This window comes from Aneurinibacillus sp. UBA3580 (assembly GCF_002375825.1).
Classification (GTDB): Bacteria; Bacillota; Bacilli; order Aneurinibacillales; family Aneurinibacillaceae; genus Aneurinibacillus; species Aneurinibacillus danicus.
On sequence record NZ_DFMZ01000048.1, the window covers coordinates 12,270 to 56,095 of the forward strand.

Annotated in this window: 51 protein-coding genes; 40 read left to right on the plus strand and 11 right to left on the minus strand. The window is 41.5% G+C overall.

What is annotated here, in order from left to right; all coding sequences use genetic code 11:
* Both B2899_RS07590 and dut read left to right on the plus strand, forming a co-directional pair.
* Window positions 1-433: M16 family metallopeptidase (locus tag B2899_RS07590; RefSeq protein ID WP_286884794.1), on the plus strand; the 433-nt coding region annotated here is incomplete at its 5' end.
* Window positions 420-869, plus strand: coding sequence for a dUTP diphosphatase (gene dut, locus B2899_RS07595; protein WP_146808969.1), 450 nt, complete (start codon window positions 420-422; stop codon window positions 867-869). The genes B2899_RS07590 and dut, both read left to right, overlap by 14 nt.
* 215 nt (window positions 870-1,084) lie before the next feature.
* Here dut and B2899_RS07600 read toward each other — a convergent pair whose 3' ends face one another.
* Entirely contained in the window at window positions 1,085-1,291 is a 207-nt protein-coding gene (locus B2899_RS07600; RefSeq protein WP_174760594.1) for a metallophosphoesterase, read from the minus strand.
* Between the two features lie 133 nt (window positions 1,292-1,424).
* Here B2899_RS07600 and B2899_RS07605 point away from each other — a divergent pair, with 133 nt between their 5' ends.
* The 7 genes from B2899_RS07605 (at window position 1,425) to B2899_RS07635 (ending at window position 8,469) form a co-directional block, all read left to right on the plus strand.
* Window positions 1,425-1,676 carry a YlmC/YmxH family sporulation protein gene (locus B2899_RS07605; RefSeq protein WP_146808970.1) on the plus strand — a complete coding sequence of 84 codons (252 nt, stop codon included), beginning with the start codon at window positions 1,425-1,427 and terminating at the stop codon, window positions 1,674-1,676.
* A gap of 158 nt (window positions 1,677-1,834) precedes the next feature.
* A complete protein-coding gene (dpsA, locus tag B2899_RS07610) occupies window positions 1,835-2,746 on the plus strand; it encodes a dipicolinate synthase subunit DpsA (protein ID WP_286884799.1) in 912 nt (303 codons plus the stop codon).
* On the plus strand, window positions 2,730-3,329 hold the full coding sequence (locus tag B2899_RS07615; protein ID WP_146808972.1) for a dipicolinate synthase subunit B: 600 nt from the start codon (window positions 2,730-2,732) through the stop codon (window positions 3,327-3,329). Before dpsA ends, B2899_RS07615 begins: the two co-directional genes overlap by 17 nt.
* Before the next feature lie 73 nt (window positions 3,330-3,402).
* On the plus strand, window positions 3,403-4,455 hold the full coding sequence (locus B2899_RS07620; RefSeq protein WP_286884802.1) for an aspartate-semialdehyde dehydrogenase: 1,053 nt from the start codon (window positions 3,403-3,405) through the stop codon (window positions 4,453-4,455).
* A gap of 22 nt (window positions 4,456-4,477) precedes the next feature.
* Window positions 4,478-5,704, plus strand: coding sequence for an aspartate kinase (dapG, locus tag B2899_RS07625; RefSeq protein ID WP_146808974.1), 1,227 nt, complete (start codon window positions 4,478-4,480; stop codon window positions 5,702-5,704).
* A gap of 11 nt (window positions 5,705-5,715) precedes the next feature.
* On the plus strand, window positions 5,716-6,585 hold the full coding sequence (dapA, locus tag B2899_RS07630; RefSeq protein WP_146808975.1) for a 4-hydroxy-tetrahydrodipicolinate synthase: 870 nt from the start codon (window positions 5,716-5,718) through the stop codon (window positions 6,583-6,585).
* A 213-nt stretch (window positions 6,586-6,798) separates the two neighbouring features.
* Window positions 6,799-8,469 carry a ribonuclease J gene (locus B2899_RS07635; protein WP_218029536.1) on the plus strand — a complete coding sequence of 557 codons (1,671 nt, stop codon included), beginning with the start codon at window positions 6,799-6,801 and terminating at the stop codon, window positions 8,467-8,469.
* Between the two features lie 118 nt (window positions 8,470-8,587).
* Here the strand turns inward: B2899_RS07635 and B2899_RS07640 are convergent, their stop codons facing one another.
* Together B2899_RS07640 and B2899_RS07645 are read right to left on the minus strand one after the other, a co-directional pair.
* Complete coding sequence (locus B2899_RS07640; protein ID WP_286884805.1) at window positions 8,588-9,724, minus strand: tyrosine-type recombinase/integrase; 1,137 nt, start codon at window positions 9,722-9,724, stop codon at window positions 8,588-8,590.
* A 518-nt stretch (window positions 9,725-10,242) separates the two neighbouring features.
* Window positions 10,243-10,491: a helix-turn-helix domain-containing protein gene (locus B2899_RS07645; protein WP_146808977.1), complete on the minus strand. Its 249-nt coding sequence runs from the start codon at window positions 10,489-10,491 to the stop codon at window positions 10,243-10,245.
* A gap of 160 nt (window positions 10,492-10,651) precedes the next feature.
* Between B2899_RS07645 and B2899_RS07650 the strand changes: the two genes are divergently transcribed.
* From B2899_RS07650 to B2899_RS07695, 10 genes are all read left to right on the plus strand, one after another.
* Window positions 10,652-11,167 (plus strand): helix-turn-helix domain-containing protein, encoded by a 516-nt coding sequence (locus tag B2899_RS07650; RefSeq protein ID WP_286884808.1) that lies wholly within the window; start codon window positions 10,652-10,654, stop codon window positions 11,165-11,167.
* Between the two features lie 73 nt (window positions 11,168-11,240).
* Entirely contained in the window at window positions 11,241-11,477 is a 237-nt protein-coding gene (locus B2899_RS07655) for a hypothetical protein (RefSeq protein ID WP_057899176.1), read from the plus strand.
* On the plus strand, window positions 11,467-12,030 hold the full coding sequence (locus B2899_RS07660; protein WP_286884813.1) for a hypothetical protein: 564 nt from the start codon (window positions 11,467-11,469) through the stop codon (window positions 12,028-12,030). The genes B2899_RS07655 and B2899_RS07660 overlap by 11 nt, the downstream gene beginning before the upstream one ends.
* A gap of 343 nt (window positions 12,031-12,373) precedes the next feature.
* On the plus strand, window positions 12,374-12,859 hold the full coding sequence (locus tag B2899_RS07665) for a DinB family protein (RefSeq protein WP_286884815.1): 486 nt from the start codon (window positions 12,374-12,376) through the stop codon (window positions 12,857-12,859).
* Window positions 12,860-13,591: 732 nt separating this feature from the next.
* Window positions 13,592-15,445: a DNA methyltransferase gene (locus tag B2899_RS07670; RefSeq protein ID WP_286884817.1), complete on the plus strand. Its 1,854-nt coding sequence runs from the start codon at window positions 13,592-13,594 to the stop codon at window positions 15,443-15,445.
* Window positions 15,445-17,553 (plus strand): N-6 DNA methylase, encoded by a 2,109-nt coding sequence (locus B2899_RS07675; RefSeq protein ID WP_286884819.1) that lies wholly within the window; start codon window positions 15,445-15,447, stop codon window positions 17,551-17,553. The genes B2899_RS07670 and B2899_RS07675 overlap by 1 nt, the downstream gene beginning before the upstream one ends.
* A 15-nt stretch (window positions 17,554-17,568) precedes the next feature.
* A complete protein-coding gene (locus tag B2899_RS07680; RefSeq protein WP_286884821.1) occupies window positions 17,569-20,820 on the plus strand; it encodes an N-6 DNA methylase in 3,252 nt (1,083 codons plus the stop codon).
* A 317-nt stretch (window positions 20,821-21,137) separates the two neighbouring features.
* Window positions 21,138-21,389, plus strand: a complete 252-nt coding sequence (locus B2899_RS07685) for a hypothetical protein (RefSeq protein ID WP_286884824.1) — start codon at window positions 21,138-21,140, stop codon at window positions 21,387-21,389.
* Between the two features lie 137 nt (window positions 21,390-21,526).
* Complete coding sequence (locus tag B2899_RS07690; RefSeq protein ID WP_286884826.1) at window positions 21,527-22,462, plus strand: hypothetical protein; 936 nt, start codon at window positions 21,527-21,529, stop codon at window positions 22,460-22,462.
* Between the two features lie 388 nt (window positions 22,463-22,850).
* Window positions 22,851-24,806: an ATP-binding protein gene (locus B2899_RS07695; RefSeq protein ID WP_286884828.1), complete on the plus strand. Its 1,956-nt coding sequence runs from the start codon at window positions 22,851-22,853 to the stop codon at window positions 24,804-24,806.
* Window positions 24,807-25,101: 295 nt separating this feature from the next.
* Here the strand turns inward: B2899_RS07695 and B2899_RS07700 are convergent, their stop codons facing one another.
* From B2899_RS07700 to B2899_RS07720, 5 genes are all read right to left on the minus strand, one after another.
* The gene (locus B2899_RS07700) at window positions 25,102-25,905 is read right to left on the minus strand and encodes a hypothetical protein (protein ID WP_286884830.1); all 804 of its coding nucleotides are present in this window, start codon (window positions 25,903-25,905) and stop codon (window positions 25,102-25,104) included.
* Window positions 25,906-25,959: 54 nt separating this feature from the next.
* Entirely contained in the window at window positions 25,960-27,123 is a 1,164-nt protein-coding gene (locus tag B2899_RS07705) for a hypothetical protein (protein ID WP_286884832.1), read from the minus strand.
* Complete coding sequence (locus tag B2899_RS07710; RefSeq protein ID WP_286884834.1) at window positions 27,120-28,412, minus strand: hypothetical protein; 1,293 nt, start codon at window positions 28,410-28,412, stop codon at window positions 27,120-27,122. The genes B2899_RS07705 and B2899_RS07710 overlap by 4 nt, the downstream gene beginning before the upstream one ends.
* Window positions 28,413-28,482: 70 nt before the next feature.
* On the minus strand, window positions 28,483-29,040 hold the full coding sequence (locus B2899_RS07715) for an ImmA/IrrE family metallo-endopeptidase (protein WP_286884835.1): 558 nt from the start codon (window positions 29,038-29,040) through the stop codon (window positions 28,483-28,485).
* A gap of 89 nt (window positions 29,041-29,129) precedes the next feature.
* Complete coding sequence (locus B2899_RS07720; protein WP_286884836.1) at window positions 29,130-29,567, minus strand: helix-turn-helix domain-containing protein; 438 nt, start codon at window positions 29,565-29,567, stop codon at window positions 29,130-29,132.
* A gap of 159 nt (window positions 29,568-29,726) precedes the next feature.
* Here B2899_RS07720 and B2899_RS07725 point away from each other — a divergent pair, with 159 nt between their 5' ends.
* From B2899_RS07725 to B2899_RS07750, 6 genes are all read left to right on the plus strand, one after another.
* Entirely contained in the window at window positions 29,727-29,978 is a 252-nt protein-coding gene (locus B2899_RS07725) for a helix-turn-helix transcriptional regulator (protein WP_286884837.1), read from the plus strand.
* Between the two features lie 55 nt (window positions 29,979-30,033).
* Window positions 30,034-30,243 carry a helix-turn-helix domain-containing protein gene (locus B2899_RS07730; protein ID WP_286884876.1) on the plus strand — a complete coding sequence of 70 codons (210 nt, stop codon included), beginning with the start codon at window positions 30,034-30,036 and terminating at the stop codon, window positions 30,241-30,243.
* 36 nt (window positions 30,244-30,279) lie between these two features.
* Window positions 30,280-30,546: a hypothetical protein gene (locus B2899_RS07735; RefSeq protein ID WP_057898477.1), complete on the plus strand. Its 267-nt coding sequence runs from the start codon at window positions 30,280-30,282 to the stop codon at window positions 30,544-30,546.
* Between the two features lie 49 nt (window positions 30,547-30,595).
* Window positions 30,596-31,093: a helix-turn-helix domain-containing protein gene (locus B2899_RS07740; protein ID WP_286884842.1), complete on the plus strand. Its 498-nt coding sequence runs from the start codon at window positions 30,596-30,598 to the stop codon at window positions 31,091-31,093.
* A 2-nt stretch (window positions 31,094-31,095) separates the two neighbouring features.
* A complete protein-coding gene (locus tag B2899_RS07745; protein WP_286884844.1) occupies window positions 31,096-31,335 on the plus strand; it encodes a hypothetical protein in 240 nt (79 codons plus the stop codon).
* Window positions 31,336-31,660: 325 nt separating this feature from the next.
* Entirely contained in the window at window positions 31,661-31,891 is a 231-nt protein-coding gene (locus B2899_RS07750; RefSeq protein WP_286884845.1) for a hypothetical protein, read from the plus strand.
* Here B2899_RS07750 and B2899_RS07755 read toward each other — a convergent pair.
* Complete coding sequence (locus B2899_RS07755) at window positions 31,888-32,256, minus strand: hypothetical protein (RefSeq protein ID WP_286884848.1); 369 nt, start codon at window positions 32,254-32,256, stop codon at window positions 31,888-31,890. The two genes, B2899_RS07750 and B2899_RS07755, sit on opposite strands and share 4 nt — an antisense overlap.
* Before the next feature lie 298 nt (window positions 32,257-32,554).
* Window positions 32,555-32,803, minus strand: coding sequence for a hypothetical protein (locus B2899_RS07760; RefSeq protein ID WP_057898482.1), 249 nt, complete (start codon window positions 32,801-32,803; stop codon window positions 32,555-32,557).
* A 197-nt stretch (window positions 32,804-33,000) separates the two neighbouring features.
* On the opposite strand from B2899_RS07760, the gene B2899_RS07765 reads away from it, so the two are divergent.
* From B2899_RS07765 to B2899_RS07830, 14 genes are all read left to right on the plus strand, one after another.
* Window positions 33,001-33,222, plus strand: coding sequence for a hypothetical protein (locus B2899_RS07765; protein ID WP_286884849.1), 222 nt, complete (start codon window positions 33,001-33,003; stop codon window positions 33,220-33,222).
* 100 nt (window positions 33,223-33,322) lie between these two features.
* A complete protein-coding gene (locus B2899_RS07770; protein ID WP_286884850.1) occupies window positions 33,323-34,078 on the plus strand; it encodes a RecB family exonuclease in 756 nt (251 codons plus the stop codon).
* A 151-nt stretch (window positions 34,079-34,229) separates the two neighbouring features.
* Window positions 34,230-35,171: a hypothetical protein gene (locus B2899_RS07775; protein WP_286884852.1), complete on the plus strand. Its 942-nt coding sequence runs from the start codon at window positions 34,230-34,232 to the stop codon at window positions 35,169-35,171.
* Between the two features lie 57 nt (window positions 35,172-35,228).
* Window positions 35,229-36,218 (plus strand): hypothetical protein, encoded by a 990-nt coding sequence (locus B2899_RS07780; RefSeq protein ID WP_286884854.1) that lies wholly within the window; start codon window positions 35,229-35,231, stop codon window positions 36,216-36,218.
* Window positions 36,157-37,023 carry an ATP-binding protein gene (locus B2899_RS07785; RefSeq protein WP_286884857.1) on the plus strand — a complete coding sequence of 289 codons (867 nt, stop codon included), beginning with the start codon at window positions 36,157-36,159 and terminating at the stop codon, window positions 37,021-37,023. Before B2899_RS07780 ends, B2899_RS07785 begins: the two co-directional genes overlap by 62 nt.
* A 97-nt stretch (window positions 37,024-37,120) precedes the next feature.
* Window positions 37,121-37,300, plus strand: coding sequence for a hypothetical protein (locus B2899_RS07790; RefSeq protein WP_286884859.1), 180 nt, complete (start codon window positions 37,121-37,123; stop codon window positions 37,298-37,300).
* Entirely contained in the window at window positions 37,293-37,775 is a 483-nt protein-coding gene (locus B2899_RS07795) for a zinc-finger domain-containing protein (protein WP_286884862.1), read from the plus strand. The genes B2899_RS07790 and B2899_RS07795 overlap by 8 nt, the downstream gene beginning before the upstream one ends.
* Window positions 37,772-38,128 (plus strand): RusA family crossover junction endodeoxyribonuclease, encoded by a 357-nt coding sequence (locus tag B2899_RS07800; protein WP_286884865.1) that lies wholly within the window; start codon window positions 37,772-37,774, stop codon window positions 38,126-38,128. The genes B2899_RS07795 and B2899_RS07800 overlap by 4 nt, the downstream gene beginning before the upstream one ends.
* The gene (locus B2899_RS07805) at window positions 38,125-38,934 is read left to right on the plus strand and encodes a BRO family protein (RefSeq protein WP_286884866.1); all 810 of its coding nucleotides are present in this window, start codon (window positions 38,125-38,127) and stop codon (window positions 38,932-38,934) included. The genes B2899_RS07800 and B2899_RS07805 overlap by 4 nt, the downstream gene beginning before the upstream one ends.
* Entirely contained in the window at window positions 38,934-39,071 is a 138-nt protein-coding gene (locus B2899_RS07810) for a hypothetical protein (protein WP_286884868.1), read from the plus strand. The genes B2899_RS07805 and B2899_RS07810 overlap by 1 nt, the downstream gene beginning before the upstream one ends.
* Before the next feature lie 191 nt (window positions 39,072-39,262).
* Entirely contained in the window at window positions 39,263-40,063 is an 801-nt protein-coding gene (locus tag B2899_RS07815) for a DUF5986 family protein (RefSeq protein ID WP_286884878.1), read from the plus strand.
* A gap of 29 nt (window positions 40,064-40,092) precedes the next feature.
* Window positions 40,093-41,271, plus strand: a complete 1,179-nt coding sequence (locus tag B2899_RS07820; RefSeq protein ID WP_286884869.1) for a helix-turn-helix domain-containing protein — start codon at window positions 40,093-40,095, stop codon at window positions 41,269-41,271.
* A gap of 103 nt (window positions 41,272-41,374) precedes the next feature.
* Window positions 41,375-41,833, plus strand: coding sequence for an ArpU family phage packaging/lysis transcriptional regulator (locus B2899_RS07825; RefSeq protein WP_057898493.1), 459 nt, complete (start codon window positions 41,375-41,377; stop codon window positions 41,831-41,833).
* Between the two features lie 263 nt (window positions 41,834-42,096).
* Complete coding sequence (locus B2899_RS07830; protein ID WP_286884881.1) at window positions 42,097-42,618, plus strand: DUF3231 family protein; 522 nt, start codon at window positions 42,097-42,099, stop codon at window positions 42,616-42,618.
* Between the two features lie 78 nt (window positions 42,619-42,696).
* Here B2899_RS07830 and B2899_RS07835 read toward each other — a convergent pair whose 3' ends face one another.
* Complete coding sequence (locus tag B2899_RS07835) at window positions 42,697-42,891, minus strand: hypothetical protein (protein ID WP_286884872.1); 195 nt, start codon at window positions 42,889-42,891, stop codon at window positions 42,697-42,699.
* 267 nt (window positions 42,892-43,158) lie between these two features.
* On the opposite strand from B2899_RS07835, the gene B2899_RS07840 reads away from it, so the two are divergent.
* Window positions 43,159-43,826 (plus strand): ParB N-terminal domain-containing protein (locus B2899_RS07840; protein WP_286884874.1); only part of this gene is annotated, 668 nt, incomplete at its 3' end.

Here is a 43,826-nt window from a genome sequence, read left to right on the forward strand (position 1 = left end):
GCGTGGTCTTGCGTACTCTGTGTATTCGTATCACTCGGCATTCAAAAACTCAGGTACATTTACGCTGTATACCGGCACGGCGACCAAGCAGCTTGAGGAAGTATACAACGTTATGATGAATACAGTAGCTGCCCTGCGTGATGGCGGTATTAGCACCGAAGAATTAAAAAAAGGCAAAGAGCAGCTTAAAGGCAGCCTGATGTTGAGCCTGGAGAGCACCAGCAGCCGCATGAGCCGCCTGGGCAAGAACGAGTTACTGCTTTCGCGCCATCTGGATTTAGATGAAATTATCCAGCGTGTCGAGGCCGTCACCGTCGAAAGTGTAAAAAAGGTGGCTGAAGAAATTTTCACAAACCCGGTGGCGATAGCGCTCGTCAGCCCGCTTGAGATGATTCCAGACTATATGAGGAGCGATATTCTTGTACGAAGCTAGCGTAAAGATTACTATTTTGCCAGGAAACGAAGACATTGGTATTCCGCAGAAAATGACGGATTTAGCGAGCGGCTTTGATTTACGGGCTGCTGTTACGGAGCGGGTGACGCTTCAGCCCGGAGAGCGGGTTTTAGTTCCAACGGGCTTTGCCATGGCGATGCCGGATAATTTAGAGGCGCAGGTGCGTCCGCGCAGTGGCCTGGCCTATAAAAAAGGGATCACCACACTGAATGCGCCCGGAACGATCGATGCGGATTACCGCGGCGAAGTAGGTGTCATCCTGATTAACCATGGGACAGAGCCTTTCATAGTCGAGCGCGGTGACCGGATCGCCCAGCTTGTATTCCAGTGGGTGCCACGTGTACAGTTCGTGCAAGTAGAATCATTGGATGATACGGAGCGGGGCAGCGGGGGCTTTGGGCATACAGGAGTATAAAAAGGAAAACAAGAAAAAGAGACGGCATAAGCATTGCCTTTCATTTTTCCCGCTTCGCGTGTTTTCGTCCGAACGGAAAAGAGACCTATCACTGTCTCCATCTTCGAATTACCTGGATGTTTGGTAGGTCTCATTTGGACGGAAACACGCGGACATAAACTACTTTTTAGGAAAAATGAACCTGCAAGCGTTGCCGTCTCTTTTTCTTGTTTCTTTTACGAGGAAATAGAGACGCTGTACGTTTCGTAACCGTGTTCCGTAATGGCAAGGCAGTTGAGCTGACGATTGTGTCCAGCACCTCCGTCGATGAAATCTCCCATAAGTACGAGCCGATCGGAAGCCGGGTTATAACTGACACGTTCAAGCAGACGGCAAAATGCATCGTAGTGTCCATGAATGTCGGAAATGCAAAGTGTGCGCATAATCATTCCCCCGGTTAGGTAATAGGCAAGTTCAAAAGACTTTTGTTGTCCGCACGCTAATGATAACGGCCTATCAAGCGTATACATCTATAATGTACAAAAGTAAATTTATCGTATACAAGGGGGCGATCTAATGCGGTACAGCGAACTGGGCGGCAAAGAAATCATTGATCTGGATAACGGCGAACGAATGGGTGTAGTAGGGCAATCGGATCTTATTATTGATCCGGCTTCAGGAAAAATCGAGTCTATCATACTTCCAACAGGCAGTCTGCTTAGCCTTGGACGGAAAAAGGAAGAGATTATGATTCCGTGGAAAGCGGTCCGTAAAATCGGAAGCGAAATGATCATCATCGAAATGAAAGAGAAATCGGCAAAAGGATAAGAGAAAATGAGCGATGGGCGTCTGTCACCATACCGGGTGACATCGAATACGATGAGGATAGAAATGCAACGAATTCCGGGAAACCATGGTAGCTGCGTTCGTTTTGTGCTTTATCTTAACGAAGGTTTGCAGTAAAATGGTTTGAAAGGGGTTATCTTATGCTAACAGGAATTCATGCTGCCTTCATCGGCGGGGATGCCCGTCAGCTTGAAGTCATCAAGAAATTCATTGAATTGGATGCCGTAGTAACCCTCATCGGCTTTGATAATTTGGAGAGCAACTTTACCGGCGCGGTGAAGCGACCGCTTTCTGCTGATGTCTTGCACGATGTGGACACCTTAATTCTGCCGATTGTAGGATCGGATGATAAGGGGTACGTCGAGAGCGTTTTCTGTTCCAAACCCCTGCAACTGACGGAAGAACTCCTTGCCGCGTTGCCTGACAACTGCTGCATTTATACCGGGATCGCCCGCAATTTCTTAACGAGAGTTGCGGGGAAGCGGGGTCTTGGTCTTGTGGAGTTGATGGATCGCGATGATGTCGCTATCTATAACTCGATTCCCACAGTGGAAGGCGCGCTGATGATGGCTATCCAAAATACCGATTTCACGATTCATAACTCAACCAGCCTGGTTTTAGGGTTAGGCCGGGTTGGTGTGTCCATGGCACGTGCTCTGCATGCATTAGGTGCGCATGTGCGGGTGGGCGCCCGAAAGTCGGCTGATCTGGCCCGCATTTTCGAGATGGGACTGACCCCGTTCCATATCGATACGCTGAGCGATCATGTGGACGACGCGGATTTAATTTTTAATACAATCCCCCACCTTATTATTACCGCCAAGGTGATTGCAAATATGCAGCACCATGCCCTGGTTATCGATCTTGCCTCCAAACCGGGCGGCACCGATTTCCGGTATGCGGAGAAGCGGGGGATTAAAGCGATCCTTGCTCCAGGTTTACCCGGAATCGTTGCACCGAAAACTGCGGGACAAATTATTGCGAACACACTGTCGCGTCTTGTTTTCGAACAAACGGGAAACAGGAGGGATCGAGATGGATCTCAAGGGTAAAACAATTGGCTTCGGATTGACAGGGTCGCATTGCACGTTTGCAGAAGTAATGCCGGAGATTCAGAGACTGGTTGATGCGGGCGCCGAGGTGGTGCCGGTTATCAGTCATACGGTCGCGACAACAGACACCCGCTTCGGCAACTCAAGCGACTGGCATGCACAACTGCATACCATTACCGGAAATGACATCATCTCAACGATCGTAGACGCCGAGCCGCTCGGTCCGAGCAAGCGTTTCGATGTAATGGTCATTGCGCCCTGCACGGGCACATCGCTCAGCAAGCTTGCCAATGCGGTCACTGACAGTGCGGTGATGATGGCGACAAAAGCGACATTACGTAATTTGCGTCCGGTTGTTCTCGCCATTTCTACAAATGATGGATTGGGACTTAACGCCGCTAACGTAGCAAAATTGATGGTGACCAAGAACATTTACATGGTACCGTATGGCCAGGACGCCCCGGATAAGAAGCCGAATTCTCTCGTTGCTCGTATGGAGCTTATTAAAGAGACGTGTGAAGCAGCACTGGAAGGAAGACAGTTACAGCCTATGCTGGTAGAGAAGTTTCGCTATATGCAATAGCGCTTTTTGCTATTTTCATAATAAAAAATATAGTCACACCGTAAGATTCGGTGAGCACAAAGGAGTGGGAAACATGGAGAATAACAAGGGATATCATGTAGCAGTCGTCGGCGCTACCGGCGCAGTAGGGGAGCAAATGTTAAAGATGTTGGAAGAGAGGCAGTTCCCACTTCAATCGTTGAAAGTATTGGCGTCCGCTCGTTCGGCGGGTAAGACCGTACAATTTAGGGGCCAAGAGATTGTGATTGAAGAAGCCACACCGGAAGCGTTTGAAGGTGTACAGATTGCTCTGTTCAGTGCAGGGGGAAGCGTAAGCAAAGCACTGGCGCCTGAAGCGGCGAAACGCGGTGCGATTTGTATTGATAACACGAGTGCATTTCGCATGGACCCGAATACACCGCTGGTTGTACCGGAAGTCAATCCGGAAGCGATGGCTGAGCATAACGGCATTATCGCCAATCCGAACTGCTCTACGATTCAGATGGTAGCGGCGCTTAATCCGCTGCGTGAAAAATACGGAATCGAGCGCATTATCGTCTCTACGTATCAGGCGGTATCCGGCGCAGGTGCCAAAGCGATTCAGGAACTGCATGATCAGACAGAAGCCATTATTCGTGGCAACGAAGTAAAGAAAGAAGTGCTGCCGGTCGGTTCACTTCCGAAAAAGCACCAGATTGCATTCAATGCCATTCCGCAAATTGATGTATTCTTAGAAAATGGCTTTACAAATGAAGAAATGAAGATGGTGCGTGAAACGAAGAAAATTTTCTCCGACGAGACCATTGCTGTGGCGGCAACGTGCGTGCGCATTCCAGTCGTCAAAGGTCACTCGGAGTCTGTATATGTAGAGCTGAAAAATGAGTACGATTTAGCTGAGGTTCGCTCTTTGCTTGAAAATGCGCCGGGCATTGTGGTGCAGGATAATCCGGAAGAGCAGGAGTACCCGATGGCGATCGATGCGGCAGACAAAATTGAGACATTCGTCGGACGTCTGCGCCGCGATCTCGACAATCCGAAGGGCTTGCACATGTGGATTGTATCCGATAACCTGTTAAAGGGCGCCGCATGGAACGCGGTACAAATCGCTGAGGAGCTTGTAAAACGCAACTTGATTAAGGAGTCTTAATGTAAGGAGCTATGAGAGCAGCATGAGAATACTTGTTCAAAAATTCGGCGGATCGTCTCTGACGACCGCCGAAAAGAGAGAGCGTGCGGCTCAGCATATCCAAAAAGCGCTGGAGCAGGGATACAGCGTTTGCGTCGTCGTATCCGCGATGGGGCGAAAAGGAGATCCGTACGCCACCGATACGTTGCTTGACCTAATTAAAGAGAACGGAAATGCACTCGGCAAACGGGAGACCGATATGCTGATGTCATGCGGGGAAGTAATTTCCGCCGCGACAATGGCGAGCATGCTGAACGCCAAAGGCCTGAATACCATTGTGTTAACGGGGGGTCAGGCCGGTATCTTGACAAATGATGACTACACGAACGCTCAGATTGTGACTATCAATCCGCAACGGATTCTTCGTGAGCTTGAGCAGGGGAAAGTGGTCATTGTAACCGGTTTTCAGGGTCGGACGACTGAGTGGGATACGACTACGCTGGGAAGAGGCGGCAGCGACACGTCGGCAACGGCGCTCGGCGTTGCGCTAAGAGCAGAAATGGTCGACATTTTTACCGATGTGAACGGTATTATGACTGCGGATCCGCGCATTGTCGAAGAAGCTCGTTCGCTGTCCACCATTACGTATACCGAAATTTGCAATATGGCCTACCAGGGCGCGAAGGTACTTCACCCCCGTGCGGTGGAGATCGCCATGCAGACAAATACGCCCATCCGTGTGCGATCCACGTTCTCAGACGATGAGGGTACGCTGGTGACGAGCGTGGCCGAAGCGAATCGGATAGCGGGTGAAGTAAATGATCGCCTGATTACGGGTATCGCTCATGTATCGAATCTGACGCAGATTAAAGTAATGGCCAAAGAGGGCGAATACGATTTGCAGATGCAGGTGTTCAAAGCAATGGCCGAGAATGAAATCAGCGTCGACTTTATCAACGTAAATCCGATTGGGGTTGCGTATACCGTACATGATGAGGTGGTAGAGAAAGCGGTCGATATTCTGCATGGAATGGGGTATGAACCGCTGCTGGCCCGCCACTGCGCCAAAGTGTCTATCATCGGGGCCGGTATGGCCGGTGTTCCCGGTGTAATGGCGCGTATCGTTGAAACGCTGACGAGGGAGGATATCCAGATTCTCCAGTCTGCCGACTCGCATACGACCATCTGGGTGTTGGTACGGGAAGTTGATATGGTTCGTGCGGTTCGGGCGCTGCACAAAACGTTTGATCTTGACAAGGTGCAATTTTAAGGAGGATAACCGTGATCGATTTTGGACGATTGGTAACGGCAATGGTGACGCCGTTCGACGGACAGCTTAACGTAGATAAGCAGAAGACGGAAGCCCTGGTAGAGCATCTGATTGCCACAGGTTCCACCGCGCTGGTCGTCGCGGGAACGACCGGAGAATCGCCAGCGCTGAGCGGACAGGAGAAAGTAGACTTATACCGCCATGTAGCCGAGATTGTGGATGGTCGTATTCCGGTTATTGCAGGCACGGGCAGCAATAACACAGCCGCTTCCATTGAACTTACGCAAAAAGCGGCAGAAACCGGTGTGGACGCGATTATGCTGGTCGTGCCGTATTACAACAAGCCATCTCAAGAAGGCTTATACCAGCATTTCAAAACGATTGCCGAAAGCACGAAACTGCCGGTGATGCTGTACAACATCCCGGGCCGCTCTGTTATCAATATGAAAGCGGAGACGACCGTTCGTCTCGCGAATGATGTAACCAATATTGTAGCAATAAAAGAGGCGAGCGATGATTTGAGCCAGATGTCTGTTATTATCGAGCAGACGGCGGATGATTTCGTGTTATATAGCGGCGATGATAAAATGACGCTGCCGTGCATGTCCGTGGGTGGCAAGGGCATCGTGAGCGTGGCAAGCCACGTTATCGGCAACGAGATGACCGAAATGATTGAAGCATTCGTCGGGGGTGACATCGGGAAGGCGAGTGCGTTACACCGCAAGCTGCTTCCGATATTTGAGGGATTGTTTATTACCGCGAACCCGACGCCGATCAAGGCAGCATTGACCTTAAAAGGGATCGATGTGGGCGGCGTGCGTCTTCCGCTGGTGGAGCTTACTGAAAAAGAGCATGAATACGTAAATAGTTTATTCGCATAGCCGTACTGGGTAAGAAAAGGGCAGGGAAATTATTTCCTGCCCTTTTGTCGTACGATTACATAACAAGGGCTACTTGCGGAGATAGTAACAAGTGATAGCACTTGTTTTTCCTTTGACGCATCATGTATAATATTAACAAGTGACTGGTTCGGTTTTTATAAAAATGAATATTTTGTTTGATTAAATGTAACTACAACTGAATATTTAGGAGGAATGAATTTGTCGAAACTTAACCAGAAAGCTTTGTCGATCTTCGCTTTGGGCGGCGTGGGCGAGATTGGCAAAAACATGTACGTAGTACAGTACGCGGATGACATCGTGGTAATCGATGCGGGCCTAAAATTCCCCGAGGAAGAGATGCTGGGCATCGATATTGTTATCCCTGATATTACGTACCTGCAGGAGAACAAGGACAAAGTCCGCGGTATCCTCATTACGCACGGTCATGAAGATCACATCGGCGGACTTTCGTACGTGCTGCGGCATCTGAACGTTCCGGTGTACGCGACCAAGCTGACGCTCGGACTGATCGAGGGCAAGTTGAAAGAAGCGGGACTGCTTGGAGATGCTAAGCTGAACTTGATCGACAACAAGTCGGAAGTCAGGCTCGGCATCTTCACAGCAACGTTCTTTAAAACAAATCACAGTATTCCGGACTCTGTCGGCGTCTGCCTTGATACGCCGGAAGGCTATGTGGTGCACACCGGAGACTTTAAGTTCGATCAGACGCCGGTTAACAATCAGATGGCTGACCTGGCGAAGATGGCGCAAATCGGTGAGCGCGGTGTTTTGGCGTTGCTCTCAGACAGTACGAACGCAGAACGTCCCGGATTCACCGGATCGGAACGCGAAGTTGGCGAAGCAATCAAAGAACAGTTCCACAAGTGTAAGGGACGGATAGTAGTTGCCACGTTCGCTTCCAACATTCACCGTGTCCAACAGGTTATTGACGCGGCTGCAATGTATGATCGCAAAGTAACGGTCATCGGTCGTTCGATGGTGAATGTAGTAAATATTGCCATGGACCTCGGATATTTGAACGTCCCGGAAGGCATGCTGGTGGAGCCGGAAGAGATTAACAAGCTTCCCGCTGAACGGGTTGTAATCTTGTCTACCGGAAGTCAGGGAGAGCCGATGTCGGCGCTGACGCGCATGGCACGCTCCGCACACCGCAAGGCTGACATCCTGCCGGGTGATACCGTTCTGATTGCGGCTACGCCAATTCCGGGAAATGAGAAGTATGTGGCGCGTACGGTTGACCAGCTGTTCCGCATCGGCGCAGACGTCGTATACGGCAACCACATTCACGTATCTGGACATGGCAGTGCGGAAGAACTGAAGTTAATGCTGAATCTAATGAAACCGAAGTACTTCATTCCTATCCACGGGGAATTTAGAATGCTTCGCCAACACGCCCTGCTGGCTGAACAATGCGGCGTTCAGCCGGAAAACATTTTCTTGATTGACAACGGAGATACCGTTGAGATTAGCGGGGGCAAAGCCCGATACGGTCCGAAAGTGCATGCAGGCATTGTGCTCATCGACGGACTTGGCGTAGGCGATGTCGGAAACATCGTATTGCGCGACAGAAAGCTATTATCGCAGGATGGTATTTTAGTTGTTGTAGTTACATTGAGCAAACAAAACGGAACAATCTTGTCAGGACCGGACATTATTTCCCGCGGTTTTGTGTATGTACGTGAATCGGAAGCGCTGCTTGAAGAAGCGAACCGCATTGTAAGCCAGACACTGAATCGCTGCATGGAAGAGAATGTAAACGAATGGTCATCGCTGAAGACGAATGTGCGTGATGCGCTTGGACGTTTCCTGTATGAGCAGACGCGCCGCCGACCGATGATCCTTCCGATTATTATGGAAGTATAATTGAATATCGAAAACGCGAGCCTGAAACCCTTGATATGACAAGGTTTTCAGGCTCTTTTTGATTTAAAAAATCAGCGTTTGCAAACATTTTGCAAACCTTTACCATACTAAAGTGATTTTAGCTGCGCTTTTTCTTTACTTCTTTCATGGCGATTTCAAAATTTTGCGCGAGGTTTTTCTGCATATCCGGCAGTACATGGGAATATGTATCGAGCGTAATACCGACCTCCGCATGGCCCAATCGTTCCGATACGACTTTTGGGTTTTCCCCCAACCGAAGCAGGATGGTGGCATGGGTATGTCGCAAATCGTGGAAGCGAATGCGCGGCAGCCCTGCTTTTTTAATGGCATAGGCAAAATCTTTATTTATATCGGCTGGATCAACCGGTGTACCGTTCCAATTTGCCATCACCAGATCATGATCGGTATAAGCAGATCCAAGCCGCAGCTTGTATTCATTCTGTCGAACCCTATGCTTTTTTAGACAGGAGATGGCATAGTCAGGGAGAGTGATGGTACGCTTTGAGCCTTTCGTTTTTGGCTCCTGGATCAGAATCTCATTATTAGACTTATACACGGTTTGCTGGATACTAACCGTTCCGCGCTCCAAATCACAATCACGCCAGCGTAGGCCTAAAATTTCTCCGCGCCGCATCCCGGTATAAATCGCCAGCACATAGGCAATAAAAAACTTTCGATCCTCTGCAAACGATAAAAATTCCTGTGCCTCTTCCATCGTCCAGATGGAGATATCCCTCGTTTCAATCCGAGGAGGTTTGACTAACGCCACGACATTCTTTTCGAGCAACCCCCAGGTAACCGCTGTGCGGAATGCCTTGCTTAAAATAGCATGCATACTACGAATGTAACTGGCGGCCAGACCCTCTTTACTTTTCTTCGCGTAGAAGCGTTGGAGTTTTGCCGGTGTTAATTTATTGAGCTGCATGGGACCCAGCTCAGGAAGGATATGCTTGTTTACGATAAAGATTTGATTGTTATATGTGGTAATTCGTGTGGATGGTTTTACCTGTGTTTCCATGAAGTCCAGAATAAAATCCTGAATGGTTTGTGTGCTTTCCTCTTTATATTTTCCTTCCGACAACTCGGCAATGATTTTCGCACAGGCTTTTTCTGCTTCTTTCTTGGTGTTATAGCCTGAAAACCACTTTTGTTTTCTCTTTCCTGTCTTTTCATCTCGACCTAAGTCAAGGACAAATGTCCATTTGCTTCCACGTTTCCGAAAATGGCCTTTCATTGTTTTTCACCTTCCTTCTTCGTTATCATACAAGATCCGTAAGATGAATAATGGGGAAAAAGAGCTTTGTCTCTTTCTGCATGCGAGATGTGACAAAACGGCCAGGTTTTATGAGTAAACATCTGAAGTGGTCACACTGGAAATGAGGTATGAGACAGGGAGTAATAAAAAGGTGGGGGCGTAATGACCTCCCCTTTTCTGATCAGGGTATCCATGGTTATGATAACCATGGAGAGAATTAACTCTGATTTTTAATTAAAATTCTATACCTTCACAGGACAGGTAAAGGAGTTCCCGAAAACCACCGGGTGTTATTATAACGCTAATACCTTTGAGGTGTTTAAAAAACTCTTTTTCCTCCGAATCGTATTGAATAATAGAAAGTAACCATAAATGGACATCTTTTTTATGGATAACAATATCTGGATTACAATTACCTTTGCTTATAAAACAGGTCAATATCATCAACCTGTTTTAAAGAAGGAGTCAACACAGTTATCATTTCGCTGTTGACCACTTCAACAGCGGTGAGTATCGTTTCTATAAATTTCTTCTGATGTTTCCTCTTTCGTATATACCAGCAGTTCCCCAACTCCAACCCCAAACATCTCACACAGGGCATCCATCGTATCGAACTGAATCCCTTTTCCCCTGCTGTAGTAGACCGTGGTCAACGTCGTCCTGGACAAGCCTGTCTGTCTTACAACCTCAGCTAATGTTCTCACTCCATGTTTCGCCATCAGAACTGGTAAGTTCGATGTAATCACTTGAATCACCTCAATAAACAAAATATCATATTAATAAACAATAGTCTGTTTATTTTTTCTTTATATTGTACATAATGATAAAAATTTGGTCAACAACCAAATAAACAATATATTGTTTATTATGAAGTCGATATGATATTTTAAATGTGAGGTGTTGTATATGATAAAGTGTAATTTAGCTGTTTTAATGGCAGAGAGAGGACTAAAAATCGCCGATATTGCCAGCGGAACGGGGATGTCGCGGACAACAATCAGTTCTCTGATGAACCACAATGCGAAAGGAATTCAGTACGATACGTTTAATACCCTGTGCGAATTCCTCAAAGTGTCACCAGGGGAACTATTCATCTACGAGCCATTTAAATTTAGCTTCGAGGTAAAAGAAGTAGAGGAGAGGGAAAACGACTTCCTTTTTAAACTGGATGCGGACATTACGTACAAGAAGCAGGTGTTACAGGAAGTACTGCCGGCCAGTGTGATACTGGACGTGGATGAAAAGGACGAGCTCTGTTATGTTGGGATTGAAGTAAACTATTCCGAGGAAATGACGCAGCTGATCGCCCCGATCCCTCGGATGTTCCATAAGGATATGGAAGAGGAAATTAAAGAGGCGATTATGGAGCAGCTGGCTCAGACATACTCTTTTGCAGAGGACATTGTAGTTACATTGAAGTAGCAGGAGGGTAAATTTTTTTAGAGAAAGGTACAATGAAACCAGGGAGGTATAGGAACAGAATAGGAGGAAGAGTATGCGTGAATTCAACATAGACGAGTTCTTTAAAGAAATCGATGAAAAGCAACAAGAGGTAAATGAACGGGCCTATAAATTATTTCGTGGGAATGGGCGTAAGACACGAGTCCGACCACGAGACAAAGATGAACAGCGTTGTTTGGATATAATTTGCCGAGAAAAATGGATGCGAGCTGTTGAAGAAGGAAAGGTTCGCTATATCAATGACAGGGAGATGGATTATTTTGTCGATTAAGTCGTATCGAGCAGAAGTATATGGATTAAAGGGAAAGCCTAAAACAGAAAAAATGCTCCTGTTCTCGGCAATTTTGACAGAGATACTAGAGTCTTTGAATATAGAACCCATCATCGTAGGTGGATTCTCTGTTGAGCTCTACACCCGGAATAGTTATTTAACAGAGGACATTGATTTTGTATTGAACGGTCGAGATAAAGCGAACCAGGTATTATTAGATCTTGGATTTGAAAAGCAAGGAAAGGACTGGTATCACAAAGAAGTTGGGTTGATTGTAGAGATACCAGATAACTGGTTAGACGGTGATTACAGCCGGGTTACAAAGCTCAATATCGGGAATGGACGCTATGTTAAAGTAATCGGGATTGAAGATATTATTTGTGATCGGTTGCGTGCTTGTAAGTTTTGGCGTTCCCAGAGTGATTGTGAGTGGGCATTCCGCTTGTATTATGCTCATAGAGAGCGAATCGACATGAAGTATCTGAAGCAGAAAGCAACAAAGGACGGAACGTATGAAATCGTGGAAGAGTGGATAGAAAGAAATAATGAGTAAATCGTAAACCAGAGTAGGAATAGAAAGATTTCTGCGGAGCAAAACCAACGCTTGCGGAGCCTGCTGTAGTGTTTCGGCAATAAAAAAGGGGTGGATTTCAAGGAGTCCCCCTTTTTTGTATCCCAAAAATTAGCGGTATCTCAATCGCGAAAGATAACGTCCAGGTTGAATTTTTTGTAATGATTTCGTGAGAAAAGGGAGTAGGCTTTGGGAAGCTTATTCCCTTTTGTTGAACTAACGTGCAGTTATCTTTAACAAAACCGTTTAAAAAAAGGATTTCACAACATGAATCATGAAATATGGATGTACTTGTAAGCAAAAATTTTAAAAAAGGGTGGTATTTATGATTCGTGATGTGGAGGAGTTTGTAAAGTTTTTAGATGGATTACGAAAGCGTACCATGCAGTATGTTAAGGTTGTACCGAATTCTATCTTAGAATGGAAACCAGCTGAAGATAAATTTTCAACGGGAGATTTACTTCGACATCTAGGTTCCTCTCAACTCATGTTCTTAAATGTATTTGAGCATGGAAAGTGGATCTATCCAGGTCATGAAAGTAGTAAAGGGGAAAATATAGAGGAAATTGTTCATTACCTAGAAGCGTGTCATGCAAGGTTAATGGAGGGTTTATTAACTTTAGGAAATGAGCTATTGGCAAAAAAGGTTCCAGCCCTACATGGACATGAGGTAAGTTCCTGGAGGATCATGATGGCATTGGCGGAACATGAAATGCATCATCGTGGTCAATTATCAACATACCTTCAGATGAATGGAATAGAACCACCTCAGATTTTCGGTCTAAAAATCGAACAAGTTGAAAAAGGTTAATATAAATTATTTATATTGGTTTAGTTTCTCCAAACATGGGTTAAAGAAAAATGAATTTGATACAAATGATTTGTCAAAGCTGCCAGGAAGAGATGCAGAATCTGAAGTAGGTATTATGAAAGGCTACCAGGTGAGTAACCGGGTAGCTTTTTTAATTTGTTTTGTTGAAGATGAATGAAATAAAAATAAGGATAAAAGTACATACCGAGGTAGTCTTTTTGGTTGATAACACCATCCGCATATAATAAGACCCAGTAACAAAGAATAAAGAATGTAGTTTAACAAACATCACAGGAAGTAAAATAGAAGAAGTGTAGCAGTGAATCTCCTTATTTTACTAATTGTAGAATTGTAATTTCCTGTTCGCGTCAACTACAGAGTTTGGCGATGACCTTAAATTAATCTAATTTTAACACAGTAATTATTTTATTAGATGTTATGTTATAATTCAGGAAGGTATTTGTTTTAGAATTTAACATTCATTTAATTCTTTAAGGGGTTTTATGCAGAAGCTATGAACATATTGCAGATTTAATTATAGGCCATGTCGATATCTTCTTTAATGGAAATGTTCAATTCTATTGAAGAGTTATGACGATGGCTTTTCTTATTTTTCCAAAAGTAATTTTTTAAATAAAATATGTAATCTAGAATTTGCTTAGTTGATTGCATTGTATAACAATCCCTTTTCTTATAATAAAAAGATTGAGCGTAGAGAGGATGGAAAAACAGATGGTTCAGAAAAATAATAAAACTGATTATGAAGAAAGCCTCTCCGCATCCACGTATTTTGAAGGCTTAGCACAATTATATTCCAAGCCCCTGCCAGCTTCGCGCAGTGGGGCTTTATATTCAGCGTTTTCTTACCCAACTAAGATTTCTCCGGAATCAATTGCTGTGTTTATTGCTTCACACACAAAACCAGGAGATGTAGTGCTAGATACGTTTGGCGGAAGTGGAACTACAGGGTTGGCGACACATCTTTGTGCAAATCCAACAAAAGAGGTTATAGAGTTAGCTGATAAGCTTGGAGCTCCAGTAGTTTGGGGACCGCGTAAAGCTATTATTTATGAACTCAGTGTTTTAGGTGCCTTTATAGCTCGTACAATGTGTACGCCACCTAATACAACTGAATTTTTAAAGGCGGCAGAAGATCTAATCTTAGCTTGCGAAACAGAAATTGGAGAAGTTTATAGGGCTGTTGATGATCAAGGTTACGAAGGCTCTATCCGTCATGCAATTTGGAGCGATGTTCTCGAGTGTAGTAAATGTAGACACCAGGTTTCATTTTGGGATTCAGTAGTTACCTTGTCACCTTTATCGATCTCTTCAAAGTTTAAGTGCCCCGTATGCGGAAATATGGCGGAAGCGAGTGAAGTAGAGCGTGTATTTGAGAGCTTTTATGATGAACTTACTGGGCAGCAAGCAATTCGTAAAAAAAGGGTTCTTAAACGTATCTATGGTCAAACAAATGGAAGAAAATGGTCGAGAGCGGCAATAGCAGCTGATGAGATGCTTGTAAAAGAAATTGAATCTATACCTCCCGATTCGCCTATTCCTATTGTTGAAATTCCATGGGGAGATCTTCATAGAGCTGGATATCATAAGGGAATTACTCATGCCCATCATTTTTATACACCACGCAATTTACGTGTAATGGCAAAAGTTTGGAAAAAAATTGAGATGGCACCAAAAAAATTCCATGACGCCCTCAAGCTTCTAGTTCTAAGCTACAATGCCACTCATGCTACTCTTATGACTAGGGTTGTGGTAAAATCTGGACAGAAAGATTTTGTTTTAACTGGAGCTCAGTCTGGAGTGCTTTATATTAGCAGCCTACCAGTAGAGAAAAATATTTTTGAAGGATTACGTCGGAAAGCGAAGGCTATTGCTAAAGCATTTGCAACTATTGAAAAGAGTGAAAGCCAAGTCCAAGTTGTTAAAGGTAGCAGCACAAAACTAAATGTGCCCAACAAATCGATTGACTATGTATTTACTGATCCTCCTTTTGGGGATTACATACCGTATTCAGAAATTAACTTTCTTAATGAAGTTTGGTTAGGGAAAACTACAAATCGGGCCGATGAGATTATCGTCAGCAATGCACAGAAAAAGACAGTATCGGTTTATGGAAAAATGATGACAGAAGTTTTTAATGAAATTTCGAGGGTGCTTAAAGATGAAGGCAAGGCAACTGTCGTTTTTCATTCTGCTAAGGCAGATGTTTGGCGTGCACTTCAAGAGGCTTATCAAAATGCTGGTTTTCATGTTGAGCTTTCTAGTATTCTGGACAAGCTTCAAGGAAGCTTCAAACAAGTGACATCTACTGTTTCTGTAAAAGGCGATCCACTTTTACTTCTCTCCAAGAATCCATCTTCTTTCGCGCATTCAATGGTTATGCTTGAAGCGGATCAAGTAATAGGAGAACTTATAGAACAAGCATTAATGTCACTTGATCCAAAAGAGCGAACTGCGGAAAGGCTATATGCACGTTTTATAGCGCGGTATTTGGAAAGCGGGCATAGAGTTCCGATGGATGCTGCGGATTTTTATAGAAGAACCAAGTATTTGATGGAGGGAGTTTGATGGAGGTAAACGAAATAAAATTGTCTGGAACAGGTATTCTTAAAAATAGTGTAGAGCGACGAAAACGACTTGGACAATATTTCACTGGTGAGAAGCTTGCGCATCTACTTGCAGTCATGGCTATAGGGGAACGATGTAGCTCTGCAATCGATCCTATGTGTGGAAGTGGTGACATGCTTGCTGCAGTGAGAAGTATTTCTCCATCAACTATGCTAGCGGGGATAGAAATTGATCCAAACGCAATGTTAATGTCTAAAAACAGACTGGTAAAAGATGAGAAGAATGCTCCTTATTTAATAGAAGGCAACGCATTTAGCTGGAGAGCTATTTCTAGTTTACCGACTTCTAAGTTTGATTTAGTCATTACTAATCCACCATATGTAAGATATCAAAGTTTGGTGGCCAATGACCAGAATGAGAACGAAAATCTTCCTAGTGCTGAATCCGTACGGCGTGATTTATTGAAAGTAGCTCAGATGCTTGATAGTCTCGATGATAGGGATAGAGAAATTTTTATTTCCATTATTGAAGGTTACTCAGGGCTCTCTGATTTAGCTGTTCCTTCATGGATTCTTTGTGCAATGCTTACAGCTGTGGGTGGGAATTTGGCGATGGTAGTGCCAGATTCATGGTTGAGTAGAGATTACGCTTATCCGATCCATTATTTATTACTTAAATTCTTTCGTATTCAGTGGGTCATCGAGGATGCTCATAGAGTATGGTTTGAAGATGCGCAGGTTAAAACAAATTTGATTATCGCTAAGCGAGTTCCACGAACAGAGAATATTATTGGTTCGTGTGTGAATCAAGATTATTTTCATGTTGCTCTTCCTGCAGCTACAATTAATTCCCGCAGTATTGTAGGAAACCTTTTCCCTGAATCACTGGATCCTGATGCTTCTTTTGCTCAAGAGCTTGTGCGTTTAAGTACCGCTACAAACAAAGTTTGTCCAAATGGTTTTACGATCACTCGTTATGGCCTAGAAAGTAAGATTACAGATTTAATGACTACTTCATCAAAATCTACGTGGCTACGTAAATGCGAGCCTAATCTTTCGACAATGGTATCTGATATAAATGAGCTAATTAAAGGTGTAACAATTCCCCAAGCTTTACTTAATCTTTTACAACAAGAAGATAAAGGGAATTTTACAACTATTGAGATGCTGGGGTGGCAAGTTGGACAAGGCTTACGAACAGGTGCTAATTCGTTTTTCTACTGTGATTTAATTTCTGAGGGAGATAGTGAATGTTTAATTAAACCTGGTAAGGAGCTTAATATGTCAAGTGCCACAGTACCAAGACAAGTTTTGCTTCCAGTTTTACGTAAGCAAAATGAAATGACAATTGGTTATCAGCTTGATAATTCTAAGTTAATTGGGCGAGTATTGAACTTAGAAAATTATATACATCCTAATGACTTGAGTAAGCTAGGTGTACAAGATGTAGAAGAATTCATTGAAAAGTCAGGCCGATTTATAATGCCTGAGAATTTAGCGAAGTTTGTGACAATAGCAGCACAAACTAATATCGGTACTGAAGAAAAGCCAAAATGGATTCCACAATTGTCTGCTGTTCGAACCAATGAAACAAAAAATGGAAATTGGAATGCAGCACGTTTTTGGTATATGCTACCTCCTTTTGCAAAGAGGCATATTCCAGATCTTTTTGTTCCGCGCATCAATAATCTCCATCCAAAAGTTATGATGAATTCAACTGAAAAAGCTGTTATCGATGCCAATTTTTCAACGCTTTGGTTAAAAGAAGACGGAATTGTAGACGCCTATGCTCTGCTTTCTTGTTTGAATAGTAGTTGGTCTATTGCAGCTATGGAGTTAATCGCAGCAGTTATGGGTGGGGGGGCATTAAAACTAGAGGCTACTCACCTAAAGCGGCTACCGATTCCAAAGCTTTCGCCGGAACAATGGGCTGAACTTTCCACGCTAGGTCGTCAACTAACAATAGGGATTGACAGTGGGAAGATAATTACCCAAATTGATTGGCTAATCATGAAAGCGATATTTGGAGATGAGCGAGCAGATAGCGCATTAAAAGAAATACAGGTAATCAAAACAGAAAAGCTTACGTTAAGAAAAAGTAAGGGATAAAGTGAGGGAATTGTTATGAGGGAGTCGCAAATTAAAGCTGCTATACAATGTATTCAAGCTAGTCTGAAGTTGATTGCTGAAGGGAAGCTCGAGGATGTTATTAGACATAACTTTACTTCCTACCTCCGATTGATTTTTCCAGAGGTTCCTAGCTGGGTAAAGCTTCATATTGAGGGTGGAGAGTCAGCCGTTCATTTTTCAAAAAATGGACAAACACGTATTGGATTTGTGGATAACCTGGTTGATTTAACAGTAATTGAATACGAATCTAATCTTACAATTCAAGGAAAATTTGAAACTGGCTTTGGTCAAGTTAAGGATTATTGTGCTTCACTTATAAATAAAGGACATGATCCAGAGCTTATACTTGGTGTTCTTTCCGATACAGTTCGTTGGAGAGCATATAAAATTAAGTCGGTGAGTTCTCCGGTCAGCGGAAAACTGGGTAGGGAACACATCGAGCTTGAAGAAATTGAGTACATTGATTTGAGTGCCGCTGATGAAGTTGCGGCTAGGAAACTAATTAACTTTCTTAATACTTATCTTGGCAGGTTAGGCTCCCGTCCTCTCACTGCATCATCAATAGCTAAGGATTTTGGTTTCGACAGTGAGTTTTGTTCCCGGCATACTTATGCTTTAAGATATCTGGTGCAGGAGGCTTTTGCCTCTCGCCCGCAATATGCAAAACTTATTTCTGATTTATGGTGTCGCTTTGTTAGCTACTTACGGGATAAGACAGCTATGGAATCTTTTGATAAGGATACATATGCTGACGAGCTCTATATTTTAACCTTGGCAAAGCTCGTCTGTGCAAACATAATTGAGCGTAAGGCTCTTTTAAGTGATGATTCTGAGTTACGTAGTATTCTACAGGGCGGATTTTTTAAGACAAAAGGGTTATCAAATCTTGTGGAATATGATTACTTTGGCTGGATAAACGAAGGGGATTTCCTAGATCAACTGTTACCTATAGCTCGTGCTTTGCAAGAAGATCTTAAAGCATATGACTTCTCCAAAGTACCAGCTGAAGACCTTTTTGGACAAATGATGGCTCAGCTTGCAAAACGCTCTCAACGCCTACTACTCGGGCAAGAATGGACCCCTAGTTGGCTTGCTCGGCTAATTGTTAATCATGTCATTTCAAAATTACCAGCTGATGAATATCCTAAGTTAGTAGACATGTGTTGTGGGTCTGGGGCAATGATTGTTGAAGGGGTCAAACTTACAAAGGCTCGTATTATGGGAGATGGTGAGGAATTAGCATCAGACAAAAAACTTCAATTAATCTCTGAGGCAATTACCGGTTTTGATATTGATCCTTTGGCTGTAATGCTCTCTAAAATTAGCTGGGTTCTTGCTGCGCGAGATTGGTTAGAGCCATTTGGTACATTTACGGTTACTATTCCTATTTATCATGCTGATTCCTTATTCGCTATTACCCCTCTTTCAGAAGCAATTGAAGATGAAGGGGAAGAGTTTTACAAATTAAAGATTGCAGACAGTGAAATTCAATTACCTTGTTTTTTAATATCTCCTGAATTTCAGTCCGCATTCGATAGTATTCTAGATATTGGTTATGAAATGGCAATGTCTCTAGATAGTAAATCTACTCTTGATGAGGAGGTACTTAATGATGTCATTAATAACGTGTTAAGCTATTCAGGTGTAGAAATAGATTCAACTCAACGGGAATCTGTAAAAAGGTTTTTAAATGATTTTATTATCACGGTAGCACGACTTAATCGCGAAGGTCAAAATGGGATTTGGGCATTTATTTTGCGTAATAGTTATCGACCAGGACTGGTTGCAGGTCAATTTAATGGTTTAGTATCAAATCCTCCATGGCTTGCGTTAAGCAAAATAGCTGACAATCCGTATCAAGATGTTTTAAAGACAAAAGCAGAGCAATTTGGAATTAAGCCGCCAGGTCCTTCGTTTTTACATATTGAAATGGCTACAATTTTCTTGCTTCATGCAGTTGACCGATATTTGCGGCCAGAAGCAGTGGTAGGTTGTATAACACCAGAAACTGTGCTTAATGGATATCATCATCAACCTTTCCGAGCAGCAAAATTTGTTGAATCTGAACGTTCCGTATATTTTTCTTTAGAAGAGATTTGGCGAGTGGAAGAGCATACTTTTAAGAACAAGGGTATTGTACTATTCGGTCGAAAGGCAAAACAGCGAGCTGAGTTGCCTGATCCGATACCTGGGGCGTTGGCTAGTGAAACTGGGTTGGCAGAACGTATATTCTATAGAAATGTTCAAGGAAAGAGAAGCGCTTGGAGTGAGCAAAAACTTTCTAAAATAGAAGGTTTTTTCTCTCCTGCTAATTTTAAACAAGGTGCTGACATTATGCCGCGTACATTATTCTTTCATGAGGTGATTGCAAGTCCACCTCATCGTGGGAAACAACAGTGGAGTGTCCGGCCAATTGATAGAAATACAAGTTCTATATCGTTTGTTATTAAGGATGCAAAGAACTACAAAGATTTTAAGATTACTCCTTGTGTTCTCCCAGATGATTTGTTTTTTGATGTTCTTACTTCAAACTTGTTAACGCCATTCGACTTAGCAGAGCCCGTTAAGGCCCTTCTTCCAATACGTAAAAGTGACAGCGGTACGTGGGAACCTCTTAGTAGAGTGGCTCTTGCAGCCAAAGGAGCTTCGGCTTCTGCAGTTTTTAGGCAAATTTGTGAGGCGATTGGTCCTGAAGCAGATATAGACTTGCTTTGGGAACAGAAAATTAATATGCGGAATAAACTTTCCCAGCAAATAATAAAACCTACTGGATATCTTGTATTTACAGGAACCAGTGGAGGGATTGTTTGCTCAGCATTTAAAAAAGCCGACTTATTTAATCTTGATAAGATAATTGTGGACCAAACATTAAACTGGGCACAAGTAGAAACTCTTCATGAAGCCATATATTTAACAGGTCTTTTTAACAGTCAGGCAATTAATCAAATTATTCAAGATTTTCAACCTGAAGGAGCACTTGGTAAACGACATATTCATTCACTTCCTTTTGGTGTAACTCCTCCCTATGATGAAACTCAGGCAGCTCATCAAGAAGTTGTAAAGCAGACTATGTGTTTAATTGGTGAGTATGAAAAAGCTAAGGAAGGAGACCCTGAGCTATTGGCTGTACTAGATCCAAACAGGGGTACACTAGCACGGCGTCGCTCTATAATTAGTGCTAAGATAAGACAACTTCCGTCATATCAGAATTATGCACTAGCTTGCCGTAATCTTTATGGTGTCTAAACGCCACTGTAAAGCTCAAGATTTATATGTTCTCCCTTTTTAAAAGTCTCCTACAGCGAACTAGGCGCCAACGCTCCATAGGAAGAAAGTGTTCTGAAACTGCTAAAAGAAATCCTTCAAGATCAACTGAACCAATAAACAAGACAAGCGGGCATAGCCTGCTTTTTCTATACAAACTTTCCACAGCATCCTATTCCGAACTGGAATCAGGATGCTTTTTTTGTCGTATTTTGACGAATAAAATCGAACAAAAGTTATGTAAATACAATGCCTTTTATCCCATAATTAAATAGGTAAAGAGAATTAGGGGGTAGGATATGGATAAGAGAGATGCAGAAATCATCGTAAGGTTAGCTAAGGAAGGAAAACAAATATCAAAAATTTGGGAAGAAGATTTTCCGGAGTATGATTACCTGGATATCTACTGGGAAGTCTACGGTGCTGGCAAAAGAAGTGCATTAGGAACCAAAAGAATGATTATAAACCGTTTACATAAGCTAACTACTGTTCCCAAACGAGAGCAGTATGAGCCTACTGAAAATCTATTCTTTCGTTCTCAACACGATTAGCAAGATGACAGTAGAAGATGCACCAAAAGTGGCAAAGAAATTTCGAATTTTGTTTATAAAAATTAAGATTTCGTGAGAATACATGAGCACTCGTAAGAAAGATTTTGATTCATAGAGGGAGAGTGTGGACATAGAGTATGGATGAATCTGAGAAAAAAAACGACTTAAAACAAGGAAGTATAAAGGATTTTTTAGAAAAAACTTTCCAATCTGTATATATCATTTTAGGGATAAGTCTCTTATCTTTAGCTTACGTATATGAATTTGGATACTTTTTATATTTTAAGATACCTATGGAATATTTACAGATGAGCGGTGCGAAAATCTTTAATAATATATTTATAGGTTTACTTTACTTTATTCCTGTGTTAACAGCTTTAATGTTAGTCAATCACAAATTTTTTGCTGGTTTACTTTCAATATCCAATACTCCTTCATGGCTTAAACGACTTTTAATGGGAAGTATTATTTTCGTAGTTTTACTTATATCGTTTTGGGAGCTACCCTTTGATTTGTTGGACATAATGTTTAAAAAGTATTTTAATGACAATTCTACTATGAAACAAATATTTTCTATACTTCTTAGCCCGGAATCTATAATAATAGGAATTTTTTTAATATATGTGTATACATTTATTTCTCCTATTTATAGAGTAAAAACTTCAGATGGCTATCTTAAAAAAATAAATAAGGATGCAGAAGAACCAAAATATATATTTGAGGTAATTGGTAATAAATTTGGTTCATATATCCTTATGATATTAATACTTATCCTTATGTTTACTTATGTTTGTGTAAAGGGGTATGAAGATGCAAAGAACCAAGAAGAATTTGACTTTATAAACTTAAACAAAGAAAATACCCTTATAGTTCTAACTCGATATAACGAATTTTTAGTAGTTGCTCCTTTTAAAAAAGGTACAGTGATACCTTCTTATAGGGCTATTCAAGCAGATAAAGATACAAAAATCGAAAGAAGAAAAGTTGGTAAATATATGCAGGGGAAGTTTTATGGTTTAGAAGTTAATGATAATCTTGCGCATATTTCACAAGAGGAAAAAAACAAAAAATAATGCAAAAGCGGGCAAATCGCCCGCTTTTTCTATTTCTATTGTACTTAATTTTCAAGATTTATAAAGAACAAGTCTAGGAAAATAGATACAAATAGAGTAAATTATTTCTAGAGAATGTACAGGGATTTGTATAGTTGAAAAAAGTGATTTGGTGATAGTGATATACATTCCTAAAGTAAGAGACAAATAAAAAGTATGGATGCCTATTTATGAGAATATTGACTAAAGACCGAAGAATTAACCGTGTACAGCTATGGACACTTACATAAAGTTCAGTCAGAAGAAGTTCGACTTCTGATAGAGGAAGAAGATGCATATTTCCTAAAGTAGGATGTCCACTGAGCGAAAAATGTAAAAATAAAGAAATGGGATTGTGGGAGTGAAGAGTATGATAGGAAGTTTAGAAGTTCAAGTCACAGATGACCACCTGAAAAAGCTATTAAATATAACACCAATAAAAGCATTATCTGAGTTGATTTGGAACTCTCTAGATGCTGATGCTACTAAGGTAGAAGTGACTTTGGAGAAAAATGAGTTAGAAGGAATAAGAAATATTACGATTTCCGATAATGGACATGGTATAGATTTTCGAAATGTAGAAAGACAATTTGGTAATCTCGGTGACTCACACAAAATTAAGGATGAAAAAAGTCCATTAGGAAGACGATATCACGGTAAGCTAGGACAAGGGCGATATAGTGGATTTGTTTTAGCGAGAGAAGTTGAGTGGATTAGTACTTATAGCGATCAACGTGATATTTTTCAAGAGTTTAGTATTATGGGAAACGAAGATCAACTAAAAAAGTTTGAAGTATTAAACCATCGACCATCTGTAAGTACTGATAGTGGAGTAACTGTATATCTTACAAACTTGAGAAATGAACAAGTTGATATTTTAGCCAATGATGGAAAAGTGATAAAAGAGCTATCATTTATTTTCGCTCCTTACCTTTTGGCGTATCCGGGAATTATTATTACTTTGAATGGAGTAACAATCGATCCGAAAAATCAGATGAAACAAATAAAGGATTATTTTATTTCTGTAGAAAATGAAGATGGAGAAAAAGTTGAAGGGAACCTAAAGGTTGTTGAATGGAAAAGCGGGAAGTATAAAAATCTTTATTTATGTAATCGTGATGGTGTTGCTTATGAAGAGGAGATTGTAAAAGGTTGGTTTACTGGCTTTTCCCATACAGGATATCTAATGAGTGATGTAGTAGAGCAATTACTAACACAAAATAATATTGCTGTTAGGGATTTGAACCCCGATTATGTATTGTTGCGTGAAGAAGTATATCGTATCCTGAAAGAAATATATCGGGAAAAACAAGCATTGGAAGCAATAGATGAAGTCAAGCGAATGAAAGAAGAAAATATTTATCCTTATTCAGGGCAACCTGAATCTGTAATCGAGAAAGCAGAACGGCAAGTTTTTGATATATGTGCTGTAAAGGTAAATGAATTACTTCCAGAATTTAGAAAGGCATCTAAAGAGTCAAGGCAGTTTACTTATAGACTTCTTAAGGAATCACTTCAGGCAAATCCTAATAATTTGAAACTTATACTAAAAGAAGTGCTAAATCTTTCAATAAATCAGCAGGATGAACTGGCGAAGATTTTGGAGAAAACAAGTCTGGACGCCATGATTAATACTACAAAGATTATATCTGATCGACTGGCCTTCTTAAATGGATTAGAACAAATTTTGTATGGCAAAGATTTTGAAAAACGTCTTAAAGAGCGAAGTCAGTTACACAAAATCTTATTAGGCGAATTGTGGTTATTCGGGGAGCATTATAGCTATGGCTATGATGATATAGCATTAAAAACAGTCTTGAAAGAGCATTTAAAGGTATTAGAGAGAGAAGAACTGGCTGAAGAAATTGACTTTAAGAATTTGCAAGGGCTTAATGATATTCCTGATATTGGTCTATATAAGCAAATACCAATGGGGCCGCATGATTGCTTTGAAAACCTTGTTATCGAGCTAAAAAGGCCGTCCTGCGTGCTCGGAAGTAAGGAGCTTACGCAAATCGAGGAGTATGCTTTTGCTATTGCCGAAAGTAAATATTTTGATAAAGAAAAAACGAAATGGACATTGTATCTGCTTGGGACAAAGATGGATAATCATGCTCGACGTAAAGCTAGCCAGCAAGATCGTTCTCCTGGATTAATTTATAGTGGGAACAACATTCAAGTATGGGTAAAAGAATGGAATCAAATTATACAGGAAGCTAAAGGAAGGCATAGGTTCCTGCAGGAAAGGCTTGAATTAGAGGTTAGGGATAACAGCGAGGGAATGGACTACTTAAGAAAAAAATATAGTGAATACTTGCCGGATTAAGTAGCATGGTTGCTTATATGCTTTTATTAGTATTTAATGGTATGAAAATTGTATAGAGCAAAAGCACATCGTAGCCAAAGTAGATAACATGCCACTCTGTAACGAACTAGAAGCCCACATCGAGCGACAACGAGCTGCTGATGCAAGCTGTCTTCCAGGAAGCATTTCAGTTCTCCGATGAGAAGGCCGAAAATTTAACAACGGTTAGTTAAGAGTATCCCCACCTCGGTTTATAGGCGGGGATTTTATGTAGATATATACTCTTTGCAAGTTAATAAAAAAGGGAATAAAATCATTAAACAATTAATGAGAAATTACCGTTTGGAATACCGGCAATTTTAGGATATTGGACAATAGCATTTGAATTTAAATCACAGAAGTAATTGTGGTATTGGGCGGCCCATTCATACTTAGGGTAAATCTTAGGATTTCCTTTATGTTTAGCTAAGTTATGCTCTATAATCTCTTTATGGCGTTGCAAAATAGAATGAGCTTCAACATAATCGTTGGGCTCTCTATCCCCCATTGTAGCTTCTAAATAATTTATAAACCATTTTCCATCTGTATTATCTTTAAGTAAATCCCTTACTTGTGGAGCCCACATAGGTTCTGCATAATATCCTATATGTAGATTTACCAATGAAACTACTTCGTTGCTTAAAATAATTCTTGGGTTTTTTGCATGTATGCTTTCAAGTTCATATGCTTTTAAAAGAGCAGGACCAAAAGCGAACTCTTCGTCACCATAATACTCGCCTATGCTCACTCCTCCTCTAACAAAGAAACCCTCAAGAGTCAAAGATAATTGATAAGCAGCAAAGTCTAGGAAAATACCACCTAGTTGGCTCTCGCCGTCTTCATGAATAGGCTTACCAATGATAATGTTATCTGTGAATGATTTTAGCACACCAACATAATCTTCCCGCGGCCTTAATTCTGCAATTTTTTCATTCAAAGATTTATGAAGGCGCTTTAACAAATCATTTCCAGTGCCTTGCTGGAAAGAATCTTTAATTAACTGGGAAAAACCTAAAATATCGACAAAGCAAACAGCAGAATTAAGCATTACAGGATTAGTGTTATCGTATCTTTTGAGCATAGACTGTCTTCCTTTCCAATTTATAGAATTATGATATAAGTAAAGAACTTTTACTTAAACACCTAAGCTAGCTAAGTATTCTAGTACATCATCTTCAATTTCAAAAAAGCATAAAATATGAGATAAAATTTTAGGGGTCAGAACTATTATCTTGTAATAACCATTTACTCTATACCAGTTCTCGATTTCATTCCAACAAGCTACTTTATCTTTTGTAGTTATTATAATTGCTCTGCTTGGACCTGAAGGATCATGATTCATATGATGTTCTATTTTTTCTAATACAGCATTATTAATTTCCGATGTAGAAAATCTTTTAGCGTCTATTATTACGTTATGATTAAATAAAGTGTCTAAATATGAATCTAGGCGTACTGGTCGATAATCAGTATTGCCAGCCCCTCCAACTTGTATAAAAATCTCAGAGTATGCATTGTGAAAACGTCGTAGATAATTATACTCTGCTATCTTTTTATGTTTACTTCGAATTTTATCTAATAGAAAGTCGGTTATTTCATTTTCGAATTTTTGCCAGTTTACAGAAGTTGATAGAGAACTTAGCTTCTCTCTAACTTCTGACATCTTACTAAGCAAGCTTGTAGTCTCACTATTCTCAGGTAGATAGTTTAACTCATTTTTTAATACGGAATTTGGTAAATTTGTAAATTCCTTTAGTGTATAGGTACGGCAATAAGGTAACGATATATTTAATGATTTTGTGCCATCAATTTCTATCCACAAAACCCTCTCTACGTTGTTAGTTAGCGTAACAAGTGACCAAGTGTCTATATTGTAATGATTAAATACTAGTAGTCCTTCATTGCTGTTAGTTTTAATATGATAAAGTCCGGAAGAAATTGGTGTTAAATTAATGGTGAATTTTTCAGAATTTAGACTCCTAAGTTTGGTTAAACAGACTTCGATAATTTTTGTAAAGTCAATATCTATTAATTCATGTTCAAACTCTAAGCTATCTTCTAGAAGACTTAAATCATTACCGCAATTAGAACACATGAAATTATCTTTAGTGATATAATTCTTTTGCCCACACCCTTCATAAGAATGATTAAGTCGAAAGCCTGTATAGTCTTGGCAAACTATATAATCTTTTTTTCTTACTTTTAAAAAATGGTGTTCAAATAGATAACTTATATGCTCATCTAGCAAATCATCATTTGTCAGTTTCATTCCGATAAATAACTGTTTGTTTATTTTCATATCTTTCTTCCTTCGTTTAAGTAAACATGGTAGTCGGATAGCATATCAATTAACCGTTCTTTCTTCTTAAGAAGTCCAGGCTTCCCTCCAAGTTCAATAAATTTTGTACGTTTACCTGAAACATTACTAATTTTCAAAGTAAATATATGGGCAGCTTTTCCCTCTGTAAAACGAATTTTTATATGCTCTATGTTATTTACATCAACAACTGATTTAAAATTATGTTGTTTTCTTAAGGTGTCTATACTTTCCCTTAAAGGAACTTCCGATTCTTTTTTAATAACAACAGAGGGTGCCCCATGTATGGAAAGAGGGTTTATTTTCATTTCTAATAATTCTAGATTTTTTATTTTTCCTCCTAAAACATTGGCTAGAAATCTAGCAAGGTAATATGGGGAGGTTTGTCTGTCGCTCGGAGAATAAAAGAAAGAGCGGTCTCCGCCCATAATGTAAAGTATGCGATTTGCTATGTTAGACGCTTTCTTAAAAGTGCTTCTAATTTTCAGCTTTTTAAATGAATCAGAAAAACGGATGACGGTCCAGTCAGCGGAAGTGTCTACCAACAGTTCATCTATTTTTCTTATAGAGTCCCTTTTGGATTCACGTAAAATATAAAAAACAATTTCGTTTTCACTGTTTGTGATTTTTTTGCATTTATTTATATAATTGGACTTTTCTTCTTCTTCGAATTTTTTAAGTTCTTTGTCGATAATGGAGATGGATGGGATATCTAGCTTTAATCCTTTATTTAATCTTTCTTTTGCTTCCTCACGTTCAACGTAGTCTTCTATTTCCTCAAAATCGATCGCGAGGTCATATTCATTATAGGTAAATGAATGCTTGATACAAGAATAGAATAAGTCTTTTAAAAAATTAAATGAGGGTACTTCTGTTAAAAGACAGAATAGAAATTCATGGGAATTTTTGTTGTAAGTTTGGATAAATTCTATTTTTTCCTCGTTATGTTGAGTTAGAAAGTAGTTAGTTTTAACTTGTTCTGATTTAAAGCTAAGAAACTCTTTTAATTTTACAAACGTAAGAATAAAATCTATAAGTTGTTTGTTCTTGCTCTTTACTTCTTCCTCAATTTCTTTATCTCCGTTGTATTTTTTTATTATTTCTTTGATTAAAACAGGAAAGGAATCGAAGTATTTTAATAGATTATCGGGGATAGAAGTATCAGTTTTAATAAAATCTATATCTACTTCTAAATCATGTTTCCATTGCTCATCAGTAATTTCTTGGTACTCTTTTACTTTTTTGATAACATCATCAAAAATCTTTTCCATGGTTATAATCGGCTCCTAAAGTTTCTCAATTATATAACTTGAAATTCATGATATAGTAAATTAATATTATCTATTCCACCCACTCAATACTCCCGTACTCACCCCTCCATCTTCGCAAAGTTTGTCCCATCTCTCGGCTTGCATCCAACTGCATCCGATAGTGGGCAAACTCCTCGGGAACAACGAAATAATCAGCTATTTCTTCAATCAAAACCCCAATTTCATTAAACTCAGCCATCTTATACACATTTTCCATAAACCAGCTAGGCATCAGCAGATATGCTGCCATTCGTTTTGCCTGGTTCTCTTGTTTCCGTATGAAATACTCACTGGCACTCAATTGATCCATAGCGTGTGCATACAGATGACAAAACTCCTCAGCTAGTACGACTCTTTCTTCATCAGCGGGGAGGTTTGATTGAAGATATATAATCCCTCTACGCCCTTCTTTAGGAACAGAGAAGGTTGTATCCTTATTGTGATGCTTAACCTTAATACCGTATCGATAGCAAATCTCATAGATGTCGATTTCGTCTGGTTCCTGATAATTAAAGTGGGAAAGAACATGATTAGCCCTTTCTTCCCAGTAATCCAAAGGTGTTTTATGTAATAATTTACTCTGTTGCATTACAATTCCAACCTCTGAATGCAAAAAAGTACCCCTGCACTTTCTGAAGGGGTTTCTTGGTGTTAATCTAGGTCGTTAGTCTATGTGTGTTAATCTTCAATGATGTCTTCCGGATCGTCTTCTTCATCCAAGTCTGCTTTGATAACTTCCCACATCTTGATTAAAGTTTTGACTTTCTTTTCCGGAGCAGTGGCTAAGTCGTGAAACATAGCTGCAAACTGAGGATGTTTTCTCATTTCTTGGAGAACTTGAAACTCTGCTGATGATAATTTAATGTTCTGGCCAGATACTTGAATTGAATGTGAAGATTCATGTGCTGAGTTGTCTGTCGATTCTCCTATTAAGTAAGCAATCGACACTTCATATTTATTTGCTAATTTTCGAATAGTGTCTAAAGAAGGCTCGTTTCTTCCTTGTTCATAGTATCCATAAGCACTTTCCGTAATCCCTAGGAAATCAGCCACTTCTTTTTGAGTTAATTTATGTTTTTTCCTAAGTTCACGCAATTTTTGTTTTAGCTCAGCCATAAAAACATCCTTTCTAGCTATGCTTCAAATTTATTATACAACTATTAGTTGGGTGAAGTCTTATTTTTAATTAAAGACAACAAAAAATTGTTATTTTGTGTTGACATACAACTTTTTGTTGGGTTAATATAAAAACAACAAAAAGTTGGGAGGTGCAAAATGGATAGTAAACGATTAAAACTAATCGCCTTGCGTAAGGAAAGGAATATGTTTCAAAAAGATGTTGTTTATCTTTTGAAACATCTATATGGAATTGAAATTACGGAGAGTTATTATGGAATGATTGAGCAAGGCGTAAGAACCCCAAAATTGGACATAGCTTTAGGAATAGCTAAACTCTTCAATGTACCATTAGAAGAAATTTTTTTTGGGAAGCAACCCAACAAAAAGTTGGGAAGTAAAACAGCTTAAAAACATTTAACAGATTTTAAATAACAAAATTTACCGGAAGGAGGTAAGGGTTGTGATGCAACCCAAAACCATTCAAGATTACCCAATGATTCTAACTGCCAAAGACATTGCAGAAATCCTACGTGTATCCAAACCAACTGCATACGAGCTCATGAAACGAACTGACTTTCCGTTGCTGCCCTTTGAAGGTCGCATTCGCCGGGTTCGGCGTGATGAGTTCTTTCAATGGCTCGCCAGGAAGAGCCAGAATAACACAACTGCATAATCATATTCCTTCCTTGCTGGAAAGGGGGTGAATCATATGTACACGCCATCGGAAGTCGCAGAAGCCCTTGGCTTACTGACAAAAAGAGGTCGGCCTCATGCAGCATTAGCGAAAGCGCTCCTTCGTCAAATTAAAGCCCAGCCGATTGCTTATGATAACGGCAAACCCGTATACGGCCATTGTGTCCTTTCCGTCATCCGGGCTACCTTCGGACAAGCGGTGAATTACGAGCTGCCCGAATGTGTAGAAATTCGAGGACGTCGGTTCCGTGTCCGGTACTGGCCTGAGGAAAGCGTATCATGAGTTAGCGACAAAACGAAAGGAAGGGAACGTGACGAAAGGAGGAAACGAGATGTCAATTGGTGACTTCATACGCCAGTACCGGAAGGAAAAGAACATCACCCAGGGTGAGCTGGCGGCCCAGTTAAACTTTGAACGCTCCATGATGAGCAAAGTGGAAAGCGGTGCAAGAAAGTGGTCGGAAAGCAGTGATGCAAAACTTGCTTCGATAAACTGGCGCTTCACGTTATGGCTGGCCGATGAGCGAACCGGTGGATTTATCTCCAATCTGTTAAAGCTTGTCCCAAACTTTGATCTGCATCCATCGGCGTTGAAAGAGCTTTTGCTGAAGGAACTGAAAGAAGGGATGCAGGCGCTAGGGGAAATCATCTTTGCAAGGCATATCTGCCAGAAAAAGCGAAAGGAAGCCGCCGAGAAGGTGTGGTTTGAGCTTAAGGATGTGGTGAATACAGGAGTTATCATGATGGGCGTGCTGGAAGAAGAGTTTGGCCTGGATCGAGAAGCGCTGATTAAAAAGCATGAGTACCAGGTCAAGCAAGGAGAGCGATAAGCATGGCTATCGAGCATGATGAACGGCCAAGCATGATTGACATTGTATGTGATGGCGATCAGTCAAAGGGAAGAAGTGTTTTGACACTGGCAGACATGGAAACATTCTATCGAAAGCGAGTGAAAGGGAATGAAACCGAAAGATTGGCTGGAATTAACGATGCCGGAACGCACATTGGTTTTGGAACAAATATCCGAGCAGCAGAAAGCGACAGGACGTGCGGTAACCGCGTTGGAGATTAATCTTCGCTTACAGGAAGTATTGGAGAGAACGGCTGCTTATGACATGTCGCTTATGGATGAAGAACAGAGTCAAGCGTATAGGGAGCGTCTTCGGCAGAACAGAGAAAGGTTAGAAAAGAAAAAAGCTGTCCTGTGTGGTAACACAGAAACAGCTTAGAGAGCACTTATCAAAAAAAGAATAACACATGTTCGTGTGTGCGGCAAGCTCCTCGGGCTTGCTGCCGGGGGCCGGGAAGTTGAACTCCACCTTTTCTCTTACCCACGTCTTTTCCCCGGTTCCGGCAGCACTTCCGAGAAGTGCAATACATAGAGAGGAGGGAATGATGTGGAAGCGATTGAGCAACGCCTTGCCGAGCTGGAAGCGCGGGTCGAGAAGCTGGAAAAAAGGGGGGTTACCACTCAAAAAGAGGCAACCCCTGATGAAATCAAGGTTGTTAGTGAATTGATTAAAGTTTGTTCTGCATACGGTCTTACTTATGGACAAGCTCAGAACGTTGCTTGCTATTTAAGACAAGCTCTGAATGTGATGGCAAACAAGAACCGGATAACAAACTAAAATAGAAGTTCTTCATCATCGATATTCTGGATTTTAGCCTCATAAGGCTTGCGGCGATGTTGCCAATAGGATTGTTCTTTTTCTTTCTCGTAACCGAATGACATATGTTCAAATTCGTTTATAGGACCTGGTAGGAGAGTAGAGTTTCCTTCTAAAGAGATACTCCAGCACTCTTTAAAGGAACCAGTCTTCTTGAGTATATCAACTGTATCCATGTAGGCTTCGCTGAACTGCCTTAGAGCCTTGACAGCATCCGGAGGAAACTCTAAAGCACAATTTGGACATTGAATAAACACTTTGTTGTATAGGTTTTGAAACTCGATTCTAAAAGTTTCCTCGCAACGATGACAGTGAAATTTCATCATTTTTATATCCTCCTGTCATGAATTTGGAAGAAAGTCATTCACAAAAGCAACTCTTCTTCCTATAAACAAAATTCAATAAAGGGCAGAGGAATCCTACTGATCTCAGGGCAAGAACCCTAACTCCTTGGCCGAAGAGATTAGAACTAACTTGAAAGTGGGGTGAGAAGCTTGACCATAGAAGAACGTATCACTGCACTGGAAGCGCGAGTCGAGAAGTTAGAAGCCGCCCGTGGCCCGGCGGCTTGGATTGATGGCGAACTAGCCTTAATTGAAATAAGAAAACAACGTATTGAGAAATTCATTCAGTGTCCTGAACGACGCCAAGAGCTTTTAACTGCTTTAGAAGCACAGCGTTGTTCTCTTCAATCATCTTTGCAACAGCTCGAATAAGTGCTTCATGTGGAGCTTCGGATAACAAAGCACTGTATAACGGTGAACCTAATTGAATCTCTTTTTCTTCTTCATCCATTACATCAAGCACGGCTGTTTGATACTCGACAAATCCTGTAGTTTCAAGATCTTTATAACTCATGCCTAAAGATTTCATAATTTCACCTCCTCTCTATCTAACATGATTAGACAAAAGGGAGGAAAATCCTACCAATCTTAGGGCAAGTGCCCTGGCTTCTTGGCCCGATGGGTATTGCCGGTTCGACTCCGGCACGGGTCGCCAAACATCAAGAATTACATAGGCGCAGCCATCGGGGCTGTACAGCCAGCGTAGGGGTAGGGGCGCTGGCAACTTTGAAGAAAGGTGGTGAAAAGAATATGCCAAGCTTAGACCGATTCTCACAAGGTTTTGCAGATCCACAAGAAGCGCGTGTTGTTGGTGAATGCGTTGGATGTGGGGGCGAGATTTATGAAGGTGAAGAAGTCTGGGAAACGGACGAGGGATATCTCCATGATGAACATGATTGTATTCGAGGGTACATTGCCAATTTTGCAACTGAGAAGGTTGCAGGGTAAATAAAAAATGACCTGCTGCAACAGGTCACTCACTTAAAAAATCACTTTTTATCAATGTATCATGAATGCTCTTTGAAAATCAAATATTGGAGGGATATACGTGCCAGTAAAATTACCGCGCGGATACCTGTCTGTATCACAAATTCGGACTTATCAACGTTGTCCAAAGCAGTATGAATATCAGTATGTTTACGGGATGAAGACTACTTTTGGCAGTAGTTTTTTGCTGGGACGAGCCTTTCACAAAGCGATTGAAGAAGCAAACCGTGCCAAGATGGAAACGGGTGAAATTTTTGAAACGGATCAGGTAGCTGATGTGTTTTCGGATGCTTGGGAGACTGAAAAGGAAGAAGTGGAGTGGAAGGAAGACGAGGATAAAGGTCAATTGAAGGATTCTGGCTTGAAAATGACCATGGCTTATTATGAGGAACATGGGCGAACCCTGAGTCCTTTCCTTATAGAAACGGGCTTCATGATGGAAGTCGAGGGCATTCCATTTCAAGGATTTATTGATTTAGCAGAAACAGATGGAACGATTCGAGATTTTAAGACAGCATCTAAATCACCTACAGCTGACGTAGTAGATTCTTCGATTCAACTGGCAGCTTACGCTCTTGCCTATCGAGAGCTTACTGGGCAAAAGGAAGTGAAAGTTGGGCTGGATTACGTGGTCAACTTAAAGAAAGGCCCGAAGATTACTCGATTAGAGACGGAGATAGATAAAGGACGAATGGAACGTTTAAAGGCAACCATTCAGGGCGTTGGGCAGGCGATTAGTGCTGGTGTCTTTTATCCAAATGAAGAAGGGTTTGCTTGCGGATATTGTTCCTTCCGTGAGCTTTGCAAAGGAAGGTGATAAGTATGGAAAACTGCCAAATGTGTGGCGCACCGATTGAGCCGGGGGAGAAAATCACTCCGGTGTATCACGCAAGAGAAGAGGAGCCATACGGAGTCATATGCTCATGTTGCTGGAAGGAATTTATTAACTAGAGGTGATTGAATTGGCTATGCCAGAAAACCAACTCATGGAATACCCACAACAGACGTATATTTCACAAGTCGCTGTGACGCCACAGCAGGCTCTCCAAGCCTATCAGGCACTGAAACAAATCACAAAGCAGGTGCTCGTAAACGGAACGGATTACGGTGTTGTTCCAGGCACTCCGAAGCCGTCGCTTTTAAAGCCAGGAGCTGAAAATCTACTAAGGTTTTACGGGCTTGGTCACCGTGTTCAGGCTGTTGAACAGGTAAAGGATTGGGATAACGGCTTCTTTTATTTTAATTACAAAGTAACGGTCGTTAAGACCTTACCGAATGGTACAGAAATGGTTTTAGCTGAATGTGAGGGTTCGGCAAATAGCAAAGAAAAGCGATATCGAAATCAGGACCCTTATATGCTGGTGAATACGCTTCAGAAAATGGCGATTAAGCGAGCGTTGGTTGGAGCGACACTGCAGGCTACAGGAGCATCGGGACTGTTTACACAGGATCTTGAAGATATGGATGATATACCGATGCAGGAGCATCAGCAGCCAAGGCAACAAACTTCATCTTCCCATGGTTCACGGAGCAATAACCAATCTTCTGGTAATGGTGTAGCCTCAGAAAAACAGCAAAGGGCCATTTTCGCCATCGCCAAAGGGAAAGGGCTTGATGAAGAGGGAATAAAACGCCTGATTCAATATCTAAACAATAAGCAAAGTGTATCAGAGCTTACTTCTAAAGAAGCGAGTGACTTAATCAAGCTTTTACAAGAAACGAGTCCGGATGAACTGTTAGCTATGATAAGCGCAGGAGACAGTCCAACTCCAATGAATAAACCGATTGACATATCGGACGATGACCTCCCTTTTGATGAAGCCCCTGGGTTAGAAAACAGCTCAGGGGCGTGGGAAGACCCGTTAGGCTACGAAGACAGAATGCCGCGTACTAAACGCTCAGCGAGGTAATATACGCGGGATTTTTCACACTCTATTCTATTAAATAATCAAAGGAGATGTCGGGGTATGGAAGAGCAAAAAGACATCATCATGCAAGCGTCGGGGTTTGTGATTCTGCCCCGACTCTCGATTAAAAATGTAAGAGATAAACTCCTTTTCTACCATTTGCTTGAACAAGCTGACTGGAATACGGGAGAAGCTGTTCTCGTTCTTTCCCAACTTGAAGAGCAAACAGGATGGTCAAGAAAAGAGATAAGCACGTCGCTTTCTCGACTTCAAAAAGGTGGAGTTATCACAATGGAAACTCTTCGGGGGAAGCGCGGTGTTAGGGTGATGATCGTAAACTATTCTGCTTATCAAAATCTCTCAAAATATAGAAAAACGGTACAAGCAAACGGGGAAGTGGCACAAGCAAAAGGACAAGCAAGCGGCAAAATGGTACAAGTAAACGATGGTGAAAAACCTTGTGTTTCCTGGGATTTACCCACTAACAAAATGGAAGTGGAACAAGCAAACAGCGAAACGGTACAAGCGAAGGCACAAGCAAATGGAGAAACGGGACAACTTATATATAGTAACAACAATAAGAACAGCAATATAAACAGCAGTAATAATAATAAACCTAATACGTCGCTCGTTTCAGAAAAAGACATCGAAACCTTTGTCGATGAGAACATCGACGTATTGCCGTCCGGTGTCAATCGAAAACTAGTGATTCGTTATTGTGATATGTTGCGGTTAACGAGAAGCACATGCAAGATTTCAAGAAACGTCTTGCTTCAGGTTTTTGCGAAGATGAAAAAATACTCCGCAAATCAAATTAACTTTGCTGTATGGCATCACTTTGAAAAGCATGACGATAAGCGAGAGCAATATACACTGGGGATTCTTAGGAACACAACTGACCATGAGGCTTATCGAAAGCTGATGCTGATGTTGAACCGTCAAAACAAGGATACGTTTGAAATCAGAGAGTCAAAAGGAGGCATACGCAGTGCAGTCCGCAGAGAACTTGATCCAGCGTTCCGTGATGAAATTAATTCCCTCTCTTTCTAAAGACGCTGAAGGAGATTACTATTGCTCGATTTGTGGCAGGTTTGTGCCAAAGACACAGATTGAGTTGTTCGGCAAGGTGCGTATCGTACAGAGTCGTTGCCAATGCGAAATTGACAAGTTCGTCTATGACCAAAAGCAAGCAGAGACCCTTATTCAGCGAAAGATGATTGAGCGGAAGTTTAACATTTCAGAGCTGGGTAAGCGCTTTGAAGAGTGTAAGTTTTATACGTTTCAATCACGTCCTGGCGCTGAAAAGGCATATCAAATGGCACGAGATTATGCCCAAAACTTCGAGCACCACCAGGAAGAAATAGGGCTACTGCTCTGGGGAATCCCTGGGAACGGTAAGACACACCTTGCTGCGGCAGTGGCACACGAAGTCAAAGATAAAGGATTTACCGTTGTTTTTCAGACAATGGCTGAATTACTGGAGCGTATTCGAAACACGTTCAACAAGAAAGAAAAAGAGACGGAAAGCGAGATTATGACGGCGCTTCGGGATTGTGACTTACTCGTTCTGGACGATATCGGTGCTGAGAAAATCACAGACTGGGTACTCGATGTGATGTTCCGGATTATTGACGGACGGTATCGAAAGAAAAAGCCGACGCTGTATACCACAAACTTTTTTCCGGCCGATTTATTGATACGCTTTATGCCGCTGGATCCGACAGAAGAGGACAAAATCAAGGCGCAGCGGATTCATGACCGAATCATTGGAACAAGCATCATCATAGAAAATAAGGCGACGAGTTATCGGCGTGAGCTGGCTGTTAAACGATTCAGGGAAATGAGTGGTGCGTAAAGTGAGCATTAGGATGGAAGGAGAATAAAGTACAAGAATACTGCGTTTTCACTCTCATCACTCAAATTCAACTGGAATCTTTAGGAGGAGAAGCCAGATGAAATACTTTGTACTTATTCCAGACAAAGCAAAGGTGCGGAATATGGTGTGCTGCCTACAAAGTTTACTTTCGCAGATGAATCGTACAGAGAATTTGGACAAGGCAGTCACGGGTATTCGGATTAACAAACAGACACGAGCGATTGAAATCGAAGTGGAGGATGAGCCGGATGAGTAACACAGCTCTTTCCAGGAAGGAGAAGCGAGTGCTTCGATTGCAGATATGCCGGACACTGGACGAGTATTGCAGCAACTGCGAGACCAAGAAACAAGCACTGAAAGGGAAGAGCGGCAGCGCTTGGGACGCAGCGAATCAAAGTTTGCAGGTATACTGCAATACGCAGTGCCCGGTCGGAAAACAACTGCATGCGCTGGCTTCGAAACTCGAAGGAGTGCAGATACGGCCGGAGTCGATTGAAGTACAACCGGTGCTAAAAGTACGACCAAAGCCTATCAAACTCATGGAAGTTGTCTCGAAACCGCGCGAAGAGCTTACACCTGAAAGCTATATGCAGGATAGGGAAAAAGGGCTTAGAGATTGGCAAATCGCGATACAGTACGATATCACTCCGTCGGGACTTTATAGCCGGAAAAAGCGATGGAGAGAACAGGGACTACTTGCTGGGAATGAGCAACGGAGGAAGAAAGCATGATTCGGTTGGTTGTACCCGGTCGCCCGGTTCCGGCGGTACGCATGACACAGCGGAGTAAGTTTGTCAATAAGCAAGCGCAGCGCTATCTTACATACAAGAATTACATCGGATGGCTTGCGAAAGCAGAAAGAGTAAGAAGAGCAGAGGGACCGATAGAGGTAAAGGCTGTTGCCTATCTCCATGGCCTTCGAGAGCCGGATGCAGATAATCTAGCGAAGGCATATTTGGACTCCCTGAATGGCATTGCCTGGATCGACGATCGGCAGGTACGCAAGTTAACAATCGAAAAGGTGAAGGTGGATACAGCGAAGGAGCAACGTTCCGAAATTGAAATTTACGAGGTGAAGAAATGATGAGCAATATGCCAACTATTTTCAATTTCGAAGATCGGGAAGTGCGAGTCGTGATGGTAAACAATGAACCGTGGTTTGTAGCAAAAGATGTGGCTGCCGCTTTAGACATGGCACGTAGCACATTGAGCGAAGCTGTTAACGGAAAGAAGCGCAAGCGTGAAGATGGTTCCGAGTACATTTCCGGCGGATTAGACGACGATGAAAAGGGATTCGTCAGTGTCGAAACCCTTGGAGGGGTTCAACAAATGCTTGCAGTTTCTGAATCAGGACTATACGCATTGATTCATTACAGCGACAAACTAGAAGCAAAAGCATTTCAGCGTTGGGTTCGAAAAACAGTGATTCCGTCCATCCGAAAAACTGGGCAATACACAGCGTCGCAGAATGTTGTTCCGCTTTCGAAGGAGCAGGCGCTTGTTACCGTTCTTCGAACAACTGCTGATTTAATGGAGGGACAGGAAGAGTTGCGGCAAGGACAACAGCAGCTTGAAATAAAGCTGGCAGAAGTGGATCGGAAAGTCGAGGAGCAGATTACCTTAAACAGTCACGAGCAGCGTAAAGCGCAGAAGGAAATTGCCAAGCGTGTGTACGAGCTGGCCGAGCAGGTAGCATTTAAACAACTTGGCTTTGACGGAACAGAAGAAATTGTGCCGGACTTGGAGAAAGAGCGCCGGAAGTTATTCAGTGAAATTCATCGAGCTATCAAAGATTGTTTTGCTGTTCCGAGTTATCGGGATGTGCGGCGTTCTGAATTCAATCAGTTGGTACTCTTCATTCAAGCGTGGCGGCCAAGGCTGGTGGCGTAATGAAGAAAGCACGCTACTACCTGCTTAGTCGCAGAGAGAAAGGGTTTGGCTCTGCTCACGTTGTTTATCGCTATGAATTAATTCGTTGGAACGAGTTGCATAGGTGGCAGCGGCGCGGATGGAAAGTAATTGCATAGAATCGGTTGCCAGTTGGGAAGCCGGTGGGTGGCTGAAAAACTTCTAAAGACCCATCAAAGAATGCGACTTGTATGATTATATTTAAAAAAGATTGATTATAATAAATCATAAGGAAAACTCACTTGACGAATTGTGATAAAAATGTAAAAATAATTTCAACATTTACCATCGAAAAGTGAGTGTGATAGTGATGAAGAGACTGTCTGTTCCGTTAAGTGAGATTCAAAGAAGAAAGCTTGTTGAGGCCATTTGTTATGGTAATGATGCCGACTACCAAGACTTTAGAAATAACAAAAGAACCATAACTAGCAATGGAGATCCTTACTGCAGAATTGATTATGTTTTGGATAAAGTGAACAGAGCGTTTAATTCTGATGAGTTCATAGTAAGGGTAATGAAACCTATGAGAACGCGGTGGGAGCATATTCAAATTTATGAAAAGCAAACAAATACTCTTTATATTATTCGTTCTAATACAAACTTAAGAGAAGCACGACTTAGAGCGATGGACAAGCAAAGCATACCGCATTTTATGGAGGGTTATGCTTTATCCAACGAGCAACTTGAGAGCTACGATTGGGAAAATTATTCTGATCAGCTGTCTATGCACTTTACCTCACTAGGAATAGATCAGGTCTCTCCAATTAAGGGAGAAAGATACATGCAAGCTAAAGCTCATCTTTCACGCCTAATTGGAAATTGGAAGGTTGATATGTGTGTCATGGTAATTTTTTCTGTAAGGGCAAATAAGGTCAATGCCGTACATGCATATGTACCTAGAAGCGATTTGTCCCATGATTTTTTGCTGGAAGAGGATTGGAGTATGTTTATTCCTACATCCTATGATACCGTTAATCATGAAACAACTGGAACAAATCAAGCTTCTGAAGATATTCCACTCTCACTTAAAAATCCTGCTTTACGGAAACAGGATCACCGTACTGAATTAAAACAACGAGAAGACGAACAACAAGAGAAGGAACCAGAATAAAAATGGCTTCTCTTAGGAGGAGTAGTTAAATGAAATATTCAAACGTTTTTAATCCGGAAAGATTAAGAGCAGCACGGTTGTATGAAGGTAAAACTATTGCTGATTTGGCTAGATTAACAGACGTTTCTAAACAAGCAATTTCACAGTATGAACATGGAAAGGCAGTCCCAAGTTTAGAAACGTTAATGAAAATAATCAGCGTTTTAAAGTTCCCTAGAGAATTTTTCTATGGTCATGACAATGAAAATATTCATATCGGTAACACCTTTTTTAGATCTGCTTTAACAGCAAACAAGACAGCACGTTTAACACAAATTGAAAGAATGAAGGTATTGTCCAAAATATACTCTTTTTTGGATGAATACATTAATTTTCCTGAACTAAACTTACCCAACTTAGAGGTGGATTTGGAATACCTGGATCAGGAACAAATTGAAAGATTAGCTTTGGAAACTCGAGAGTTTTGGGGACTAGGTGAAGAACCAATACCTAATATGGTTTATTTATTGGAAAAGAATGGGGTTATTGTCTCATCCTTTGAAACGGCAGATGAAAAAATTGATGCTTTTAGTCAACGACAAGTTGTTGATGGAAAAGAGAGATATTTTATTGTTTTAGGGAACGATAAGAAATCTGCTGTACGTAGACAGTTTGATTCTGCTCATGAAGCTGGGCATGTATTAATCCATAACTGTGACTTAAATGTAGAGGAATTATCTAAAGACGAATATAAGGAAATGGAAAGACAAGCTGATCAATTTGCAGCTTCCTTCCTTTTGCCAAAGAATGCTTTCTTAAGGGACTTAGCTTATCCTAACAAACTCGATTTTTATATTGAACTTAAGAAGAAATGGAGAGTCTCAATTGGTGCTATGATTATTAGAGCGTATCAACTTCAAGCAATTAATTATAATCAGTACCAATATTTAATGAGACAAATGAGTGCTAAAGGAATGAGAACACGTGAACCTTTAGACAATGTGATGGCTGTTTCAGAACCGACTGTTTTAAGAAAGGCTATCGATTTACTTTTAACAAGCAATGTTTTAACTTCTAAACAAATTATACAGGAGTTGGCTTTGCCTAAAGAGAAAATTGAGGTATTACTAAACCTTGATAAAGGAATGTTAAAAGAAAAAGAAGCTTATACTGAGGAGAATATTGTTAAGCTCAGTATACCAAATCGTAAAAATACATTTGCAAAATAGTCATAACAAATTAAAAGGCACCTCTGTCGGTTCGTAGCTGGAAAGAGGTGCCCTGCTCTAATATTCGATTAAGAATATTTTACCATGAGCAGGGGGAGTCGTCATGCAAATGTCGTTTTTGCCGAAAATTGACCGGAAAGCTACGCAGAAAAGAATAGAAGGCGTACTGGATACTGCGCGTATTTATCGTCGCATCGGCTTTGAAAGACGCGAGGTAAGAAATACTCCTTCATACGAGCCTCGCTTTCACGGTCAGACGAACGCGACGAGTGACCAGGTAGGTGACAATGCCTCCTGGAATGTGGATGCTGAGGAACGCATCAGGGAGCTTACAGAGCGCGTAGAGAGAGCGGTAAAGAGGTTGCCGAAGCGCCAGCGTCAAATTATTGAGATGCGCTATCTGAATGATGATGTTGATCGGAACTTTGATTATATGGTGTATACCGAATTGAACATTTCCAGCCGGACGTATGACCGGGAGAAGGCGCGAGCTATTTATTCACTGGCATTTATGTTGAGGATGGAAGTTATCGAGAAGAATGAGGAGCCATTAACCGTTTAGGGAGTGGCGAACTTTTGGCGTAAAAATGGCAAAGTTTTGGCGCAAAGTTGGCGCACTATTTTGAGATAGGGGTGGTATGATGATAGTGTCAGAAGATAAGCGAAGGGGCCGTTCTTGGGGAGCGGTCTTTTTGTTTTATATTTACTTTTTTATTATTACAGGAATAAAGCTAATTCGTTAGAAGCATTATAATTTTGGGCACAGATACAAAGTGTTTCTTGAAGGAGATTATCGTGGATATTATTACAATAGGGAGGACGATTATGGGTATTTTAAGTGGAAATCCTCAGCAAGAGCCAATGCACTACGGTGAAGTATTTGGAGTATGGAGTTACTTAGTAGGAGCACAAGGGATGTTGGCTGGTTATCAAGCGCTAATTAACCATACGGGTGATAAGGATTTAAGAAAATTCTTAGAGGACACAATTCAAAACGTCATCAAGCCTGAAATTGAACAAACACAAACATTGCTTAAAAACAATGGCGTTGCATTGCCACCTGCTCCTCCAGAACGTCCTGGAGCATCATTAGAAAGTATTCCGGCAGGCGCACGTTTTACCGATCCGGAAATTGCAGCTTCCGTCTCTAAAGACATTGCAGCTGGTCTTGTTGCTTGCAGCCAAATGATGGGCCAATCCATTCGAGAAGATATTGCTCTCATGTTTGGCCAGTTTCACATGAAAAAAGCACAATATGGTGCTACATTGCTAAGAATAAACAAAGAAAAAGGGTGGTTAATTCCTCCTCCATTACATGTGCAACAAGGGGAACCCGTTCATAGTTAAGGTAAAAAAGTGCGAAGCAAGAGGCCGTTCCTGAGGGACGGTCTCTTTGTTTTGCATAAAAAAGAGGGGCTGCCACCCCTATGCTTCTTGCGCGATATTTGTTTCTATGTAGCAATACGGACAGCGTTTGAATGGGTTGAACCCTGTTGACCAGTCGTCCACGTCTGTATCGACGCGATGATTGTCTCGCATCTTCTCGATGTTGCATCTGGATGTAATATTTGCGCTGACATGAACCTCTCTCTTGTAGACATTCACGATATAGGTAGCCAAAGTATCACCTCCTGCTACATTCTTCGACAAATGAGAGGAAAAACCTTCCTAGCGGAGAATGAGTTAGTAGGGAGGTGATGGGCATGGGTTATTTTAAAGAAAGTTTGATTAATGATTCGGTGGATAAAGATCCACAAAGGTATTGTAAGAATTGTGATCAACAGATAAGCGATAAAGAATACTACGATAACAAAGGAATCTGCAATGAATGCAAGAGCGCTTCTGAATGAGGCGCTTTTTATTTTGCCTTGGAGGTGGGTGATAGATATGGAAATACGAAAAGTACCAGTCATTAGCATTAATCCGGCGCCATACAACCCGCGTGTCGATTTACAGCCTGGAGATTTGGAATACGAGAAATTAAAGCGTTCCATCGCAGAATTCGGCTATGTAGAGCCGCTGGTTTGGAACGAGCGCACAGGAAACCTTGTTGGTGGCCACCAGCGATTAAAAATCCTACTTGAACAAGGCCATACAGAAATTGAAGTATCTGTGGTTAATCTGGACGAAGCACACGAAAAGGCACTGAATATCGCACTGAATAAAATCAGTGGCCGATGGGACGAGGAGAAGTTGGTTGTTTTGCTGCAGGAATTGGCTGAGAGTGAAATTGGCATCGAGCTGACCGGATTCGATGGTGAGGAACTCGAAGCCCTTCTCTCTGCTTTGCCGGCCGATACAGAACCGGATGAGCCGGTCATAGACGATGAATATGATGTACAGGCTACGCTGGACGCTATCAAAGAGCCAGAAACAAGATATGGCGATGTGTGGCGCTTAGGCAGGCACTTGCTCGTCTGTGGCGATGCTACACGTTTAGAAGATGTGCAGCGGCTCATGCAGGGAAAGAAAGCGAATCTGGTTGTCACGGACCCGCCATATAACGTGGCTGTGGAAAGTGAATCAGAACGCCTTGCGGCAGATGGTCGGGACTC

Excerpts from the sequence above, each read along its gene's own strand:
- B2899_RS07600 (WP_174760594.1), bottom strand. The coding sequence starts at position 1,291 with ATGCGCACACTTTGCATTTCCGACATTCATGGACACTACGATGCATTT.
- B2899_RS07605 (WP_146808970.1), top strand. The coding sequence starts at position 1,425 with ATGCGGTACAGCGAACTGGGCGGCAAAGAAATCATTGATCTGGATAAC.
- dpsA (WP_286884799.1), top strand. The coding sequence starts at position 1,835 with ATGCTAACAGGAATTCATGCTGCCTTCATCGGCGGGGATGCCCGTCAG.
- B2899_RS07615 (WP_146808972.1), top strand. The coding sequence starts at position 2,730 with ATGGATCTCAAGGGTAAAACAATTGGCTTCGGATTGACAGGGTCGCAT.
- B2899_RS07620 (WP_286884802.1), top strand. The coding sequence starts at position 3,403 with ATGGAGAATAACAAGGGATATCATGTAGCAGTCGTCGGCGCTACCGGC.
- dapG (WP_146808974.1), top strand. The coding sequence starts at position 4,478 with ATGAGAATACTTGTTCAAAAATTCGGCGGATCGTCTCTGACGACCGCC.
- B2899_RS07635 (WP_218029536.1), top strand. The coding sequence starts at position 6,799 with ATGAATTTGTCGAAACTTAACCAGAAAGCTTTGTCGATCTTCGCTTTG.
- B2899_RS07640 (WP_286884805.1), bottom strand. The coding sequence starts at position 9,724 with ATGAAAGGCCATTTTCGGAAACGTGGAAGCAAATGGACATTTGTCCTT.
- B2899_RS07650 (WP_286884808.1), top strand. The coding sequence starts at position 10,652 with ATGATAAAGTGTAATTTAGCTGTTTTAATGGCAGAGAGAGGACTAAAA.
- B2899_RS07655 (WP_057899176.1), top strand. The coding sequence starts at position 11,241 with ATGCGTGAATTCAACATAGACGAGTTCTTTAAAGAAATCGATGAAAAG.
- B2899_RS07665 (WP_286884815.1), top strand. The coding sequence starts at position 12,374 with ATGATTCGTGATGTGGAGGAGTTTGTAAAGTTTTTAGATGGATTACGA.
- B2899_RS07670 (WP_286884817.1), top strand. The coding sequence starts at position 13,592 with ATGGTTCAGAAAAATAATAAAACTGATTATGAAGAAAGCCTCTCCGCA.
- B2899_RS07675 (WP_286884819.1), top strand. The coding sequence starts at position 15,445 with ATGGAGGTAAACGAAATAAAATTGTCTGGAACAGGTATTCTTAAAAAT.
- B2899_RS07680 (WP_286884821.1), top strand. The coding sequence starts at position 17,569 with ATGAGGGAGTCGCAAATTAAAGCTGCTATACAATGTATTCAAGCTAGT.
- B2899_RS07685 (WP_286884824.1), top strand. The coding sequence starts at position 21,138 with ATGGATAAGAGAGATGCAGAAATCATCGTAAGGTTAGCTAAGGAAGGA.
- B2899_RS07690 (WP_286884826.1), top strand. The coding sequence starts at position 21,527 with ATGGATGAATCTGAGAAAAAAAACGACTTAAAACAAGGAAGTATAAAG.
- B2899_RS07695 (WP_286884828.1), top strand. The coding sequence starts at position 22,851 with ATGATAGGAAGTTTAGAAGTTCAAGTCACAGATGACCACCTGAAAAAG.
- B2899_RS07700 (WP_286884830.1), bottom strand. The coding sequence starts at position 25,905 with ATGCTCAAAAGATACGATAACACTAATCCTGTAATGCTTAATTCTGCT.
- B2899_RS07705 (WP_286884832.1), bottom strand. The coding sequence starts at position 27,123 with ATGAAAATAAACAAACAGTTATTTATCGGAATGAAACTGACAAATGAT.
- B2899_RS07710 (WP_286884834.1), bottom strand. The coding sequence starts at position 28,412 with ATGGAAAAGATTTTTGATGATGTTATCAAAAAAGTAAAAGAGTACCAA.
- B2899_RS07715 (WP_286884835.1), bottom strand. The coding sequence starts at position 29,040 with ATGCAACAGAGTAAATTATTACATAAAACACCTTTGGATTACTGGGAA.
- B2899_RS07720 (WP_286884836.1), bottom strand. The coding sequence starts at position 29,567 with ATGGCTGAGCTAAAACAAAAATTGCGTGAACTTAGGAAAAAACATAAA.
- B2899_RS07725 (WP_286884837.1), top strand. The coding sequence starts at position 29,727 with ATGGATAGTAAACGATTAAAACTAATCGCCTTGCGTAAGGAAAGGAAT.
- B2899_RS07730 (WP_286884876.1), top strand. The coding sequence starts at position 30,034 with ATGCAACCCAAAACCATTCAAGATTACCCAATGATTCTAACTGCCAAA.
- B2899_RS07735 (WP_057898477.1), top strand. The coding sequence starts at position 30,280 with ATGTACACGCCATCGGAAGTCGCAGAAGCCCTTGGCTTACTGACAAAA.
- B2899_RS07740 (WP_286884842.1), top strand. The coding sequence starts at position 30,596 with ATGTCAATTGGTGACTTCATACGCCAGTACCGGAAGGAAAAGAACATC.
- B2899_RS07745 (WP_286884844.1), top strand. The coding sequence starts at position 31,096 with ATGGCTATCGAGCATGATGAACGGCCAAGCATGATTGACATTGTATGT.
- B2899_RS07755 (WP_286884848.1), bottom strand. The coding sequence starts at position 32,256 with ATGATGAAATTTCACTGTCATCGTTGCGAGGAAACTTTTAGAATCGAG.
- B2899_RS07760 (WP_057898482.1), bottom strand. The coding sequence starts at position 32,803 with ATGAAATCTTTAGGCATGAGTTATAAAGATCTTGAAACTACAGGATTT.
- B2899_RS07775 (WP_286884852.1), top strand. The coding sequence starts at position 34,230 with ATGCCAGAAAACCAACTCATGGAATACCCACAACAGACGTATATTTCA.
- B2899_RS07780 (WP_286884854.1), top strand. The coding sequence starts at position 35,229 with ATGGAAGAGCAAAAAGACATCATCATGCAAGCGTCGGGGTTTGTGATT.
- B2899_RS07790 (WP_286884859.1), top strand. The coding sequence starts at position 37,121 with ATGAAATACTTTGTACTTATTCCAGACAAAGCAAAGGTGCGGAATATG.
- B2899_RS07795 (WP_286884862.1), top strand. The coding sequence starts at position 37,293 with ATGAGTAACACAGCTCTTTCCAGGAAGGAGAAGCGAGTGCTTCGATTG.
- B2899_RS07800 (WP_286884865.1), top strand. The coding sequence starts at position 37,772 with ATGATTCGGTTGGTTGTACCCGGTCGCCCGGTTCCGGCGGTACGCATG.
- B2899_RS07805 (WP_286884866.1), top strand. The coding sequence starts at position 38,125 with ATGATGAGCAATATGCCAACTATTTTCAATTTCGAAGATCGGGAAGTG.
- B2899_RS07810 (WP_286884868.1), top strand. The coding sequence starts at position 38,934 with ATGAAGAAAGCACGCTACTACCTGCTTAGTCGCAGAGAGAAAGGGTTT.
- B2899_RS07815 (WP_286884878.1), top strand. The coding sequence starts at position 39,263 with ATGAAGAGACTGTCTGTTCCGTTAAGTGAGATTCAAAGAAGAAAGCTT.
- B2899_RS07820 (WP_286884869.1), top strand. The coding sequence starts at position 40,093 with ATGAAATATTCAAACGTTTTTAATCCGGAAAGATTAAGAGCAGCACGG.
- B2899_RS07825 (WP_057898493.1), top strand. The coding sequence starts at position 41,375 with ATGCAAATGTCGTTTTTGCCGAAAATTGACCGGAAAGCTACGCAGAAA.
- B2899_RS07830 (WP_286884881.1), top strand. The coding sequence starts at position 42,097 with ATGGGTATTTTAAGTGGAAATCCTCAGCAAGAGCCAATGCACTACGGT.